The sequence below is a fragment of the Streptomyces sp. HD genome (genome assembly GCF_028369295.1).
Classification (GTDB): Bacteria; Actinomycetota; Actinomycetes; order Streptomycetales; family Streptomycetaceae; genus Streptomyces.
In genome coordinates, this window is sequence record NZ_JAQMYP010000029.1 from 55932 (window position 1) to 113401 (window position 57470).

At 70.9% G+C, this 57470-nt stretch carries 46 protein-coding genes and 3 pseudogenes (2 of these 49 cut by a window edge); 26 read left to right on the forward strand and 23 right to left on the reverse strand.

Translation table 11 applies throughout. The annotated features are described in order from the left end of the window. On the forward strand, positions 1–72 hold the 3' portion of the coding sequence (locus tag POF73_RS26675; RefSeq protein ID WP_272120327.1) for an AI-2E family transporter. It extends 990 nt beyond the left edge of the window; 72 of the gene's 1062 nt are visible here — the last part of the coding sequence; its start codon lies off the left edge, out of view; the stop codon is at positions 70–72. On the opposite strand, the gene POF73_RS26680 is transcribed toward POF73_RS26675, so the two are convergent. Then, complete coding sequence (locus tag POF73_RS26680) at positions 39–2189, reverse strand: SpoIIE family protein phosphatase (protein ID WP_272120329.1); 2151 nt, start codon at positions 2187–2189, stop codon at positions 39–41. The two genes, POF73_RS26675 and POF73_RS26680, sit on opposite strands and share 34 nt — an antisense overlap. A 190-nt stretch (positions 2190–2379) precedes the next feature. On the opposite strand from POF73_RS26680, the gene aspS reads away from it, so the two are divergent. Beyond that, positions 2380–4143 carry an aspartate--tRNA ligase gene (aspS, locus tag POF73_RS26685; protein ID WP_272120331.1) on the forward strand — a complete coding sequence of 588 codons (1764 nt, stop codon included), beginning with the start codon at positions 2380–2382 and terminating at the stop codon, positions 4141–4143. A 176-nt stretch (positions 4144–4319) separates the two neighbouring features. Further along, positions 4320–5258 carry an intradiol ring-cleavage dioxygenase gene (locus tag POF73_RS26690; RefSeq protein ID WP_272120333.1) on the forward strand — a complete coding sequence of 313 codons (939 nt, stop codon included), beginning with the start codon at positions 4320–4322 and terminating at the stop codon, positions 5256–5258. Between the two features lie 74 nt (positions 5259–5332). Here POF73_RS26690 and POF73_RS26695 read toward each other — a convergent pair whose 3' ends face one another. After that, positions 5333–6301: a hypothetical protein gene (locus tag POF73_RS26695; protein ID WP_272120335.1), complete on the reverse strand. Its 969-nt coding sequence runs from the start codon at positions 6299–6301 to the stop codon at positions 5333–5335. Between the two features lie 80 nt (positions 6302–6381). Beyond that, positions 6382–6792: an ATP-binding protein gene (locus POF73_RS26700; RefSeq protein WP_272120337.1), complete on the reverse strand. Its 411-nt coding sequence runs from the start codon at positions 6790–6792 to the stop codon at positions 6382–6384. A 235-nt stretch (positions 6793–7027) separates the two neighbouring features. On the opposite strand from POF73_RS26700, the gene POF73_RS26705 reads away from it, so the two are divergent. Beyond that, positions 7028–7879: a helix-turn-helix domain-containing protein gene (locus POF73_RS26705; protein ID WP_272120339.1), complete on the forward strand. Its 852-nt coding sequence runs from the start codon at positions 7028–7030 to the stop codon at positions 7877–7879. 3 nt (positions 7880–7882) lie between these two features. Then, positions 7883–8074 (forward strand): DUF397 domain-containing protein, encoded by a 192-nt coding sequence (locus POF73_RS26710; RefSeq protein WP_272120341.1) that lies wholly within the window; start codon positions 7883–7885, stop codon positions 8072–8074. Here POF73_RS26710 and POF73_RS26715 read toward each other — a convergent pair. The 3 genes from POF73_RS26715 to POF73_RS26725 all read right to left on the reverse strand — a co-directional run bounded on the left by POF73_RS26715 (position 8046) and on the right by POF73_RS26725 (position 9754). Further along, complete coding sequence (locus POF73_RS26715; protein WP_272120343.1) at positions 8046–8732, reverse strand: nucleotidyl transferase AbiEii/AbiGii toxin family protein; 687 nt, start codon at positions 8730–8732, stop codon at positions 8046–8048. The two genes, POF73_RS26710 and POF73_RS26715, sit on opposite strands and share 29 nt — an antisense overlap. 74 nt (positions 8733–8806) lie before the next feature. Continuing rightward, positions 8807–9172, reverse strand: coding sequence for a PH domain-containing protein (locus POF73_RS26720; RefSeq protein ID WP_194043638.1), 366 nt, complete (start codon positions 9170–9172; stop codon positions 8807–8809). Between the two features lie 105 nt (positions 9173–9277). Then, entirely contained in the window at positions 9278–9754 is a 477-nt protein-coding gene (locus POF73_RS26725) for a hypothetical protein (protein ID WP_272120348.1), read from the reverse strand. A 316-nt stretch (positions 9755–10070) separates the two neighbouring features. On the opposite strand from POF73_RS26725, the gene POF73_RS26730 reads away from it, so the two are divergent. Next, complete coding sequence (locus POF73_RS26730) at positions 10071–10418, forward strand: DoxX family protein (RefSeq protein ID WP_272120350.1); 348 nt, start codon at positions 10071–10073, stop codon at positions 10416–10418. A gap of 120 nt (positions 10419–10538) precedes the next feature. Continuing rightward, the gene (locus tag POF73_RS26735) at positions 10539–10769 is read left to right on the forward strand and encodes a hypothetical protein (protein ID WP_272120352.1); all 231 of its coding nucleotides are present in this window, start codon (positions 10539–10541) and stop codon (positions 10767–10769) included. A gap of 4 nt (positions 10770–10773) precedes the next feature. Here POF73_RS26735 and POF73_RS26740 read toward each other — a convergent pair whose 3' ends face one another. The 3 genes from POF73_RS26740 to POF73_RS26750 form a co-directional block, all read right to left on the reverse strand. After that, entirely contained in the window at positions 10774–11394 is a 621-nt protein-coding gene (locus POF73_RS26740) for a DUF6082 family protein (protein WP_272120355.1), read from the reverse strand. A 324-nt stretch (positions 11395–11718) separates the two neighbouring features. Then, positions 11719–13428 (reverse strand): methionine--tRNA ligase, encoded by a 1710-nt coding sequence (metG, locus tag POF73_RS26745; RefSeq protein WP_272120357.1) that lies wholly within the window; start codon positions 13426–13428, stop codon positions 11719–11721. Positions 13429–13629: 201 nt separating this feature from the next. Continuing rightward, positions 13630–15507: a VWA domain-containing protein gene (locus POF73_RS26750; RefSeq protein WP_272120359.1), complete on the reverse strand. Its 1878-nt coding sequence runs from the start codon at positions 15505–15507 to the stop codon at positions 13630–13632. Between the two features lie 275 nt (positions 15508–15782). On the opposite strand from POF73_RS26750, the gene POF73_RS26755 reads away from it, so the two are divergent. Then, positions 15783–17873, forward strand: coding sequence for a PhoX family protein (locus POF73_RS26755; protein WP_272120363.1), 2091 nt, complete (start codon positions 15783–15785; stop codon positions 17871–17873). Positions 17874–17939: 66 nt separating this feature from the next. On the opposite strand, the gene POF73_RS26760 is transcribed toward POF73_RS26755, so the two are convergent. Next, complete coding sequence (locus POF73_RS26760; protein WP_272120366.1) at positions 17940–18884, reverse strand: LysR family transcriptional regulator; 945 nt, start codon at positions 18882–18884, stop codon at positions 17940–17942. A gap of 183 nt (positions 18885–19067) precedes the next feature. On the opposite strand from POF73_RS26760, the gene snpA reads away from it, so the two are divergent. Continuing rightward, positions 19068–19721 carry a snapalysin gene (snpA, locus tag POF73_RS26765; RefSeq protein ID WP_272120457.1) on the forward strand — a complete coding sequence of 218 codons (654 nt, stop codon included), beginning with the start codon at positions 19068–19070 and terminating at the stop codon, positions 19719–19721. Between the two features lie 172 nt (positions 19722–19893). Here snpA and POF73_RS26770 read toward each other — a convergent pair whose 3' ends face one another. The 3 genes from POF73_RS26770 to POF73_RS26780 all read right to left on the reverse strand — a co-directional run bounded on the left by POF73_RS26770 (position 19894) and on the right by POF73_RS26780 (position 24274). Beyond that, a complete protein-coding gene (locus tag POF73_RS26770) occupies positions 19894–21837 on the reverse strand; it encodes an FUSC family protein (protein WP_272120368.1) in 1944 nt (647 codons plus the stop codon). 218 nt (positions 21838–22055) lie between these two features. Continuing rightward, the gene (locus POF73_RS26775; RefSeq protein ID WP_272120370.1) at positions 22056–23063 is read right to left on the reverse strand and encodes an endonuclease/exonuclease/phosphatase family protein; all 1008 of its coding nucleotides are present in this window, start codon (positions 23061–23063) and stop codon (positions 22056–22058) included. Between the two features lie 428 nt (positions 23064–23491). Continuing rightward, on the reverse strand, positions 23492–24274 hold the full coding sequence (locus POF73_RS26780; RefSeq protein ID WP_272120373.1) for an alpha/beta fold hydrolase: 783 nt from the start codon (positions 24272–24274) through the stop codon (positions 23492–23494). A gap of 75 nt (positions 24275–24349) precedes the next feature. On the opposite strand from POF73_RS26780, the gene POF73_RS26785 reads away from it, so the two are divergent. Further along, complete coding sequence (locus POF73_RS26785; RefSeq protein ID WP_272120375.1) at positions 24350–25675, forward strand: aminotransferase-like domain-containing protein; 1326 nt, start codon at positions 24350–24352, stop codon at positions 25673–25675. Here the strand turns inward: POF73_RS26785 and POF73_RS26790 are convergent. Next, complete coding sequence (locus POF73_RS26790) at positions 25590–26510, reverse strand: hypothetical protein (protein ID WP_272120378.1); 921 nt, start codon at positions 26508–26510, stop codon at positions 25590–25592. The two genes, POF73_RS26785 and POF73_RS26790, sit on opposite strands and share 86 nt — an antisense overlap. A gap of 223 nt (positions 26511–26733) precedes the next feature. After that, a complete protein-coding gene (locus POF73_RS26795; RefSeq protein ID WP_272120381.1) occupies positions 26734–27156 on the reverse strand; it encodes a hypothetical protein in 423 nt (140 codons plus the stop codon). Between the two features lie 122 nt (positions 27157–27278). Between POF73_RS26795 and POF73_RS26800 the strand changes: the two genes are divergently transcribed. Continuing rightward, the gene (locus tag POF73_RS26800; RefSeq protein ID WP_272120383.1) at positions 27279–28454 is read left to right on the forward strand and encodes a PP2C family protein-serine/threonine phosphatase; all 1176 of its coding nucleotides are present in this window, start codon (positions 27279–27281) and stop codon (positions 28452–28454) included. A gap of 1878 nt (positions 28455–30332) precedes the next feature. Beyond that, positions 30333–30758: pseudogene (locus POF73_RS26810) on the forward strand (hypothetical protein); the annotation flags it as partial. Between the two features lie 68 nt (positions 30759–30826). Here the strand turns inward: POF73_RS26810 and POF73_RS26815 are convergent. Beyond that, positions 30827–31606: an NPP1 family protein gene (locus POF73_RS26815; RefSeq protein ID WP_272120385.1), complete on the reverse strand. Its 780-nt coding sequence runs from the start codon at positions 31604–31606 to the stop codon at positions 30827–30829. Positions 31607–32080: 474 nt separating this feature from the next. On the opposite strand from POF73_RS26815, the pseudogene POF73_RS26820 reads away from it, so the two are divergent. Next, positions 32081–33341: pseudogene (locus tag POF73_RS26820) on the forward strand (RNA-guided endonuclease InsQ/TnpB family protein). A gap of 664 nt (positions 33342–34005) precedes the next feature. On the opposite strand, the gene POF73_RS26830 reads toward POF73_RS26820, so the two are convergent. Further along, positions 34006–34914: a ribosome-inactivating family protein gene (locus POF73_RS26830; RefSeq protein WP_272120387.1), complete on the reverse strand. Its 909-nt coding sequence runs from the start codon at positions 34912–34914 to the stop codon at positions 34006–34008. A 579-nt stretch (positions 34915–35493) separates the two neighbouring features. Here POF73_RS26830 and POF73_RS26835 point away from each other — a divergent pair. The 8 genes from POF73_RS26835 to POF73_RS26870 all read left to right on the forward strand — a co-directional run bounded on the left by POF73_RS26835 (position 35494) and on the right by POF73_RS26870 (position 45867). Next, positions 35494–39264, forward strand: coding sequence for an nSTAND1 domain-containing NTPase (locus POF73_RS26835; RefSeq protein ID WP_272120389.1), 3771 nt, complete (start codon positions 35494–35496; stop codon positions 39262–39264). A gap of 181 nt (positions 39265–39445) precedes the next feature. Continuing rightward, a complete protein-coding gene (locus tag POF73_RS26840) occupies positions 39446–40105 on the forward strand; it encodes a hypothetical protein (protein WP_272120391.1) in 660 nt (219 codons plus the stop codon). Positions 40106–40212: 107 nt separating this feature from the next. Continuing rightward, positions 40213–40869 (forward strand): Uma2 family endonuclease, encoded by a 657-nt coding sequence (locus POF73_RS26845; protein ID WP_272120393.1) that lies wholly within the window; start codon positions 40213–40215, stop codon positions 40867–40869. A 247-nt stretch (positions 40870–41116) separates the two neighbouring features. Then, complete coding sequence (locus tag POF73_RS26850; protein WP_272120395.1) at positions 41117–42466, forward strand: transcriptional regulator; 1350 nt, start codon at positions 41117–41119, stop codon at positions 42464–42466. A 235-nt stretch (positions 42467–42701) separates the two neighbouring features. Beyond that, positions 42702–43706 carry a permease gene (locus POF73_RS26855; RefSeq protein WP_272120461.1) on the forward strand — a complete coding sequence of 335 codons (1005 nt, stop codon included), beginning with the start codon at positions 42702–42704 and terminating at the stop codon, positions 43704–43706. After that, complete coding sequence (locus tag POF73_RS26860) at positions 43703–44521, forward strand: TIGR03943 family putative permease subunit (protein ID WP_272120463.1); 819 nt, start codon at positions 43703–43705, stop codon at positions 44519–44521. The genes POF73_RS26855 and POF73_RS26860 overlap by 4 nt, the downstream gene beginning before the upstream one ends. Positions 44522–44754: 233 nt before the next feature. After that, on the forward strand, positions 44755–45534 hold the full coding sequence (locus POF73_RS26865; RefSeq protein WP_272120397.1) for a GAF and ANTAR domain-containing protein: 780 nt from the start codon (positions 44755–44757) through the stop codon (positions 45532–45534). A 57-nt stretch (positions 45535–45591) separates the two neighbouring features. Then, entirely contained in the window at positions 45592–45867 is a 276-nt protein-coding gene (locus tag POF73_RS26870; RefSeq protein ID WP_272120398.1) for a ribosomal protein L7/L12, read from the forward strand. Here POF73_RS26870 and POF73_RS26875 read toward each other — a convergent pair. Together POF73_RS26875 and POF73_RS26880 are read right to left on the reverse strand one after the other, a co-directional pair. Further along, positions 45864–46643, reverse strand: a complete 780-nt coding sequence (locus tag POF73_RS26875; RefSeq protein ID WP_272120400.1) for a hypothetical protein — start codon at positions 46641–46643, stop codon at positions 45864–45866. The two genes, POF73_RS26870 and POF73_RS26875, sit on opposite strands and share 4 nt — an antisense overlap. A 118-nt stretch (positions 46644–46761) precedes the next feature. Then, entirely contained in the window at positions 46762–47625 is an 864-nt protein-coding gene (locus POF73_RS26880; protein WP_272120402.1) for an NmrA family NAD(P)-binding protein, read from the reverse strand. A gap of 94 nt (positions 47626–47719) precedes the next feature. On the opposite strand from POF73_RS26880, the gene POF73_RS26885 reads away from it, so the two are divergent. The 3 genes from POF73_RS26885 to POF73_RS26895 all read left to right on the forward strand — a co-directional run bounded on the left by POF73_RS26885 (position 47720) and on the right by POF73_RS26895 (position 50997). After that, positions 47720–48415, forward strand: coding sequence for a TetR/AcrR family transcriptional regulator (locus POF73_RS26885; RefSeq protein ID WP_272120404.1), 696 nt, complete (start codon positions 47720–47722; stop codon positions 48413–48415). Between the two features lie 217 nt (positions 48416–48632). Beyond that, positions 48633–49868 (forward strand): threonine--tRNA ligase, encoded by a 1236-nt coding sequence (thrS, locus tag POF73_RS26890; protein ID WP_272120406.1) that lies wholly within the window; start codon positions 48633–48635, stop codon positions 49866–49868. 157 nt (positions 49869–50025) lie between these two features. After that, positions 50026–50997, forward strand: coding sequence for a nucleoside hydrolase (locus POF73_RS26895; protein ID WP_272120408.1), 972 nt, complete (start codon positions 50026–50028; stop codon positions 50995–50997). 138 nt (positions 50998–51135) lie between these two features. Here POF73_RS26895 and POF73_RS26900 read toward each other — a convergent pair whose 3' ends face one another. Beyond that, complete coding sequence (locus POF73_RS26900; RefSeq protein WP_272120410.1) at positions 51136–52071, reverse strand: LAETG motif-containing sortase-dependent surface protein; 936 nt, start codon at positions 52069–52071, stop codon at positions 51136–51138. Between the two features lie 248 nt (positions 52072–52319). Here POF73_RS26900 and POF73_RS26905 point away from each other — a divergent pair, with 248 nt between their 5' ends. Further along, positions 52320–53993 carry a glycoside hydrolase family 13 protein gene (locus POF73_RS26905; RefSeq protein ID WP_272120412.1) on the forward strand — a complete coding sequence of 558 codons (1674 nt, stop codon included), beginning with the start codon at positions 52320–52322 and terminating at the stop codon, positions 53991–53993. Between the two features lie 62 nt (positions 53994–54055). Here POF73_RS26905 and POF73_RS26910 read toward each other — a convergent pair. Both POF73_RS26910 and POF73_RS26915 read right to left on the reverse strand, forming a co-directional pair. Next, positions 54056–54360 (reverse strand): annotated as a pseudogene (locus POF73_RS26910) (DUF4142 domain-containing protein); the annotation flags it as partial. A 110-nt stretch (positions 54361–54470) separates the two neighbouring features. Then, complete coding sequence (locus POF73_RS26915; protein WP_272120415.1) at positions 54471–56846, reverse strand: tetratricopeptide repeat protein; 2376 nt, start codon at positions 56844–56846, stop codon at positions 54471–54473. Positions 56847–57075: 229 nt separating this feature from the next. On the opposite strand from POF73_RS26915, the gene POF73_RS26920 reads away from it, so the two are divergent. Next, positions 57076–57396, forward strand: coding sequence for a hypothetical protein (locus POF73_RS26920; RefSeq protein WP_272120417.1), 321 nt, complete (start codon positions 57076–57078; stop codon positions 57394–57396). A gap of 57 nt (positions 57397–57453) precedes the next feature. Here POF73_RS26920 and POF73_RS26925 read toward each other — a convergent pair whose 3' ends face one another. Further along, positions 57454–57470 carry the 3' end of a hypothetical protein gene (locus POF73_RS26925; RefSeq protein WP_272120419.1) on the reverse strand. It continues 127 nt past the right edge of the window, so only the last 17 of its 144 coding nucleotides appear in the window; its start codon lies beyond the right edge, outside the window — the gene reads right to left on this strand; the stop codon is at positions 57454–57456.

Genomic DNA, 57470 nt, shown 5'->3' on the forward strand with positions numbered 1-57470 from the left:
GCCGCCGCCTTCGGTGTCCTGCACGAGCTCCAGGAGCGTTACGCCACGTCGGAGCCGTCCACGGACTCGTAGAGCTCGAACCAGGTGCTCTTGCCCTCGCCGCGCGGGTCCACGCCCCACGCCTGCGCCAGCAGCTCGATCAGCAGCAACCCCCGACCGGACGACGCCAGTTCGCCGGGCCGGCGCTTGTGCGGCAGGTCGTCGCTGCTGTCCGTCACCTCGACGCGCAGCCGACGGCCCCCCGGCTCGCCCCGTACCTCGGCCAGCACCAGGGCGTCGGCGTCGGTGTGGACGAGGACGTTGGTGAGCGTCTCGGACAGCAGCAGGACCGCCGAGTCGACCTGGTCGTCGCAGGCCCAGTCGTGCAGCAACTCCCGCAGCTGCTGCCGGGCGACCGCGACCCGCTCCGGTTCGGCCTGCGCCACCGACAGCATGGTGCGCCGGATTGTCAGCGGCACGGCGGCCGTGCCGTGCCCGTGGGCGGAACCGCCGTCGCGCCCGTCGCCCAGCCGACGCAGCAGCAGTACCGCTATGTCGTCCTCGCGCCGGTCGGCGAGCGGGCCGGTGGTGTGGTGGGAGGACGGGCCGTGCACGGCCTGGACGAGGCCGTCGGCGAGTTCCTCCAGGTCGCCGTCGTGGTCCTCCAGGATCGTACGGATGCGCTTCCAGCCGGTCTCCAGGTCGTGGCCGCCGGTCTCGATCAGGCCGTCCGTGCAGATCAGCATGGTCTCGCCGGGTTCCAGGGTGATCCTGGTCGTCGGATAGTCGGCGTCCGGGTCGATACCCAGGGGGAGTCCGCCGGCCGTCGGGCGGGAGAGCACCGTGCCGTCGCTCATCCGGATCGCCGGGTCCGGGTGACCGGCGCGGGCGATGTCCAGCAGGCCGGTCGTGGGGTCGACCTCTACGTAGAGGCAGGTCGCGAAGCGCAGCTCGGACGGGTCGTCGTCGAGGGAGCCCAGCGTCATCCCGTGCAGAAAACGGGAGGCACGGGAGAGGACCGCGTCGGGTCGGTGGCCCTCGGAGGCGTAGGCGCGCAGGGCGATCCGGAGCTGGCCCATCAGGCCCGCCGCCCGGACGTCATGGCCCTGGACGTCCCCGATGACCAGGGCGAAGCGGCCGCTGGGGAGCGGGATCATGTCGTACCAGTCGCCGCCGACCTGGAGCCCGCCGCCGGTCGGGACATAGCGGGCGGCGACGCTCATGCCCGGTATCTCGGGGCCCAGCTTGGGCAGCATCGAGCGCTGGAGGCCGTCCGTCAGTTCCCGTGCGGACTCGGTGGCCTCGGCACGGGAGAGGGCCTGGGCGAGCATGCGGGCCACGGTCGTCAGCACGGACCGTTCGTCCGGAGTGAACGCGACCGGATAGGTGAACGCCGCCATCCAGGCACCCATCGTGCGCCCGGCCACCGTCAGCGGCAGGAACGCCCAGGACTGCCGGTTGAAGGGTGCGGCGAGCGGCCAGGTGACCGGGTAGCGGTCCTTGTACTTCTCGGGTGAGGAGAGATAGACGGCACGGCCGGTGCGGACGACCTCGGCGGCCGGATAGTCCGTCTCCAGAGCCATGTGTGTGAAGGGGCCCTCGTCACCGGGCTGATGGCCGTGGTGGCCGATGATCGTCAGGCGATCGCCCGTGACGCCGAACACCGCGAGCCCGTCCGGTGAGAAACCCGGCATCGACAGGCCGGCCGCGACCCGCAGCACCTCCGCCGTGGACCGTGCCTCGGCCAGCGCCCGGCCCGCGTCCAGCAGGAACGCCTCCCGTGAACGCCGCCAGTCGCCGGTGACCGCCGTACGCCCCGCCGAGGTACCCGGCGCCGGTTCGGTGACCTCCTGGAGGGAGCCGGTCACCTCGTACGACCGTTTGTCGCGGTCGAAGGAGGCGTGGAAGCGGCTGCGGCCGACCCGGATGACCCGGCCCCGCTCGTCCATGATCCGCACCCGTGCCTCGCCGAGTGTGCCCTCGGCCACGGCGAGCTGGATCACCCCGCTGATCTCGTTCCAGTCGACCGGGTGCAGGCGGGAGCGCACCTGGGCCTGGCTGAGGGTGGCCTGTTCGGGGGGCAGCCCGAGCAGCCGTGCCGCCTCCGAATCGACCGTGACCAGTCCGGTGGCGGTGTTCCAGTGCCACAGTCCGGTCGCGAGGGCGGCGAGAACCTCCCCCACGGCGGGCAGGGGCTCACCAGTGCGCATTGCCCCACTGTAAGAAGAGGTGATCGCACACTGCCACCGAAGCTGTACGGGGCATCTGGTCGGGCGGTGCCCGAGGACGGGCCGACGGGCGCGGCAAATGGTGGGGAGCCGATCTTGGGGTCCCCGGTAGGCTTGGGGGGAGTTTCACGTGAAACACGCCCCTCGATCCGCGAAGACTGGATGAACGACGATGCATCGGTACAGGTCCCACACCTGCGGCGAGCTCCGCTCCTCTGACGTCGGCACCGACGTCCGGCTGAGTGGCTGGCTGCACAATCGGCGCGACCTGGGCGGCATCCTCTTCATCGATCTGCGCGACCACTACGGCATCACGCAGCTCGTCGCCCGTCCCGGCACGCCCGCGTACGAGGCCCTCGACAAGCTCTCCAAGGAGTCGACCCTCCGCATCGACGGCAAGGTCGTCTCCCGCGGCGCCGACAACATCAACGCCGATCTGCCCACCGGCGAGGTCGAGGTCGAGGTCGGCGAGGTCGAGCTGCTCGGCGCTGCCGCCCCGCTGCCGTTCACGATCAACACCGAGGACGGGGTCAACGAGGAGCGGCGCCTTGAGTACCGCTTCCTGGACCTGCGCCGCGAGCGCATGCACCGCAACATCCTGCTGCGTACGGCGGTCATCTCCGCGATCCGCCACAAGATGACGGCGCTGGGCTTCAACGAGATGGCGACGCCGATCCTGTCCGCGACCTCCCCCGAGGGCGCCCGCGACTTCGTCGTCCCCTCCCGTCTGCACCCGGGCAAGTTCTACGCCCTGCCGCAGGCCCCGCAGCAGTTCAAGCAGCTGCTGATGATCTCCGGCTTCGACCGCTACTTCCAGATCGCGCCCTGCTTCCGCGACGAGGACGCGCGCGCGGACCGCTCGCCGGGCGAGTTCTACCAGCTCGACATCGAGATGAGCTTCGTCGAGCAGGAGGACGTCTTCCAGCCCGTCGAGAAGCTGATGACGGAGCTCTTCGAGGAGTTCGGGGGTGGCCGCCACGTCACGTCCCCCTTCCCGCGGATCCCGTTCCGCGAGGCGATGCTGAAGTACGGCTCCGACAAGCCGGACCTGCGCGCCCAGCTGGAGCTCGTCGACATCACCGACATCTTCGAGGGCTCGGAGTTCAAGGCGTTCGCCGGCAAGCACGTGCGTGCGCTGCCGGTGCCGGACGTCTCCGCCCAGCCCCGCAAGTTCTTCGACCAGCTCGGTGACTTCGCGGTCTCGCAGGGCGCCAAGGGCCTGGCCTGGGTCCGCGTCGCCGAGGACGGCTCGCTGACCGGCCCGATCGCCAAGTTCCTCACCGAGGAGAACGTCGCCGAGCTGACCAAGCGCCTGTCGCTGGCCGCCGGGCACGCCGTCTTCTTCGGCGCGGGCGAGTTCGACGAGGTCTCGAAGATCATGGGCGCGGTGCGGGTCGAGGCCGCCAAGCGTGCCGGGCACTTCGAGGAGGGCGTCTTCCGGTTCTGCTGGATCGTCGACTTCCCGATGTACGAGAAGGACGAGGACACCGGCACGATCGACTTCTCGCACAACCCGTTCTCCATGCCGCAGGGCGGTCTGGAGGCCCTGGAGACCCAGGACCCGCTGGACATCCTGGGCTGGCAGTACGACATCGTCTGCAACGGCGTCGAGCTGTCCTCCGGCGCGATCCGGAACCACGAGCCGGAGATCATGCTCAAGGCGTTCGAGATCGCCGGGTACGACCGTGACACGGTCGAGGAGAAGTTCGCCGGCATGCTGCGCGCCTTCCGCTTCGGCGCCCCGCCGCACGGCGGCATCGCGCCCGGCGTCGACCGCATCGTCATGCTGCTCGCCGACGAGCCCAACATCCGCGAGACCATCGCCTTCCCGCTCAACGGCAACGCCCAGGACCTGATGATGGGCGCGCCGACGGAGCTGGAGGAGGCGCGGCTGAAGGAGCTGCACCTGTCGGTGCGCAAGCCGCAGCCGAAGTAGGCGCCCCTCTTTTTTGGGCCCGAGATAGGTGACACAGCTGGAACCGTCTCGGCACATCTGAAACTGGCTCGGAACCGGCGTAGGTTCCGAGCCGCTTTCGTTTACCGGCCGCATGCAGGGCCCTCACCCAGCTCTTACCCAACCTCCTGACAGGCGTGGTCCCTAACTTCCCGCACATGACGGGAAACCACACGGCCGAAGGGCCGAAACACAAGCGGGACCTCACGCGTCGCAAGGTCGTCGTCGCCGGTGCGGGAGCCGCCGCCGCGGCGGTGGGCGTGGGCGGCACGCTCGCGGCGGGCGCCTTCGCGGGTGAGACGAAGGACAAGGCCGCGGGCGCGTCGGCGAGCAGCAGCTCCAGCGCCGCCGAGGCCTGCTACAAGCTCACCTCGGAGACCACCGAGGGCCCCTACTACATCGACGCCGACAAGCTTCGCCAGGACATCACCGAGGACAAGGAGGGCATCCCGCTCACCCTTCGCCTCAAGGTGATCGACGCCGAGAGCTGCAAGCCGGTCGCCAACGCGGCCGTGGACATCTGGCATTGCGACGCGCTCGGCCTGTACTCCGGCTACGAGTCCTTCTCGGGCGGCGGAGGCGGCGGCGCCCCGCCCACGGACGCCCCCTCGGGCACGCCGACCGATGTGCCGTCCGGCACCCCGACCGGTGAGCCCCCGTCCGGCGGCGGTGGCGGCGGCCATGAGGAGCCGACCAGCGAGACCCGTTATCTGCGCGGCACCTGGCGGACGGACCGCAAGGGCTTCGTCACCTTCAAGACCGTCTTCCCGGGCTGGTACCAGGGCCGCTGCGTGCACATCCACACCAAGGTGCATGTGAGCGGCGAGTGGACGGACGCCGGGTACGAGGGCGGCACCACCTGCCACACCGGCCAGTTCTTCTTCGACGAGGAGCCCGTGCTGGCCTCGGCGGAGGTGGAGCCGTACTCGACGTCCACGACCGAGCGCACCACGCTCGACGAGGACACGATCTACGACCAGAGCGGGACGACCGGCGGTCTGCTGAAGCTGAAGTACAAGAAGAACGACATCGCCAAGGGCGTCCTCGCGACCATCACGGTCGGTGTGGACCCGGAGGCCACCAACACCGGGACCTGACCGACGGACGTACGAAGGCGCCCGGTGACATCCAATCAACGGGCGCCTTTACGGGGTCGATGAAGTCAACGGGGTCAACTCATCGGCGGCGCAATGCCCTGGCTGTCCAACGGCCATGCCTCTTCCGGAGTGCTTGGTGGAACGTCCGCGTCCTCATCGAACAGGTCCTCCGCGCGGGTGACCGTGACAGCCCTGCGGATCCAGCCGTCGATGCGGTCGAGGTCGGTAGAGGTGGTGATCCGTTCGCGGACAGCGTCGGAGATCGGGACTTCGCGCGCCTCCAGGACGGCCAGGACTGCCTTGGCCTCGCCCCTGGCCTCGCCTTCGGCCTTGCCCTCCAGGTAGGCCGTCTCACGGACCGTCCCCCGGCCGGGGAAGTAGCTGACGAACGACATGATTTCCTTCCATTTCTCGCCGGCTGGGGTGCTACCCAGGTTGATTTCCAGGAAGTCGAAGAAGTACCCGGCGGTTTCCGGGTCTGTGTCCTGGAGTTCCCGCAGGGCTTTGTCGATCGCCTCCAGTATGGCGCCGCTGCGGGCGCTGCCGGCGTGTGCCAGCGCGGAGAGCACTGCCAGTGCGAGGTTCTTCGCCGCCGTCCGGGCATCGGTGATCACCGGCAGGTTGTCCGGCCCGGCGACGAGTGGATACGTCCGCTGCGCAGTCCAGCCGCGGGTGCCGCAGTCGAAGGGTCCTGCCGCCCACTTGGCGGTAGCAGGGTTCTGGCAGACCACGAGAAGCAGCACGGGCAGGCGGTACTTCGCCTGCAGGTAGGCGACGTAGTACGCCCAACTCGCCTCCTTGTCTTTCTTCTTCTTCGACTGAGACTCGATGGCGAGCAGGAAGTCCTCGCCGTCGGACGGGCCGATGCGCAGAACGGTGTCCACGCGTCGCTCCAGCGGCCGGGCCTCCGTCACGTCTGTGGTGACCGCGTCCACGGTGGCCTTTTCGGGTAACGGGACGCCCAGCACCCCGAAGACTGGAGCCAGGATCTCGGGCCGCTCCTGGAAGATGCGGTGCATGCCCTCGTGAGCTGATGTGACCATGTGCGCAACCTTGGGTGATCAAGACGTGGGCCGGTCGGAAGATCGAGATGCGTTCACTCTTTCGAGCAGCGGGGAAACGTTCACGCCGCCGGGGCCAGTTCGCACCAGACGTACTTGCCCCTGCTGCCGTGCCTCGACAGCGGCTGCCAGCCCCAGAGGTCGGAGCAGGTGCGGACGAGGGCGAGGCCGCGCCCCCCTTCGAGATCGGCGGTGTTCGCGAACGGGCGTGGGGGTTCCGGGGGTTCGGGGTCGGTGTCCCAGGCGCCGATACGGAGGACACCGGCCTGCCAGCGGATGCGGAGTGCGGCGGGGCCCTTGCTGTGGACCACGGCGTTGGTGAGCAGCTCCGTTGCGAGGAGTTCGGCTGTGTCGAGGAGCGTGATCAGGTCGTGCGTGGTGAGGATCAGACGGAGGGTGCGGCGGGAGATCGGGACGGCTCTGAGGTCGTTGGGGATGTTGAGGGTGTACTCCCAGGGGGCGGTTTCGGGCATGCGTGACTCCTGTGTGGCGGAGGGGGGTTGAGGAGGGGGCCGGTGGCAGTGCCGCAGCCGTCGTGGCAGGACGGAGTGGTGCGCTTCCGGGGGGCCGGTGTTTCGCAGCGTGTGCGTAGCGATACTGACGGTAGGGGGAAATATTCCTCCCTTGTAACCTGCTCGCGTAATCTTGCACACGATCGGGGTGGCCCAACCCCACTTGAGAACAGTCCTGTTGGGGAGTGACGACGGCATGCCCGCGAGGATTCAACCGACCGCTCGTCAGATGCGCCTCGGCGCTGAGCTGCGCAAACTGCGAGAGGCCGCCGGTCTGTCATCCCGTGATGCGGCGGGGCTGCTGGGGGTTACCCCGGCGCAGATGAGTCAGTTCGAGGCGGGCAACGCTGGAATCAACGGGGAGCGCGTACGCAGGCTGGCCGCCCACTACTCCTGCGCGGACGCCGAGTTGATCGAGGCATTGGTGGAGATGGCGACAGACCGTACACGGGGGTGGTGGGAGAGGTACCGGGGCGTATTGCCGCCCTCATTCCTCGATTTGGCGGAGCTGGAGTACCACGCGACGTTCATTCAGGAGATCGGTACCACGCACGTCACCGGTCCCTTGCAGACCGAGGACTACGCACGTGCGGTCTTCCGGTACTGGCGCCCGGAACTCCCGCGGGGTGAGCTGGATGCGCGGGTCGCACATCGTATGCAGCGCAAGGCCGTGCTCGCCCGAGAAGGCGAGGCTCTGTACACGGCGGTTCTGCATGAGGCCGTGCTGCGCACGCGGGTGGCAGACCGACTCGTGGCCCGCGCTCAACTGGACGAGGTCCTCCGACAGGCCGAGCGGCCCGGTGTCACCGTGCGTGTGATCCCGTTCGACGTCGACGGGTTCGCCGGAGCGAGTGCGGCACTGCTGTACGCAGGCGGACGCGTACCCGCACTGGACACCGTGCAGAAGGACACTCCTTCAGGCTCGGGCTTTGTGGACGCGGCTGCTCAGCTTCAGGCGATGCGAACACTCTTCCGTAAAGTGGAGTCGGCGTCGCTTGAGCCCGCTCGGTCCCGGGACTACATCCACCGACTCGTGAAGGAGCTGTGAGACATGATCCAGTGGCAGAAGTCATCCTTCTCCAGCGGCTCGGACGGGGCCTCCTGCGTCGAAGTCGCCCACGGTGAGACCTCGCTCCTCCTCCGCGAAAGCGACGACCCCACCCGAATACTCACCGTCGCCCCCACCGCCCTCGCCGCCCTCCTCCAAGGCGTCGTCACTCATCCCCGTCCGCCGGAGGCCTGAGCGCCTCCTCCTCCAACAGCCGCTCGGCGATGTCGTCCGCCCAGGCACGGACCCACCGGCGCAGCGCCCGCACCGACTCCTCGTCCAGGCCCCTCGCGGTGAACTCCCGGTCGTCCAGCAGTTCCGTCGCCTCCAGGCGGGACTGGAGGTCGGAGGGGTCGAAGTCGTCCCAGGCGTGGCGGCGGGCCTGTTCCTCCAGGTCGGGGAAGGTCCAGTGGGAGGCGGCGGCGTAGACGTCGGTCAGGTCGCGGGCGGTGCCTCGGTCGGTGAGGGCGCGGACCTTGGTGCCGATGAGGTCTTCGAGGGAGAGGGCCGGGCCCAGGTCGGTCATGACGGGCGGGTGCCAGAGGGTTTCCTTGAGGAGGTCGAGTGTCGTCTCCACCGTGCCTTCCTCGTCGGTGACCAGGAGGCGGGCGGAGAGCGGGTCGGTCTCCAGGGGGCGAACCTGCCAGCCGAGGTCGGTCAGACCCTGGACGACCACCGCCGCGATCCGGTCCATGGGCTCGGCCGTCTCGGTCGCCAGTTCCAGCGGCCCCCTCACGAACCGCTCCGGCGTCAGGCCGTGCGCCCGGACCGCATGCTCGCCCGCCAGGACGAGCGGGTACCGGGCGCCGAGGGCCAGGGCGTCGGTCAGGAGGTTGCGGGGGAGCGGGATCATGGTGCGCCGATTATGACGGCCCCGCCGAGGCGCGTGACCTCAACGGGGCCGGAGAGTGCGGCTGTCCGGGCTAGCTACCTCGCCACGAACTGCGTAAGGATCGCCTGCACCTCGTAGATGTCGACGCCCTTGGTGAACGTCTTCTCGATCGGCGTCGCCGAGCCGGACAGCCAGATCTTCAGCTCGGCGTCCAGGTCGAAGGTGCCCGCGGTCTCCACCGCGAAGTGCGTGATGCTGCGGTACGGGATGGAGTGGTACTCCACCTTCTTGCCCGTGATGCCCTGCTTGTCGACCAGGATCAGACGGCGGTCGGTGAACAGGATGGTGTCGCGTATCAGCAGGTACGCCGCGTGCACCTGCTCACCGTGGCCCAGCAGTCGCGCGTAGTCCTGCTGCGCCTGCCCCTGGTCGATGGTGTGCGCGTTTCCGAACAGTGCCATGGATGGATCCCCCCATTTGACGGCCTTGCGTGATCTTCAGCGATCTTCGCCATGTATAGCGTCTTGCGGCGTCCAGGCATAGAGGCGCAAGACAGGCGTAAACGATCAGGTGTCGTACGAACCGTCCCACGGCGCGCCGAACCCCAGGTTGTCGGGGTACAGCTCGGCCCAGGCCTCCCCCTCCTCCTCGTCCGTCACCAGGCCGAACAGCACGCCGTCGACAGTGAGTTGGAAGGGTCGTATCGCGATGTCCGTGTAGGTGCGCCGGGGGAGGCTGCGCAGCAGGGACGCCAGGTGGGCCCGGGCTCGGGCGAGGACCGAGTCGGGGCCGTGCGGGGAGCGCTGCTGTTCGGCCCAGGTTCCGGCGCACCAGATCTCCGAGTCGCGGTACCGGCCGTCGGCGTCGAAGGTGTGCAGGACCGAGTAGAGCCGTTTGTGCTCTTCCCAGCCGGAACCGAGGTCGAAGCCCTTGGGGAAGGCGTACGTGACCGACCCCATGAACTGCCCGTCCGCGTAATGGCCGATCGCCTCGGTACGGCCGTGCGGCTCGTAGGCGATCGGGATGACCTCTGGGACTGCCATGGCGGAAACCTTACGGTCGTCGCGGGGGGCATGGTGGCGGTGGGGTGGGATCGTTGCCAAGCGCATGGGCAACATCCGCGTGATGTCCCCGAGTTGGGCACCGATCGGCCAAAAGATTCACGGCAGCCTTTCAGATCTCCGTGACCGCAGAGGGGTCGGACACCCGCTCACGCTGCAGCTGCTGAGCGGCGACGGCCGGTGCCGGGGTGCTGTCCTGACGGGGGACGCGGAAATCTCGCAGTGCCGTCACATTCGCGCGGCGGGCGGCGTCAGGGAGGCAGTAAGCAGTAGAACCTCACTTGACCGGGAGTTTCCCATGCAGACCGCGTATGTCGTCGTCACCCTCGTCGCCGCCCTGATGGCCGGTTTCTCCGGCGCCGTCCTGCTGATGCGCGCCCAGTGGATCGTGCAGGCCCTCACCGACTACGGCGTTCCCCGGTCGTGGTGGACCTGGCTCGGGCTGGCCAAGGCAGCCGGGGCCGCGGGGCTGGTGGTCGGGCTGTTCGTGCCGGTGATCGGGGTGCTGGCCGGGGTGGGGCTGGTGCTGTACTTCCTGGGGGCCGCGGTGACCGTGGCGCGGGCCCGCTCGTACTCCCACATCCCGTTCCCGCTCGTCTACGCCGCTCCGGTGGTCGGCGCGCTGGCACTCGCGTACGCCGGCTGAGCCACAGCGCCCACCGGGGCCCGGAACCGCGCTCGTTCGGTTCCGGGCCCCTGGGCGTGCGCCTCTGCCACCCGGCTGGGTGATATCTGGTGGGGCCCTCGGGACCTAGGGTGTGCGGGCATGACGAGGATCACCAGACGGCTGGACACCCCGACGATGCGGTGTGTCACCGACAGCAACTGCCCTGCCGTGTTCGCGCTCTCCTCCGGTGACGTGGCGTTCATCGCGCGCGTTGCCCCCGAACTCCGTGACGCGCTGCCTTCCGGCTCTGGCGTGGGCGACGGAGAGGACCTTGTCGTGGTCCCGCGGGATGTCCTCATCAGCGCGGGATGGACCCCGCCGACCGGTTGATTCCTCAGCGCGGCTCGGCCAGGTCGCCCGCCCCCGGTCGCGCTGTAAGGGTCAGCAATTGCCGTTGATAGGCGATTTCGGCGGCGTCGTAGAACTGCCGCATCTTTCCCGCGTGCGGCGTGGCACAGTCACGGGCGGCACGCGTTCTTTCCCAGAATTCCCGCATCGTGGGGCTGCTGAAGATGTGGTACAGGTTGCTCGCGGATGCGTCGTCGTCGAGGTAGCCCAGCTCCCAGCACATGCACTGATGCGAAATGATGAGATTCGCGTACATGAATTGCCTGGTGAGACCCTCGGGAATATCCGGACCGTATAGCGGCCAGACTGCCCTCAGCAGGGGGTCGTCGAGTGCCATCTGGAGCAGTTGCCGATGCTGTTCGCGAATGGCGGCCTCGGCCACCCGGCGTGCTGTGTCGTGCTGGTTTTCGGCGACTTCGCGCTGCAATGCCAGTTCCGCACGCTGTGCCTCCAGCACTTCGCGTTGCATCCTGGATTCCTCGCCCTGTCGGTGAAAAGTGCGGGCGATATAGATGAGGACCACGACCGAAGTTGCTGCTGCGGCGGCGCCGAATGACTGGCCGGCGTTGCCGGTGGCGGTGGACTGAATTTCGGAGAAGCTCGTCAATAACAGTGTGAGCCCAATGGTCGCCGCGCACGAAGCGATTGTGATGGTGGCCAGAATCCAAGCTTCGCGAGCACGACGAGACCCTGCCATGGCACCCCCGATGGAAGACCCCCATTGTCGGCGGGTATGTCTTCGATTCACGGGCGTTATGCCCACGTCATCTGCGGGGAAAACAATGCACTGGAAGCAGGAAGGGGGCGCATAGTGGTACGGCGGTAATGCGGGGTGCGGGGTGAATGATTTCGTCCGGATTCCCCTGGGCCCGTTGGTGAACGTGGGAAACCAACGGGCCCTTCCTCATCCCTACTGCTCGGATTACTCGATCTACTCGCCGCCGAAGCGCTCCTTGTACGTCTCCAGGTCTTCGTCGGAAAGCTTCGCGAAGAGGACCGGCGGGACCGTGAAGGGGGTGCCGGCGGGGACGGAGGTCAGGGACTTCGCCTCGTCCGCGCTCACCCACGTGGCGGTGTCGTCGTTCAGGGCGAAGGCCTGGCGCATGGCGGCGGAAGTCGTCGGGATGAACGGTTCCGAGACCACGGCGTAGAGGTGGATCAGGTTCATCGCGGTCCGGAGGGTGAGGGCCGCGCCGTCCTTGTCGGTCTTGATCTCAAGCCAGGGGGCCTTCTCCTCCAGGTAGGAGTTGCCGGCCGACCACAGGGCGCGCAGGGCCGCCGCCGCCTTGCGGAACTGGAGGGCCTCCATGTGCCCCTCGTACTCGGCGAGCAGCTCGGCGATCTGCTCGCCCAGCTTCGCCTCCGCCTCACCGGGCGCGCCGCCCGCGGGGACGTCGTCGCCGAAACGCTTGCGGGAGAACGACAGGACGCGGTTGACGAAGTTGCCGAGGGTGTCGGCCAGGTCCTTGTTGACCGTGGCCGTGAAGTGCTCCCAGGTGAAGGACGAGTCGTCCGACTCCGGCGCGTTGGCGATCAGGAAGTAGCGCCAGTAGTCCGCCGGGAGGATCTCCAGGGCCTGGTCGGTGAAGACGCCGCGCTTCTGGGACGTGGAGAACTTCCCGCCGTAGTACGTCAGCCAGTTGAAGGCCTTGACGAAGTCGACCTTCTTCCACGGCTCGCGGATGCCGAGCTCGGTGGCCGGGAACATCACGGTGTGGAAGGGGACGTTGTCCTTCGCCATGAACTGCGTGTAGCGGACGTCGGTGTCGACGTCGTACCACCACGACTTCCAGTCGCGGTTCTCCGGGTCCTGGTCGGACCACTCCTTCGTCGCGCCGAGGTACTCGATCGGGGCGTCGAACCAGACGTAGAAGACCTTGCCCTCGGCCGCCAGCTCCGGCCAGGTGTCCGCCGGGACGGGGACGCCCCAGTCCAGGTCACGGGTGATCGCGCGGTCGTGCAGGCCCTCGGTCAGCCACTTGTGGGCGATGGAGGAGGCCAGGTGCGGCCAGACGCCGTCGTGGCGGGCCACCCACTCCATGACCTCGCGCTGCAGCTTGGACTGGAGCAGGAAGAGGTGCTTGGTCTCGCGGACCTCCAGGTCGGTGGAGCCGGAGATCGCCGAGCGGGGGTTGATCAGGTCGGTGGGGTCGAGTACGCGGGTGCAGTTCTCGCACTGGTCGCCGCGGGCCTTGTCGTAGCCGCAGTGGGGGCAGGTGCCCTCGACGTAGCGGTCCGGGAGGAAGCGGCCGTCGGCCGGGCTGTACACCTGGCGGATCGCCCGCTCCTCGATGAAGCCGTTCTCGTGCAGCTTGCGGGCGAAGTGCTGGGTGATCTCGACGTTCTGCGGGGAGGAGCTCCGGCCGAAGTAGTCGAAGGCCAGCGCGAAGCCGTCGTAGACCGCCTTCTGGGCGTCGTGTGCCTGTGCGCAGAAGTCCGCTACGGGGATGCCCTGCTCCTTCGCCGCCAGCTCGGCCGGGGTGCCGTGCTCGTCCGTCGCGCAGATGTACAGGACGTCGTGGCCGCGCTGGCGGAGGTACCGGGAGTACACGTCCGCCGGGAGCATGGACCCCACCATGTTGCCCAGGTGCTTGATTCCGTTGATGTACGGAAGGGCGCTGGTGATGAGGTGTCGAGCCATCGGGGGCTGCTCCCAGGTCGGGTCGGGCTGGTGGGCCTTCTTGGTGCTTTGCGAACCTTGAAATCGTAGCCGACATGGGTGGGCCGCCCGCCTCCCGTTTTGAGGGTTGGGAAGGGGCGGCCCGGGGTGTTGCGTGTGTGATCTTCGGTTGTGCGTGATCTTCGGTGGCGCGTGGTCCCTGGTGGTGCGTGGTCCTGGGGGTTACGGGCGCCAGTTCGCCAGGATGCCCTCGTAGAGCTCTGCGTCCGTCAGCTCGCGGGGGGTTTCGCCCGCCAGGAAGTGGGACGTGTTGTCCGTCTTGAGCTTGCGGAGGTAGTCGAAGGCCTTGTTCTCCGGGTCGCCGAAGGCGACGAAGGCGAAGTGCACGGAGGGGTGGGTCTTCGCGGCCTCGGTGAGGGCGTGGGTGGCGGGGGTCTTGGCGTCGGGGGCACCGTCGGTCTGGAAGACGACGAGGGCGGGGGCGGTGGGGTCGGCCGACTTCTGGTGCTGGGCGAGGACTTCTTCGACGGCCACGTGGTAGCTGGTGCGGCCCATGCGGCCGAGGGTGGCGTGGAGCTCGTCGATCTTGTTCTCGTGGTCGGTGAGGGTGAGTTCGCCGGTGCCGTCGAGTTCGGTGGAGAAGAAGACGACGCTGACCTTGGCCTCGGGGTCCAGGTGGGCGGCGAGGGCGAGGGTCTGCTCGCCGAGGGCCTGGGCCGAGCCGTCCTTGTAGTACGGGCGCATGGAGGCGGAGCGGTCGAGGACGAGGTAGACCTTGGCGTGGGTGGTGGTGAGGTTGTGGGTGGTGAGGGTGGTGGTGGCTGCGGTGTAGGCGGTCTTGAGTGCGCGGGGGATTTCGGGGGTGGCCTCGGCTTCGCCTTCGGCCTTTGTGTTCCCACCCGCACCACCCGTGCCGCTTTCGTCGTCGGCTGCGAGTGGCCCCTGTGCGGCGTCCTCGCCGTCGGCGGCCGCGGGTGCGGGCTCCGCGCCGGTCGGCTCCGCGACCTGCTCGGGGGCCGCCTCCGGAGCGACCTCGGCGACCGGCTCCGACTCAACGACCGGCTCCGACTCAAGGACCGTCTTCGGTTCAGCGACCGGCTCCGAGGACTGGGCGACCGTCTCCGGCTCGGCGGCCGTCTCCGGTTCGGAGGCCGTTTCCGCGGCGGCCACAACCGGCGCGGGCTCCTCAGCCACAGGCTCGGAAGCGGGCTCCTCGGCCACAGCCTCCTCGGCGACGGCCTCCTCGACCACTGACGTCTCCGCAGCAGGCTCCGCGACGACCGGCTCTTCGGCGACCGGCGTCTTCGCAGCAGCTTCCTCAGCGACCGGCTCTTCAGCGACCGGCGTCTTCGCAGCAGGCTCCTCGGCGGCCGGGGCCTCCGCGACGGCCGGTTCTTCGGCGACCGGCGTCTCCGCAGCAGGCTCCTCGGCGACCGGCGTCTCCGCAGTAGCCGCCTCTTCGGCGGCCGCCGTCTCCGCAGCAGCTTCCTCAGCGGCCGGTTCTTCGGCGACCGGCGTCTCCGCAGCGGGCTCCTCGGCGGCCGGGGCCCCCGCGACGGCCGGTTCTTCGGCGGCCGGCGTCTCCGCAGCGGGCTCCTCGGCGGCCGGCGTCTCCGCGACAACCGGCTCCTCAGCAACCGGCGTCTCCGCCACCACCTCCACCGGCTTAGCCGGCTTAGGCACCGTGACGTTGTCGAAGGCCGCCGAGACCAGATCGTGCTCGTCGGTGTCCTTCTCGGCCCGCGCGGTCGTCTCGGACGTCTCGGCGGACCCAGTAGCCCCAGTCGATCCAGTCGCCCCAGTCGCCCCAGTCGCCCCAGTCGAACCAGTCGATCCAGCCGTCCCCGCCGCCCCGGTCTCCCGGAGCCCCTCCGCCACCCGCGGCTCTGCCTCGCGCGGCTCCGTCACCCGCGGCTCCGCCTCGCGTGGCTCCGCCTCGCGCGGTTCCGGTACCTGGGCGGTAGCCGTCGGCTGGGGTTCCGGGGACGGTGACGGGACCGTCGGCTGCGGTTCCGGCGAAGGAGTCACACCCTCTGCTTCGGCGGTACGCCCCTTGCGTGACCGGCCGAACGCATTCCGCAGGAGAGTGAGAATGCCCATGTGCGCAACCCTTCGCGTGAGTTGATGCCCGTAGATCCCTGGCCAGGACGGACACGTAAGGTTAGCGGCCCCAGATGGTGATCTTGGGGAGGGGCTGCCACAGGGCCCCCGGTCCGTCAAGGGGCGCATCGAGCCGACTCCCGCCGCGGGCTCAACTGCCGTACATCTACCTCTGGTTCACCGGCCGTTCACCCACTCGCCCCGCTCCCGCACAAACGTGCCCCTACCGTCCCCCACGCTGCACTCAAGGGGAAGCAAGGGGAGAACAAAACGCCATGCGTATTCCGCTGCCGATCATCCGCACCAATAACAGTGACTCGCACCCTGGTGGGCGTTCTGCCCTGACCTGCCGGTTCCGGTGTGGTGACGCCTGTTTCCACGAGGTGCCGAACACCACCACGAACCCGTACGTGGGTGACGTCATCGCCGACGCCCTCAGCCGCCGTACGACGCTGCGCGCCGCCGCCGTAGTCTCCGCGGTCGCCGCCGTGGGCGCCACCGCCACCGTCAGCGCGCCGAAGGCAGACGCCGCCGAGGCCGCCGCCGGGGACGCCGCCGCGGCCGAGCGGACCGGCACCTTCGGGCGCGGTGCGCGTGGTCTGCGGTTCAGCCCCGTCGCGCCGAACACCGCCGACACCGTGACCGTCGCGGACGGCTACGCGCAGAACATCGTCATCAAGTGGGGCGAGCCCATCCTGCGCGGTGCCCCGGCCTTCGACCCGGACAACCAGACCGGTGAGTCGCAGTCCAAGCAGTTCGGGTACAACAACGACTTCCTCGCCCTGCTCCCCCTGCCCGGCGAGCGCAACCGGCAGGTGCTCGTCGCCAATCACGAGTACACCGATGAAGTGCTCATGTTCCGTGGCTACGACGCCGCCAACCCGACCAAGCAGCAGGTCGAGGTCGCCTGGGCCGCTCATGGGCTCTCCGCGGTCGTGGTGGAGGGGGACCGCAGGAGCGGGAAGCTGACCGCCGTGCCTCGCCACCCGCTGAACCGGCGCGTCACCGCCACCACCGAGTTCAAGGTCACCGGGCCCGCCGCCGGCTCCGACCTGCTGAAGACCTCCGCCGACCCGACCGGCACCAAGGTCCTCGGCACCCTCAACAACTGCTCCGGTGGCGTCACCCCGTGGGGCACCACGCTGCACGGCGAGGAGAACTTCAACCAGTACTTCGCCAACGCCACCCGGGCGACGGACAAGCGCTACGGCCTCGGCACCGGTGCGAGCGAGCGCAAGTGGGAGCGTTTCGACAAGCGCTTCGATGTGGCGCAGGAGCCCAATGAGCCGCACCGCTTCGGGTACGTCGTCGAGCTCGACCCGTACGACCCCACCTCCAAGCCGCGCAAGCACACCGCCGTCGGCCGGTTCAAGCACGAGGGCGCCACGGTCCGGCTGACCGAGGACGGCCGCCCCGTCGTCTACTCCGGTGACGACGAGCGCTTCGACTACTTCTACAAGTTCGTCAGCAGCAAGCGGATGAAGAAGGGGACGAGCCGGGCGGTGCGGGAGCACAACCTTTCGCTGCTCGACGAGGGGACCCTCTACGTCGCCAAGCTCACCGGTGACTCGCCCGCCATCGAGATCGACGGGACCGGCAAGCTGCCGTCCGACGGTGAGTTCGACGGCAGCGGCGAGTGGATTCCGCTGGCCACCGCCACCGCCGACGGTGCCGAATCGCACGTCGACGGCATGACGGCCGAGGAGGTCTTCGTCTTCACGCGGCTCGCCGGGGACAAGGTCGGCGCCACCAAGATGGACCGGCCCGAGGACATCGAGCCCAACCCGCACACCGGCAAGGTGTACGTCGCCCTCACCAACAACTCCAACCGTGGCAAGACCGGCTTCGCCGCCGCCGACGAGGCCAACCCGCGCAACAGCAACAAGCACGGCCAGATCCTGGAGCTCACCGAGCGCTGGAACCGCGCCGACAGCAAGAAGTTCGCCTGGACGCTGTTCCTGGTGGCCGGCGACCCGAACGACTCGGCCACCTACTTCGCCGGGTTCCCGAAGGACCAGGTCTCCCCGATCTCCTGCCCGGACAACGTCGCCTTCGACTCGTACGGCAACCTGTGGATCTCCACCGACGGCAACCAGCTCGGCTCGCACGACGGCCTCTTCGGGGTCGCCACGCGCGGTGAGCGGCGTGGTGAGCTCAAGCAGTTCCTGACGATGCCGAAGGGCGCGGAGACTTGCGGCCCGCTCGTCCAGGACCGCCGTGTGCTCGTGTCCGTGCAGCACCCGGGCGAGATCGACGGTGCCACCGCCGAGAAGCCGCTGAGCGCCTGGCCCGAGGGCGAGGGGAAGATCAACCGTCCGGCCGTCGTGGCGGTCTGGCGCAAGGACGGGTGCGACATCGGCGTCTGACGCCCACGGGCTCCGGGCTACGGGCTCCGGGCTCCGGGCTCCGGGCTCCGGGCTCCGGGCTCCGGGCTACGGAAGTGCTGGGACCGGCGGCTGCGGTTCACCGTCGCGTTCCAGCCACTCCCGGTACGCCGGTGCCTGCCGTGCCGCCTCCCAGTACGCCTCCTCCAGCGCGGGATAGACGTCGTCCAGGTCCGTCTCCGTACGGGCCGTGAGGAGGAGGCGTACGCCCAGCGGGTCGCCATGCAGGCGCCGTACCGCCATCGTGGGGCTGTCGGCGTGGGTCGGCTGGCAGACGGCGACCACCTCGCCGGTGGCGACCAGGGCGTCGGCCGTGTAGTAGTCGCCGTGCAGGACGTGCGGGTTGACGCCGGCCGCGCGGAACATCCGCTGCACGGCGTCCCACTCCCCGTCGACCGTCGGGTCGACCATCCAGCGGTCGTCGGCCAGGTCGGGGAGGGTGACCTCCGACTTCGCGGCGGCCGGGTGGTCGGTCGGCAGCGACACGAACTGCGGCTCGCGCTCCATCAGGACGCGTAGGCGGAGTTCGGGCGGTATGCGCAGGGGGCTGCCCTCCACCTCGTGCACGAAGGCCACGTCCAGCTGGCCGTCGGCGACCATGCGGAGCAGGGCGTTCGGGGAGACGTTCATATGGAGGTTGGGGTCCTGGCCCTGGCCGCGCAGCCGGCGCAGCCAGCCGGCGAGGGCCTTGCTCGCCGTCGAGCCGACGCGCAGCTGCGCACCGCCCGCGGCGGCCGCCCTCGCCTCGGCGACCAGGGCGCGCATATCGGCCACCAGCGGGCGGGCCCGGCTGAGGACCAGACGGCCCAGCGGGGTGGGGCGGCAGCCGGATCTCGCGCGCAGGAACAGCGCGCCGCCGAGTTCCTGCTCGATCCGTCGCAGTTGCGTACTCAACGATGGCTGGGCGACGCCCAGTTGGCGGGCGGCCCGGTGCAGACTGCCGGTGTCGGCTATGGCGCACAGTGCGCGGAGGTGTCTGACCTCAAGGTCCATCCCCCGGAGACTAAAGCGCAATCAAAGCTTTCACCAGCCTCACAAATCCCCTCGGATCACAGCCAATTGGGCACCCGATAGGGCTGGGCTATCACCGGTTGCCATCATCACAGCCGCCTCAGGGGCGCCGACACTCGCCTTGACGACTCACCCCCCACCTAGGAGTCATCAATGCGCAAGTCAATGGTCATGTCCATGTCCCTGTCCGCCCGTACGGCGGCGGCGGTCGGTCTCAGTGTCGCTGCTCTCGGCCTCGGTACGGCCGTTCCGGCGACGGCGGCTCCGGCCCACGCCGGCTACGTCGCCAAGTCCGCCGACTCCGACGCCGGCAAGGCCTTCTTCCAGGCCGTGCTGAAGTCGGTCGCCGAGAAGCGTGCCGCGAACCCGAGGGCCGCGGCCGTCACCGTCACCTACGACGCCTCCGCGGCGCCGACGTTCAGCGCCGAGATATCCCGCAGCACCCAGATATGGAACAGCTCGGTGTCCAACGTGAAGCTCCAGGAGGGCTCGAACGCCGACTTCACCTACCGCGAGGGCAACGACTCGCGCGGCTCGTACGCCTCGACCGACGGTCACGGCAAGGGCTACATCTTCCTCGACTACGCGCAGAACAAGGAGTACGACTCGACCCGTGTCACCGCACACGAGACGGGGCACGTGCTCGGTCTGCCGGACCACTACGAGGGGCCCTGCAGTGAGCTGATGTCGGGTGGCGGGCCTGGTCCGTCCTGCACGAACTCGCAGCCGGACGCCAACGAGAAGGCCAAGGTCGATCAGCTGTGGGCCAACGGGTTCGCTGCCGCGATGGACAAGGCCCTGGAGAAGGCCGGCCGCTAGCAGCGCCGGTGCGCTAGACCCACCCCCCACATGGCGCGGTCGCCCTCCTGCACGGGGCGGCCGCGTCAAGGTGTTTGAACGGTTCGCCCAATAGCTCGGGTGGTCTGCCTGGGGGCGGCTGCGGGTTGTCTGTGGTTGATCGCGCAGTTCCCCGCGCCCCTGAAGGTCGGATTCAGTGCGGGGACGTGATGGCGCGTGCCGCCGCTACCTCCTGGCGCAGGGGCTCCAGGACACTGTCCGCCGGGCCTGTGAGGTCGGTGCGGACCTCGTACAGGGTTTCCGCCTCCCGCACTCCTTGGGCCAATTCCCTCAGCTGGCGGGCCACTTGGGTCACCTCGGCCGTGGAGGGCGGGCTCGCGCCGTAGCGGACGCGTACCCGCGCCGCCGTCGTCGCGTCCACGATCCGCTCCACGGCGACCACCAGGGGCCACCACGCTGCCGCTCGGCGCCCGGTGGGCGGGGGTTCGGTCAGCGCTCGCTGGAACTCCGTACGAATGACGGACAGGTTCCGGTAGAGGCGGCGGCGCATACGGGCGCGGGCCGGGGGGTCCGCCGGGTCCGGGCCGAACGCGGCCTCCACATAGCGGGCCGTGTCGTCCACGGCGTCGGCCAGGCGGTCGCCGACCCTGGTGTGCCAGCTCTCCGGCCACAGCAGGTACCCGGCGAGGAGCGCGATCGCGCAGCCCAGCAGGGAGTCGACCAGGCGGGGCAGCAGGAGTGCGGTGCCCTCCTGGTTCAGGACGTCCGACAGGAGCAGGATCACCGGGGTGATGGCGGCCGTCTGGTAGCCGTACCCGCGCGGGGTGAACGCCGGGATCAGCGGTGCGAGCAGCATCAGCGTCGGTACGTCCGCCCAGCCGCGCGGCACCTGGGCGAGCACCGCCGCCGCGATCACCAGCCCGGCGACGGTGCCGAGGGCACGCAGCAGGGCGCGGGAGAAGACGGAGCCGAAGTCGGGCTTGAGGACGAAGGTGATGGTCAGGGTGACCCAGTAGGAACGGGGGACCGGGATGATCGACACCAGGATCTGGGCCAGGCCGATGCACAGGGCGAGGCGCAGGCCGTAGCGCCAGGAGGCGGCGGAGAGGGCGACGCTGCGGGCGGCGCGGGCGGTGCGGATGCCGAGCGCGGCCGGTCGGCCCAGGCGGTCGTCGATGCCGCGCGGGTCGACGTCCGGGACCGTGACCACCTCGGCGGCGTGGCGCAGGGCGTGGTCGAGGGCGCGGGCGGTCTCGGTGGTGGGGGTGGGCAGTTTCAGCCCTATCGGGCCCGTGTAGCCGGTCTCCACGGCCGAGGCGAGGTGCCGGACGGCCTCCGGGAGCCCGGGTGGGAGCGGGGTGCCGCCGAGGTGTGCGGCGGGGGCGGCCTCCACGACCGGGGTGATGGCGTTCAACTGGGCCAGCAGCCGGGTGAGTTCGGGGCTGCGGCCGTGGTGGCGGGCGCGGTGGGCGAGGACGGTGTCGTACGCCTGGTTCAGGGACTGGGTGACGGCGTGCCGGGCCTCGTCGTACGCCCGGGAGCCGCCGCCGACGGCCGTCAGCAGTTCGGCGACCGTACGGTAGGCGTCCGCGACGGCCTCGCGCTCCGGCACGCCCGACCGGAGAGGCCAGGCGAGCAGGGCGAGGACCAGGACGAGCAGGCCACCGCCGGACATCAGCAGCGGTGCCAGCCACCACTCGCCCGGCAACGGCAGCCCTGCCCCGATCGCGCAGGTCAGCAGCAGCAACAGCCCCGACACGGAGGCGACCGCGCCGATCGTCGAGATCATCCCGGAGACCAGCGCGACACCGGTGACGGCGACGACGGCGACCCAGCCGTGGCCGTACACCAGCGAGCCGAGGGTGACACCGACGGCGGCGAAGAGCTGGGGGACGGCGATGGTGGGGACGCGGCTGCGATAGGCGGCGGCGGTGTCACTGAGAACGCCGTTGAGTGCGCCCATGGAGGCGAGGGCACCGTATTCGGGCCGGCCGGTGGCGAGGCCGACGGCCAGGGGGAGGGCCAGCGCGATGGAGGCGCGGACCAGAGCCGGGCGGTTGACGGGGGCCGGCTGGGCCCGGAGGTTCCGCACCAGCCAGTCGGGAGGTGTGAGGCCGATGGGGAACTCGCGGGACATGCGCCCCATTATGAGAGCCTGCCCGCAAACCCCCGCCTGCGCCGCGGCGTCCGGCACGCACGCTCGCCGCGTTGCCGAACCGCCCACGTGGCTCCGCCACGCGGGCACTCCGGCGCCTTGCGATCGCACGCACCGGACGCCGCGGCGCCCGCCCTACGGGCGAACGACGGGGGTTTGCGGGCAGGCTCTCAGCACCCTTGTTCGGCTCGCCGTTCACCTCATCCGGGCTGGTGGAGGGTGACGTCGGCGAGCAGGGCCCGGTGGTCGGTGCCGGGGAGGGTGAGGAAGCGGGTGGTGCGGGTGGAGAAGTGCGGGGAGAGGAGTACGTGGTCGATCTGTACGCCGAAGGTCGGTGTGGTCCGGGCGGGCCAGCTGGGGGTGCGGTCGTGGCCGGTGAGGCGGGCGGCGTCGTGCAGGCCGGTGTCGAGGATGCGGCGGAAGGCGGCGTGGTCCTGGGAGGCGTTGAAGTCGCCGGCGAGGACGAGGGGGGTGCGGTCGGTGTCGGTGTCCGCGGCGAAGTCGCGTAGCTCGCGGAGCTCCCGGCGCCAGAGGTCGGTGCGGCCGGGCAGTGGCGGCATGGGGTGCGCCAGTTGCAGCCGTACGGCGTGGCCGCGCACGTCGGCGACGGCGCCGGGCATGGCCATGGTGCCCGGGACAGGGGCGGCGGAGGTGAGCGGGAAGCGGCTGAGGACGACCGAGCCCTTGGAGCCGTCGGCGATCTGGGCCGCCCGGTGCGGATAGTCGGTGCCGAGGGCTTCCCGAAGGGTGGCGTCGCAGGTGTGCTCGCATTCCTGGACGAACACGATGTCCGGCTTCTCGCGGCGGACCGTGGCGACCAGCGCCTCGGTCGCGTGCCCGAACTCGACGTTCGAGGTCAGCACCCGGAAGGATGCGACCGCGGTCCCGTCCGGATCGCCGATCTTCCCGTACGGCTCGATGTACCAGGCCAGCAGCCCGAGCAGTACGACGGCCCCCACGAGGCCGGTCCACCAGCGCGCGAACAGCGACAGCAGCAGCCCGACGCCCGTCGGCACGAGCAGCCAGGGCAGAAAGGCGAGAAGCTGTGGGACGGGGGTGAGCCCGTCGCTGTCGGCGACCCGGAACCCGACGGCCACCCCGACCCCGGCGAGCAACAGCCCGGCGAGCCAGGCCCCGAGCAGTCGGCCACAGCCCCGTCGCGCACGGGTATCGCCGACGCTCGTCCACTCGGCAGCCGCAGTGTCCAAGGCCCGGCCTTCCGCTCATGGGTGGGATGCCCGAATCATCCCTCAAAGACGTGGGTCGTGGGGTGAAGGTTGCGCGGCGAGCGGACCGGGAGGGGTCCCGACGGGGCGCGCCGATGATGAGCCGTCGCAACCGAGCCGGAACAAGTGGGACAGGGAGATCTGCGATGACACGCGTACAGGTCGACTGGCTGACCCTGGTGCTCGCCCCCCCTCGCCGTCATCGGCCTGGTCGTCGCCTTCACCGCGGCCCGCAAGGCGACCGGGCGAGGCGAGCCGATGCCCGGCTGGGGGAAGGCCGTCCAGGGGTGTCCATCGCGTTCGTGCTGCTCGTGGTCGTGCTGAACATGACGTCGAGCGGTTCGTAGACGGCGTGTCGACCAGGCGTCGATCCGCATCAGGTGTCGAGCCGCATCAGGTGTCGAGCCGCATCAGGCGTCGATCCCGGCCAGGAACTCCCTCAGCGCCTCGTTGAACTCCCCCGGCCGTTCCAGGTTCGGCATGTGGGCCGCTCCCTCGATCACCCGGAGGGTCGAGTTCGGGAGGGCCGTGTGCATGGCCTGTGCGTCGGAGACGGGGGTGTAGGCGTCGTCCTCGCCCACGACGACCAGGGCCGGGACCGTGACACGGGTCAGCAGGGTGCGGTAGTCGGGGCGTTCGGCGCGGCCGCGCAGGGCCGCCGCGGCGCCCTCGGGCGGGGTCGCCGTCATCATGCGGTGGACGTGGGCCTTGACCTGGGCGTCCGCGTACGGCGCGACCATCTTCTCCAGTACCTCGTCGGCGTATCCGCGCATGCCCTCGCGCAGCAGCCGGTCCGCCATGGCGCCCCGGGCCCGCTTGCCCTCGGCCGTTTCCGCCGCCGGGAAGGTGTCCGCTAGGACCAGGCCGCGGATGCGGTCGGGGAAGCGGTCGTAGCACTCCATGACGATCTGGCCGCCCATCGACAGGCCCGCCAGCACGAAGGTCTCCACCTTCAGGTCGTCCAGCAGGTCTTCGATGTCCGCGGCGAAGACGGAGAGCGGGGTGATGCCCGGCACGACCGGGGAGGCGCCGTAGCCGCGCAGGTCGGGGGCGATGACGCGGCGGGTGGTGGAGAACGCCTCGATCTGCGGGGACCACATCGTGCGGTCGAAGGGGTGGCCGTGGATGAGGACGAGTGGAGTCGATGACGCATCGGCGCCTCTTATATCCTCATATGCGAGGGAAGGGGTCATGTGAACGACCCTAGATCGGCCCAACTGCTCGGTGCAATAAGATCTTTGCCCTCGGTGCAATGTCAGGGGGAGCACGTGAACGACTATCGGCGCCTCGCCGACCGCATGGCCGACGACATCGCCGCCGGGCGGCTCAAGCCCGGTGAACGGCTGCCCCCGCAGCGCGTGTTCGCGCGGCGGCGCGGGATCGCCGGGTCGACGGCGGGGCGGGTGTACGCCGAGCTCGTGCGGCGCGGGCTGGTCGTCGGCGAGGTCGGCCGGGGCACCTTCGTGCGGGCCGCTCCGGCGGCGACCGGGCGGGCGCTCGTCGAGGCCGCGACCGCGGCGCCGGTCAACCTGGAGCTCAACTATCCTTCCGCGCCCGGCCAGTCGGAGCTGCTCGCCCCCGCCCTCGCCCCGCTGCTGCGCCCCGACGTCCTGACCGACGCCCTGCGCCCGGCTCCGGCCACGGGCACCGCGCCCGCCAGGGAGGCCGCGGCCACTCTCCTCGCCACCCCCGGTTGGCGCCCCGCGCCCGACCAGGTCCTGTTCACCGGCAACGCCCGCCAGGCCATCGCCGCCACCCTCGCCTCCCTCGTCCGGCCCGGCGGGCGCCTCGGGGTCGAGCCGCTGACGTATCCCCTGGTCAAGGAGATCGCCGCGCGGCTCGGCATCAGCCTGGTCGCGCTGGCGGCGGACGAGGGCGGGGTGCGTCCGGAGTCCATGGTCGCCCTGCATCGCGGCACCCCGCTGTCCGCGCTCTACCTCCAGCCGGCGCTGCACAATCCGACGTCCCTCACGACGGGCGCGGAGCGGATGCGTCAACTGGCCGACGCCGTCGGTGAGTTGAACATCCCCGTCGTCGAGGACCGCATCTGGTCCTTTCTCGCCGACCCGTCGCCCGACCCGCTGGCCGCCCGTGCGCCCGGCCTCACCCATGTCGTCGACGGCCTCTCCAAGCGGGTCGCCCCCGGGCTCACCGTCGGCTTCGTCGTCGTACCCGAGGAACGGGTCGAGGCGGTGGCGGCGGCCGTGCGGTCGGGTGGGTGGAGCGCGGGGCGGTTCGCGATGGAGGCGGCGGTGCGGTGGATCGGGGACGGCACGGTACGGCGGCTGGTCGCGGCGAAGCGGGCGGACGCCGGGCACCGGCAGCGCATCGTCGGCGAGGAACTGCGCGGATTCGCCGTACGGTCCGATCCGCGCGCCTGTTTCGCCTGGTGGGAGCTGCCCGCACCGTGGCGCGCGGACACCTTCACGGCAGCCGCGGCCGCGCACGGCATCGCCGTCACCCCCGGACCTGCCTTCGGGGTGGACCCCGGCCGGACCCCGGACGCCGTCAGGCTCGGGCTCGCGTCGGCCCCGGAGCCGGATCTGCGGTGGGCGCTGCGGACGCTCGCCGGCGTCGCGCGAGGAACTCCGTGAAACGGCAGGCCAGGGCCGCTGTCAGACCGAGGGCGATCAGCAGCCAGGACACCGAGCGCAGGGTGTGCGTCAGGGCGTCGTAGACCGCGCCCCCGGCCGGGCGGTGGGCCGCCTCGGGCAGGTCGGCCAGTGTGAGCCGGCGGCCGATCGCCACCGCGAGCAGCAGGAACGCGCCGCCGAGCGCCGTGCCCAGCGCGGTCGCCGTGACCGCGCGGCGGCGGCAGGCGGCGACCGCGATGCCGGTCGCGGCGAGGACGGCGGCGGACACCGGCAGCCAGAAACCGGCGACTTCGAGCACCTGATACCCCTTCCTGAGCCGGTCCAGCTCCTGGGCCGGGAGCACCGGGACCGCGGTGTGCTCGACCGGGATGCGCTGCGCCAACGGGACGTTGTCGTCGGCGAGTTGGCGTTTGACCTTGGCGGTGACCGGGGCGAGGTCGACGGTGACCGTACGGTCGCGCCCGTCCTGAAGGGCCCTCAGCACCGCGTCGTGGACCGCTCTGTTGCCCGCGTCCCACGCCGTGCGGAAGGCCTCGGTCCGGGTGAACGAGCGCACCGCGTCGTAGACGAAGGGCCGCACCGCGCCCCGCTCGTCACGGGCGCCGAGTTCGTGGTCGAGCCGGGGCGCCACCTCGTGCACGATCCCGGCCCCGACGGTGTCCGCCACCGCGCCCTGCACCGCCGGATCCGCGGCCAGCGGCGCCATCGCGGTCACATAGCGGCCGGTGTCCGCGAGCCCGTACGTCACCCAGGCCGCCAGCGCGCCGAACGGCACCAGCAGGCACGACAGCGCGATCAGCGCTGCCGACAGGGCGTTCCGCAGACGGGTGGGCACCCTTCCAGGCAAGGGTCACGGGGCCGGGACCGCCAGCGCTGTGCCTGCATACGGCGGCACGGTTCCGCTCTCCGGTGGAGCGTTCACCCGAACGGGTGTCTCATGGATCAGGGGAAGCCAGGAGCCCCTGCGGTGCACGACCCCGTGGGTGGATGAAGGGGAACGGGTCGGCCCCGGCGCCGAGGTGGCCGGGGCCGATCCGTGAGCCCGTCACGTGCCTCCGTCACCCGGTGCGGTGGCCCTCGGCGTCCTCGTGCGTGTAGTAGCGGTAGAACAGCACGAGGAAGGAGACCGCCCCGACCGCCAGCCCCATCGCCGCGGACTTGAGGACGGTGTTGCCGCTCTGGCTGTACAGGAACCCGAATCCGCCGCCCACGAAGGCGGCCCACAGGATCGCGTGCACCTCGCGGATGGAGCGCGAGGCGATCTCGCGTACGGCGACGTAGAGCACCATGAACGCGATCGCGGTGACGAAGCCGAAGAGCAGGTTCCAGCCGGTGATCTCGCCGCCGGAGCGCCGGTTCGCCGCGGCCCAGTAGCCGTAGATCAGACCGAGGACGACCGGTACGGCGACGCTCGCGATGCGGTGCGTCCGCTGACTGAAGACGTCGGGCAGGGAACCCGACGCGGGTGCCGCATGAGCCATGAGAGCACTCCTCTCTCTCCTCGCCCCCGCCAACAAGGGCACACCTGAGGGGGCTGCCTGGCAAGTCGGCGGTCACGGGTACCCGGATGCGGCGTACTGAACGTCGTGCTTGTCTGAGGCGCATGAGGGCCGTCAGCGACGGTGGGGCCAGCCCGGTGGGCGGCGCGCGCCCGCCTCAGCTGCTGCGCGTGCGCGGCCGCAGTGTCGCCTGGGTACCGCCGCTGCTGCTGCTCGTCGGCATCGTGGCGGTCGACTTCCGGACCAGCAGCGACTTCCGGATCCTGTCCTGGATCGTGCTGGTGCCCGGTATCGCCGCCGCGATCTGCGGGGTGTGGGGGACGGCCGTGTACGCGGTGCTCGCGCCCGCCACCTACCTCGCCGCGGACGCCGTCCTGCCGCACGAGTACGAGGCCGGCCTGCCCGACCTCGTACTCGCCGGCATCGGCGGCGTCCTCGCCACGCTGGCCTGTGTGGTCCGGGTGCGCGGCGAGCAGCGCATGCTGCACATGCAGGACGTCGCCGAGACGATCCGCCGCACCGTGCTGCGCCCGCTGCCGCCGGGCTGGGGCGGCCTGGACCACGCGGCCGTGTATCTGTCCGCCGACAGCGAGGCCAGGGTCGGCGGCGACTTCTACGACATCCAGACCGGCCTGCACGGCACCCGCGTCATCCTCGGCGACGTCCAGGGCAAGGGGCTCGGCGCGGTGGAGGCGGCGGCCGCGCTGCTCGGCACGTTCCGGGAGGCCGCCTATCACGAGGCGGACCTGACGGCGGTCGCGCTGCGGCTTGAGGTGCGGATGCAGCGGCACATCCGGCTGCGTACGGCGCTGGGCCGGGAGGAGGGCGACCGGTTCGCCACCGCCGTACTGCTCGGCTTCCCCGAGGAGCGGCCGGGCACGATGGACGCCGTCGTCCTCGGCCACGACGCCCCGCTGGTGGTCGGCCCCGCCGGCGTACGGCCCCTGCCGCCCGGCCACGGCCTGCCCCTCGGCTACGGCGAACTCGTCCCCGCCGACGGTCCGCCACCGGTGCTGCGGGTGCCGCTCGCCCCCGGCGAGACGCTGCTGCTGACCACGGACGGCGTGACCGAGGCCCGGGACGACGGCGGCACCTTCTACCCGCTCACCGCCGAGGTCACCGAGGCCGTCGCCGCCGACCCCGCCATCGCCCGCCCCGCCCGCCTGGTCGCCTTCGTCCGGGAGCGGACGCTGCGCCACTGCGGCGGGCACCTCGCCGACGACACGACGGTGTTCGCGGTGCGGAGGAGAGGGGGTGCGGGCACTGAGGTGGGGGACTGAGGGGAACGAGGTGGAGGACTGGGGTGGGGAGAGGGACGGGGGCCTGGGGTGGGGCGAGGGATGGGGGCCGAGGTGAGGAATTGACGTGGGAATGCGGTGGGGAATGGGGGCGGAATCGGGCGTAAACAGTCCTGAGATCCCGCTTTGCAGCCGCAGCGGTTACGGTGCTGCCGTACGTGATCGACGGGGGATGGGGAGGGACCGATGCCCGGAACCGTGCTGCTGCTGGCCGCCGCGCCGGCGGGCAAGGGCTGTCTGGTGGACGCCGCCTCCGTGCTCCCCGTCCTCGCCGCGGTGCCGCCCACGGTGCTGTCCGGCACGGACACGGCGAACGTCGTGGAGCTCGCCGACCCCCTGGAACCGCAGGCCGTCCTCACCCGCCTGCGCGCCGCCGCGGCCGCTCCCGCCCCGCTCACGGTCTTCGTCGCGGGCCAGCTCCACCTGGACCGCCGCCAGCACCTGCCGCACCTGGCGCTGGCCCGGACCACCGCGTCGACGGTCCGCTACACCGGCTTTCCCTGGCACTGGTTCCGCGAGGAACTCCGCCTGCGCGCACCGGGCTCGACGACGCTCCTCCTCGACCTGCACGCCGACCCCGAGACCTGGGAGTGGCTGCGCACCAACCCCCTCGACTCGGGCCGCAACAACGCGGTCTACGGCCGTATCGCCCCGCCGCCGAGCCGCCGTACGGTGGCGGGCCCGGCGTACATGAAGGCAGTGGCGACCCTGCTGCGCAGCGGCCACCGCCCACCCCTGGAGCAGCTCCACCAACAGGCACTGTCCCGGATCTCCCCCGACGCCGGCGTAGGCACCGACATCATCCTGACGGCCCAGGCCCCCGCCCAGATGCCCCCACAGACCCCCGCCGCCCAGCCCCCGCACCAGAGCCCGCTGCAACTCCGCCCCCACAACGCCGTACAGGTGCCGGGGCCGGCCACTGCGCCGGTTGGCGGGCCGACCGGTGGGCTGCTTGGCGGGCCGGCCGGGGAGCCGGCCGGAGCGCCGGTCACCGGGCCGCTCGGAGGGCCTGTAGCGGTGCCGGTCGGGAGCTCGGTCGCGAGCTCGGTCGGGGGGCAGCCTCCCGCGCAGGCCTCGCCACAGCTGCCGCCGGAGGTACCCGGGCCGATGGCGGCGCCGGGCGCGTCGCGGCTTTCGCCGGAGTTGCCGCCGGAGGCACCAGCACCGCTCCCGGCCCAGGTTCCCGAGCCCATCCGGGCACAGAAGCCCGAGCCCGTCCGGGCACATGACCCCGCCCCGATTCGGGCACAGGCTCCCGCGCCGATCCCGGCCCAGGTTCCCGAGCCCATCCGGGCACAGACGCCTGAGCCCAGCCGGGCACATGTCCCCACGTCGGTTCGGGCACAGGCTCCCGCGCCGATCCCGGTACGGGACCCCGAGTCGATCCCGGTACAGGACCCCACGCTGGTCCTGACGAAGCTGTCTCCGCAGAGCGCCACACCGGCTGCGACGCAGGAGACCACGCCAAGCCCTGCGCTGAGCCCGGAGCCGGGTCCCGCGCCAAGCCCTGCGTCGAGCTCCGCGCCAAGTCCGGAGCCGAGCTCCGCGCCAAGTCCGGAGCCGAGCTCCGTGTCGAGCCCGGAGTCGAGCTCCGTGCCGAATCGTGCGTCGAGCCTCGTGCCGAACCCTGTGCTCAGCACAGAGCCGGGTCCCGCCCCAAGCCCCGCGTCGAACCCTGCGCCGAGCTCTCCGCCGAGCCCCGAGTTGAGCCCCGCGCCGCGCCCCGCGCCAAGCCCCGCGCAGGTTCTTCCGCCGATGCCTGCGCACAGGCCCTCGTCGTCCCCGGCACAAGGTTCCGTGCCGGCCCCGGCCCAAAGTGCTGCCACCGCCTCGGATCGGCTCCCCGTTCTGAGCCCCGTGCCGGCCGATCCGCATGCTCATATTGCCGCTGCCGTCGAGTCGGGGCGGCACAGTGAGGCCGAGGTGTTGGCCGCTCATCATGAGCAGGCCGCTCTGCGTACCCACGGGCCCGCCTCCGAGGAGGCGCTGCACTGGATCGAGGTGCGGGCGGATCTGGCGATGCTGGCGGGCGACCCGGTGCGGAGTTGTCGTACCTGGCTGACGGTCGCCTCGGCGCGGCTGTCCGCCGGGCAGGCGGTGGACGCGGCCGCGGTGGAGGCGGCAGTGGACCGGGCCCACCACCAGTGGGGGCAGATCCGGGACACCGCCCCCGCCCGTGAACTCGGCGCCGTGCTCGCGGAGCTGCGGGGCCGGGTGCCCGGACGGCGGCGGGGTGCTCTGGAGAACGTCCTTCGGCAGCTGCGGCAGTTGCAGACGCAGAGCTGACGGGGAAGCCCCCGGCGGGACAGGGGGGAAGTGTCCCCGCCGGGGGCGGCTCGGTGTCGGTCCGGGTGTCAGAACGCGGGGACCTGGGAGGGCCGGGCCTTGTTGATGTTGCTGATGAGGTTGTTGGTCAGCGGGAAGTTGGCCCTGCCCCACTGGGAATTCCACAGGGCGTTGCGCGGCGTCTGGTCCATCTGCTCCATGGTGACCAGGGCCGGGGTGTCCCAGTGGTTGCCCGGGCCCCAGGCCTCCGTGTCCTCGCCCCACTTGGCGAAGCGGAAGGCGTGCGTGCTCGCGCCGTCCTTGTGGTAGACGATCTTGACGTGGTTGCCGTCCATCGGCACCTCGTTGATCGGGTGGGTGCTGTAGCCGCCGTGCCGGGAGGCGGCCAGGTACCGGGGGCGCTCCTCGCCCTGCTTCTGGAAGACCACGACGGACTCCCAGTCGTGGCGGTGCCCGAAGGCGTCGGCGCCGTTGAGCGTCTGGTCCTTCTCGAAGTAGAGCGCGTAGACGTAGGCGCACCAGCCGTTCCTGCACAGGGACTGCGAGTACGTGTTGGCTCTGCCGAGGTGGCCGTCCCGGCAGTCGCCGGTGATCGGGCCGCTGGGCTTGAGGCCGCCGTTGAGGTTGCCGCCCGCGTCCACCGCCGCCGCGGGGAAGCAGCCGTCCCCGTCGTAGTCGAACAGCGGCATGTACTTGTTCTGGAAGGTGCTCGCGTTCCACGGCAGCGGGTTCAGGACGCCCGCACTGGCGCTGCCGGTCAGACCGACGGTCAGGGCGGCGGCGCTGCCCAGGACGAGGGCGGCCTGGGCGAGGCGGGACCGTCGGCGGGGCGTGGCTGTCTGCGACATGTGGGTGCTCCGGTGATGGTTCGTTCTGCCGGGAGTCCGGCGGTTCGAGACCGAGACTGGAGCGCGGAGAATTGATCGGCGGCATGTTCTGAACAGGGCGATCAATCGTCCTCGGCGTTTCGGAGGGATGTTCCTCGCGGCGTCAACACCCGTCCCTCTCGCGCCGTTTGCCGTTCACCTCACGTTGTGCCGCGGCCTTGCCGTCACCTGATTCTTGCGAGGATGCCCCGGCGTTCACGCCGGGAGGAATCGCATCCCGTGACGGCGAGGCGGAGCGTCGCTGTGTCCGGTCTCCTGGGGGGCGGAGCGCCCGCAGAGCCGCCGACGGAGCCGAAATGCGAACGGGTGTGCCCGTGTTCGCTGGTTGGGGTGGCTTTGCCGTAGCGGGGGTACGGGTGTGCGCATGTCGCACGTACGGTCTCATCGTGGAAGCTGGGGTGATCAGGCGGGACGCCATTGTGGGAGGGGGATGTCGTGTCGGGGGTGAAGGAGGCCGGGGACGCCGGGCATGCCCGGTGGACGTTCCGGCTGCGCGTGTCGTCGACCGCCGAGCGTGCGCTGCTGGCGGAGTGGGACCGGTGCCGGTGGATCTGGAACGAGTCCGTCGCCAAGTCCAGGCAGACGCACCTGTGGAACATGAACCGCCCCGAAGGTACGGACAAGGCGACGTGCGGTCCGGCCCGGCTGGATGCGATGCTGACCGAAGCCCGCGCGAAGACGCCGTGGCTGCGTGAGGGCTCATCGGTTCCCCAGCAGCAGATCATCCGCGACTTCGGCAAGTCCCGCGCGAAGGCGCACAAGGACATCCGCGAACGTCTGCCGCAGCATCGCCGGTCGGGGATGCCGAAGTACAAGAAGAAGCGTGAGGCCGACCCGAGCCTGAACTACACCAAGCGAGGCTTCCGGCTGAAGGACGGCCGTCTGCACCTCGCCGGGAACATCACCCTGACGGTCGTGTGATCGCGGGATCTTCTCGCCGAACCGTCCTCGGTGCGCGTGTACCGCGACAGCCTCGGGCACTGGTACGCCTCGTTCGTCGTGCCTGCCGAAGTCCAGCCGCTGCCCGCCACCGGCCGAGTGATCGGGATCGACTGGGGCGTGAAGGAGACCGCGACCACCACCAGCGACCCCCACGACCTCCCCCACGCCCGGCACGGCAGGAAAGCCCAGGCGAAGCTGACTCGATACGACCGCATGATGGCCCGCCGCGAACCCGCCAAAGGACAGGCCGCGTCGAAGGGCTACCGGGAGGCGAGGAAGTGGCGGGCGAAGACGTACCAAAAGATCGCCCGGCAGCGGCAGGACACCGGACGCAAGTGGGCAAAGAAGGTCGTGCGCGACCACGACGCGTTGGCCGTCGAAGACTTCAAGCCCAAGTTCCTCGCGAAGTCGACCATGGCGAGGAAGGCCGCCGATGCCGCCATCGGCGCCACCAAGAAGGCCCTTTTGGAGATGGCCCGCAAGCACGGCAGGATCGTGCACCTGGTCCATCCCGCGCACACCACGATGGACTGCGCGCAGTGCGGAGCGAGAACCAAGCACGCTCCCCCACTGCCTTAAGGGCGTGGGGGACCCCCATCCACTTTCGGAACGAACGTACGCCTGCACCGCGTGCGGAGCCGTCTCGCCCAGAGACAAGAACTCCGCTCGCGTGATGCTGGCCCGGGCTGGTCTCATCCCGGCTGGTGCTGATGGCGCAAGACCTGGCGGGACGCTGTTCCGCCAGGCAGCCTGAGCCAGGAATCCCCTTCCTGAGCGCAAGCGAAGGGAGGGGAGGAATCAAACTCGAACCAGACGGTCTCTTAGGAGAGTTCGGAGAGTTTGTCCACAGCTGTGGACAACGGCGGGCACGGACACCCGTCGGTGACCTGGACACGCAGTCCCCGCCCCCGCCCCTCCGGCTGTCGCAGGATCAGCACCGCGGCACGCCAGTCGGGACAGTGGCGTACGACGTTGGCGGCGGCGGCGATTGCGTGGAGTGCGCCCCCCCACATCGCCGTCCGCGACTCCAAGAACCCCGAGGTCGGCACCCTCACCCTCTCGCCGGAGGCGTACGTCGCCTTCGGGCCACGTCAGGCACTGACGAGCGCGCGGCGCCTGCGCCACGCCAGAAGCCGCCGGTGGACGGGGGGCGTCCACCGGCGGCTGTCTGCCCAGGCCCCGCGTAGAACGCGGGCGCCTCGGTTGGCCGGGACTCGTTCAGGGGGGCTGAGAGGTCGCCGGCCGGGGTGTGCCCCTCGGGGGGATGAGGGCCACGGATCCAAGACTGGCAGCCGGAGAGTTGATCGGCAGCCCGCCCGATCAGGGCAATCAATCCCTCTCGGAGGCTCCGTCGGCGCATCAGCCGTCCAGTGCGCAGATCGCGAACGCTGATGCCGGGCAGAGAGGCTGTCCACCGGTCAGGCTTTGATCCACATCATGAGGAAGAAGATGGCCGCGGTGTTGGCGAGGGTGCTGAAGTCGTACCGACCGATCGGGGCGGGCGGCGCCACATTCTGCCCTTGGAGTCGCCGCTGGAAGTCGTCGCTGATCGACTGCCAGTTGGTTATCAAGCCCACGTCGTCCGCGTCGAAATGGTATCCCTGCCAGTCGCCCCAGCCAGCGGTGATCCGGCTGGAGATGGCGTTGAACCGGGCGCCCTCGGCGACAGCTTCAACGAACCACAGGAGCGCTCCGGCCCTGGCGCTGTCTGCGGAGTTCGTGTTGGCGAGCTGCTGCGCGATGGAGCGAGCCGAGTCGGTGGAGAAGATCGGCCACGTTCTGCCCTGGCCGGAGTAGTTGGTCAGGCCCGGCCGCCCACCATTGCTACCGGCGTAGTTGCCCGAGAACGGGAGTGGCATGGCAATGGCGGGGTTCGCGGACGTGGACGGCATCCAGTTCACGTCCCGGAGGTCCGCGTCCGAGGTGTAGCGGTAGGTGCGGTCGTTGGGGTTGTAGTAGCCCTGCACATACAGGCTGTGGGCGTTCACGACGAGCCGGGTCTGCAGGTTCGGCCCGTCGAATACGTTGACGAGAAAGTAGTCGGTGCTGGATCCGGTGGCATACACCGTCCCCGCCGAGCCCGCTCCGTAGATCGCCTGCTGATGGACTCGGTTGCGGACATCTTTGATCATCTGCTGGTAGCCGGACTTGCCTTGGCTGATGTCCCAGGTGACGTCACGCTCGTCGTCGATCGCGAAGGCTTTCGCGGCGCCGATGGGGCTGAGCAGGGCCAGGCACAGTGCGAGCAGCACCGCGCCGGCGGTTGCGATGGTCGTTCTGCTGCGTCGGCCGCGCGGAAGGCTGCCGACTGCGATCTCCGTACTCATGTTGCTTCTCCTGAGGTCCGATGCGCACCGTGCCCGCGTCGTCCTGCGCTTGCACGGCGGTGGCCTCAGCCTCTGTGCGAGGCGGGCCGGATTCTTGGGCGGTGCTCCTCGATCGAGTCGGGTACCTGCTCCCTTCTGTCCAGTTGCGTTCGCAACCGACTCTCCGGGGCGAGGGGGTTGGTCAGCGAGTCGAATCGGGGGAGCAATCAAATTCCGAGCGGCTCAATCAACAGGTTTCATCACCTGTGCGGAGTTGATTGATCACAGTCGGTGGCAGGGACAGGCGGGCGGCGGTGCGCGCACGGCCTTCTGTTCTGCCGCGTCTTTGACCGGCACGGTTTCGAAGAGCCCGGTGATTCGTGACCGCCCGGACCGAGGACCGAACCGGAACGTTGATTTCCACGTCCCATTTGGCAGGTCAATCAATTTCGTGGGCGGAAGGGGATCGGCGGAAGGGATTGATGCACATCACATGTCGCATCGCCTCAACGTCACCCCCGGGCAACCCGGGCGTCACCGAGCGGCTTGTACGTTCGTCGCGCTCGATGTCCCTTTCGCCAGCCGTACGGAGGTGTGCGCATGGGGCGCCCGGAAAGACCTCTGGACCCGACGGCCGGTCCCGTGCCGCGGCTCGCGCACGAGCTGCGGGAGCTGCGCGGGACCGCGGGGAACCCCTCGTACCGGAAGATGGCCGAGACGGCGGGCTTCTCCGCGACAACGCTGTCACAGGCCGCGGCCGGTGAACGGCTGCCGTCCCTCGCCGTCGTCCAGGGCTATGTGCGGGCCTGCGGCGGCGACCCGGACGAGTGGGAGCCGCGCTGGAAGGACGCCGACGCGGAGGTGGCGGGGGAGGTTCGCGAGGACGACGAGGACGCGGCGCCGCCGTACCGGGGCCTCGCCCGGTTCGAGCCGGACGACCAAGGGCTGTTCTTCGGCCGGGACCGGCTGACGGAGGACCTGCTCCAGCTGGTGTGCGGGCACCGGTTCGCCGCGGTGTTCGGCGCCTCCGGCAGCGGGAAGTCCTCGCTGCTGCGGGCCGGACTGATACCCCGGCTCCAGGAGGAGATCGCGGGCCAGGGGCGTCCGGCGGTGCTGCGGGTGCTCACGCCCGGCGACCGGCCGGCCGCCACGTACGGCCATCTCCTGACCCCGGCGGCGGACGAGCCCGAGAGCTGGGTGGTCGTCGACCAGTTCGAGGAGGTCTTCACCCTGTGCCGGGACCGGGCGGAGCGCGCCCGGTTCATCGACCTGCTGCTCGCCGCCCGGGACCCCGGCAGCCGGCTGCGCGTCCTCATCGCCGTACGCGCCGACTTCTACCCCCGCTGCGGCGAGCACCGCGGCCTGGCGGACACGCTGTGCGGCGCCGGACTGCTGGTCGGACCGATGACCGCGGACGAGCTGCGCGAGGCGGTCGTCAAGCCGGCGCAGGAGGTCGGGCACCTGGTGGAGCGGGAGCTGACCGCGCGGATCGTGGAGGAGATCCTCGACGAGCCCGGCGGGCTGCCGATGCTCTCGCACGTCCTCCTGGAGACCTGGCGGCGACGCAAGGGCCGGGTGCTCAGCCTGGCCGCATACGAGGCGGCCGGCGGAGTGCGCGGCGCCATCGCGGCGAGCGCCGAGGAGGCGTACGGGCAGCTGACCGAGGAGCAGGCGGACGCCGCCCGGCGGCTGCTGCTGCGGATGGTCGAGCCCGGCCAGGGCACCCCCGACACCCGGCGCCCGCTCACCCGGGCCGAACGCGAGGAGTGGGCGTGCCCCCACGCGCCCGTGGTGGTGGAGCGACTGGCCCGCGCCCGGCTGCTGACCGTCGACGAGGACGCCGTCCAGCTCGCCCATGAGGCGCTGATCACCAGCTGGCCGCGGCTGCGCGGCTGGATCGAGGAGGACCGGGAGCGGCTGCGCCACCACCGTCGGCTGACCGATGCCGCCCGTGTCTGGCTGGAGCACGACCGCGACCCCGGCGCCCTGTACCGGGGCACCCGCCTGGACCGTGTGGCGGAGCTGTTCCCCGACCCCGAGCACGACTACTCCCTGACCGCGCCGGAACGTGAGTTCCTCACCGCCGCGCTGGCCGCCCGCGAGACGGAACGCCGGGCCGTCGTCCGCTCCACGCGCCGGGCGCGGGCCGCGGTGGGCGTACTGTCGGCCGTCCTCGCGGTGGCGCTGGTCGCCGGTCTGTCCGCCTGGACCCAGAGCCGGGACAACGAGCGCCGCCGCATCGACGACGCGGCCCGCCGTATCGCCGCCGTCGCGGACGGCCTGCGCACGACCGACCCGCGCACCGCACAGCTGCTGGGCGTCGCCGCCTGGCGCGTGTCCGAGCTGCCGGAGACCCGGCGGGCGCTGCTGGGCGCGCTCGGCCAGCAGGAACTGGACACCTTCAGCGACCGGGCACCGGGCGACGGTCCCTTCCGCCGTCTCACGGACTCCGGTCGCACCCTGCTCAGCGTCGCGGGGCGCACCTGGCGGACCTGGGACGTGGCACGGCACCGGCGGATCGCCGAGGGGCGGCTGCCGGAGGCCGGCACCGCGGTCGGGGCGAGCCCGGACGGGCGGCTGCTGGCGATCCAGGAGCATGGCCGGGACGGCGGAGTACAGCTGTGGGACACGGCCGCCGGACGATGGTTGGGTGACCGGCTGCCGGCGTCGTCCTTCGTGGACTTCGGCGAGGGCACGTATGGCGTGGGCACTCTGAGCGACGACCGGGCGGGGGTGCACTCGGCCGCTGACGGGAAGCTGCTGTTCGAGACGGAGCTGGACAGCACGGTGCCGAGCGCGGTCGGCCGGCTGTTCGCGTTCTGCTCCCTCGGAGGTGGCGCGCCGCAGGTGCGGGACCTCACGGCCCGGCGCATCGTGCATGGGCGCTGGGAACGCTCGGGCGACGTCTGTGGCCAGGAGCGCTCGCAGCTGGTGCTCGGCGGGGGACGGCTCGCCGCGGTGACCCCGAGCGGCGTGCTGGTCTGGGACGTCCGGTCGGGGGAGAGTCTGGACCAGCTCCTCGACACGGGAGTGAAGTACGCCGCCTTCAGCCATGACGGGAACTTCCTGGCGATCGTCGACGGGGAGGAGATCAGGGTGTGGCGGCTGGGCGCCGACGCCCCGGTGTTCCGGCACTCCCTCAACAACCAGCACCTGTACGGCGCTCCGGCCTGGGACCCCACCCGCCCGGTGCTGCGCTATCTGGAGGCCGGCACGGTCCACACCCTGGACGTCACGGCGGCCGTGACGCCCGCCTGGCAGGAGGAGCCGGCGGACAAGGTGCTGATCAGTCCGGACGGCCGCACCCTCGCCACCGCGCGACGCACCGGCGGCACCTACCGCTTCGAGCTGCGCGACACCCGCGACGGACGCCTGCTCAGGACACTGCCGCCCACCCCGCTCCCTGTATCGCGCGATCCCTCCCGGCCGGTAATCCCGCAGGACACCCTCCCCCTTCTTGCCTTCAGCCCCGACAGCAAGGCACTCGCGTACTCCGTCTCGGCGCCCGGTTACGAGGCGTCCCCGCAGCGCCTCGCGATCTGGGACGTCGCCCGGGGCCGGGTCCGCACGACGCTGGACCTGGCGGCGAAGACGTCGGCCGGGGCGGTGATCACGATCGCCCTCGGCCCGGATGCCCGTACGCTCCACGTCACCCGCACACCGGCCGTCGGCGAGCTGGCCAACGAGACCTGGGACGTCGCCCGCCACCGCCGGACGGCCGTCCTCGCCGGCCTGTCCAGCAGTCACCTGGCCGTCCGTCCCGACGAGGGGCTCCTGGCCGGCGACAACCGCACGGCGACGCTGCCGGACGGCAAGGCCACCGGACGCGACCTGGTCCAGGGCGGCCAGATCGGCGCCCTCGCCTTCGCACCGGACGGTTCGCGGCTCGCCGCGGGGGACCAGACGGGCCGGGTGGCGCTGTGGGACGGAGCGGTCCGGCAGCGGGAGGGGGCCCTGCCGAACGTCTTCCCCGCGCTCCTGGAGGGAACGACTGCTGGACAGGACAGCGGCCCCGACCCGATCAGCGGCGACACCTCCGAGGCCGTCAGCGCCCTCGCCATCAGCCCCGACGGCCGCACGCTCGCGGTGGGTGGCGAGGCGGGGAGCCTCCAGCTGTGGGACATCGCCACCCAGCAGCCGCTCGGCGGCCCGCTGACCACACCGGGTGAGTCGATCGACACGGTGGCGTTCGCCGCGGACAGCGCCACCGTGTACGCGGGCAGTGCGCACGTGCCTCTCCAGCGCTACACCATCGACCCGAACCGGGCGGTCGAATCCGTGTGCGCGCGGGCGGGAGAGCGCGAGCTGACGCGGGCGCAGTGGCGGACGTACGTGCGTGACGTGCCGTACCGCAGGCTGTGCGGCGACTGACTGGCCGGGCGTTGATTCGCCTGGTGAGAGCCGATTGATTGACCTGATGGAGAGGCTGGCCGATCAACTCCCGCCCCCTCGACGATCGACCTGTCGCTGCCCCGGTTCCGAACTCCTCCTCGGCCGGGGCAGCGGCCAGGCCCGACGAACGGGTCGAGGCATCCGACAGGAGAACCCCCACATGAAGATCCTGAAGAACGGCCGTCGCCGGACGGCGATGCTGACGTCGGCGCTCGCCCTCGTGCTGATCCCCTTCTCCGCAGGCACGGCCAGCGCCAACACCACCCCCGGCTGGGGCGACGATATGCCCGACGTGCTCTGGGACTGCAACAACGGCAACGCCGATTCGTGCCAGTACCACGAGCAGAGCGCGGAGACCGAACTCGGCAAGCGGCGTCAGGTCTCCAACACGATCAGCAACTGCGCCAGCAACCGGGACCTGACCCTCACCCGTACCGACACCAACACCACGAGCACCGAGTACGCCTTCCAGCAGGAGACGTCCGTGGAGGTGTCCTCCGGCTTCAGCGACACGTTCGAGGCCGGGATGAAGGCCAGCGACACGCAGACCGAGACCTGGAAGGTGGGTAGTGCCCACACCGCGACCGAGACCCACACCACGACCATCCCGGCCGGCCAGCGGGGCGCCTGGTGGTTCGCGCCGTACATCCGACACTCCCAGGGCTACCTGGAGGTCCACTACGGCGAGCGCAAGCACGGCCACTACATCTGGTACTACCCCGGCAACGGCGGCCTTCCGGGCATCGACATCAAAACCCCGGTCTTCCTCCCGACCGGCGAGCTGAAGGGCAACTTCTACTGGGCGACCTGGAACTGCTGACTTAGGGGAAACGTAACAGCACACTCGTTCGGGTGATCGGTTCCGGATTCCTTGTGCGGGCCTCCCGTCTACCCTGGGAGCGTCGCGTCGAGCGAAGGAGGTCTGTCATGGCGGTGGCGGAACCGATCATCATGCCGGGGTACCAGGGCGAGGCCATTCATGGGCCGTACGACGACCCCGACGGCGACAGTGACGCGGACAACGCCGTGCCCGACTATGAGGGCGCGAGCGTGGAGCAGGTCTTCGAGCTCTTCAGTGCGGCGGCCCCCCGGGGTTGGCGCGTGGAGTTGATCGAAGGAGAGATCTGCGTGACGCAACCGGCCAACGGGGAGCACGAGGAGCTCGTGTCGGAGCTCACTGATCAGGTCGCCCAGCGGCGCCACGATCGGTCCTTGCGTAACTACACGGGCATCGGCCTCAACCTCCCCGGCCCCTCCGAAACCGGTCACGTCGAGCCGGACCTGGTGATCGCCCCGAGGGGCACCTTCGATGACCAGGAGGTGTGGCACGACCCGTCCGGCGTCCTCCTCGTCGCCGAGGTCACCTCAAAGAGCACCGCCGACCGCGACCGCCACAAGAAGATCCACGGCTACGCCCGCGCCGACATCCCCGTCTACCTGCTGATCGACCGGGAGAAGGCGGAGATCACCGTCTACTCCGACCCGTCCGGCGACGACTACGCCAAGAGCGCCAAGTACAAGCTGGGCCTCACCGTGCCGTTGCCCGACCCGCTCGGGTTCGAGCTGGACACCGCGGAGTTCTGAGCCCGCTCCGCGTCCCGGGCATGAAGGGCCGCCGCCCGCGCCGGGCCCGCGTTCGCCGCCAGAATCAGCGTCGCCACGGCGATCACCGCGGCGGCGAAGCCCCTGGTGTAGCGCTCGGTGGTGCTGGTGCGTTCCTGCACGGAGACCTCGCAACAGCCATAGGTTAAACACGCTTAATCCTCGGTTTAACCTAGAGTCGGCCGACTCGAACGGCAAGAGGCACAGGGCGAGTTGGGGGCGTTGAGCGATGTCGGACCGTGACGACCCGGGAACCATCGGGCGCAGAGTGCAACAGCTGCGGGCCGATCGCGGGCTGACACAGAGGCAGTTGGCGGAGCCCGCCTACACCCCCGCGTACATCTCCACCCTGGAGGCGGGCCGCGTCCGCGCCTCCGACGACGCGCTGCGGCACATCGCCGAGCGGCTCGGCGTCGCCTTCGAGGAGCTGGTCACCGGGCGGCCCGCGCATCTCGTCACGGACCTGCGACTGCGACTGACCGGCGCCCAGCGCGCCCTCGCCACCGGCGACACCGAGGCGGCGGCCGAACAGTACGCCGTGCTGCTCGCGGAGGCGGAGGCGAACGGGTTCGCCGAGGAGCGGGCGGTCGCGCTGCTCGGGCTCGGCGAATGCGCCGTCGAGGTCGGTGAACTCGCCTACGCCCAGGGGCACTTCGAGCGTGCCGAGCAGATCCTCGCCGAGGTCGACGCCCCGCTGCCCGCCCGCGTCCCCGCACTGCGCGGACGCGCCGTGTCCCATTACCTCGCCGGTGAACTCCGCTACGCCGTCTACCTGTTGGAGTCCACCCTCGACGAGCTCAACCGCGGCGGACTGCACGACCCCGACGCCCTGCTGCTGCTCTACGCCAGCGTCATCGGCCCCTACATGGACATGGGCGCCCACGCCCGCGCCGCCCAGGCCGCCGAGTACGCCCTCGCCCTCGCCCCCAAGGCCGCCGACCCGGCGCTGGTCGCCCGGATGCACCGCTCCGTCGCCCGCACCCTGCTCGCCGAGGGGCGGGTCGCCGAGGCCGACGCCTCCCTCGCCAAGGCCGCCGAGCTGTACCGGCAGCTCCAGATCCGTACCGAACTCGCCAACTGCCACTGGATGCGCGGCTACGTCTACGCCCAGCAGGGCGACCTGGAGCGCGCCGAGGCCGAACTGCGCGAGGCCCAGATCATGCTCACCGCCCGGCGCGCCGCCCTCTACACCAGCCAGGTCGCCGTCGAACTCGCCGACGTACTGCACCGGCGGGGCAAGTCAGACGAGGCCGCCGCCCTCCTCCACGAGGTGCTCAGCGATCTCAGCCCCGAACGCGGCGCCCTGCACTCCGCCGCCGCCCACCGCCTCCTCGGCATCATCGCCGAGGACGCCCACGACACCGAGACCGCCGAGGAGCACTACGTCCGCGCCCTCAGCCTGCTGGAACGCGCGGGCGCGGCCGGCGACCTGGCCGACCTGTGCCGACTGTTGGGCGACCTGCTCCGCCGCACCGGCCGGGTGGAGGCGGCGCTCGACGCGTACCGCACGGGCCTCGGCCACCGCACGGCCCCCGGCACCACCACCCTGGGGCCCGCCCCCGCACAACCTCCTCTGTAAAACCCCTCGGCCCCCTGAAGCCTCACCACCCCGCCCGCCTGCCACGCCTTGAAGGGGCGCGGGCAACTGCGCGGTCAGCCCCCACTGCCCCGCAGACGACCGACGGCCCGCCCCGGCATCCACCACCGCCGGCCACGCCACATCCCACAGCCGGCACCACGGGGAACCCCAGCCCGTCCACAGCCCTCACCGGTTAGCCTTCGCGGAGTTGTTCGAACAGGTGGGGGCAGGCACGGTGGAGAACCAGCGGACCGTGGTGGACGGGCTACGGCTCGTCGTACGCACGCTCGTGTACGCCGTGCTCGGCGGCACCGCGCTCATCGCCATCGTCACGGTCGTCTCGGTCCTCGGCCCCGCGCTCGCGCTCGACCTCTACACCCCGCCCGTCGCCGCCTGGTGGACCGTCTTCACGGCCATCGCGGTACAGGGCGTGCCCTTCCTGCTGCTCGGCACGGTCGTCTCGGCGGCGATCGGCGCCTTCGTGCCGGAGCGGGTGTTCAGCCGACTGCTGCCGCGCAATCAGGCCCTCGCGGTGCCCGTCGCGGGAGCGGCCGGTGTCGTCCTGCCGGGCTGCGAGTGCGCGTCCGTGCCGGTGGCCGGGAGCCTGATGCGACGCGGGGTGGCCCCGGCCGCCGCCCTCGCCTTCCTCCTCTCCGCGCCCGCCATCAACCCGGTCGTGCTCGTCGCCACCTCCGTCGCCTTTCCCGGGCAGCCGGAGATGGTGCTCGGGCGGCTGGTCGCCTCCCTGGCGACGGCGATCGTGATGGGCTGGCTGTGGGCGCGGTTCGGCCGCGAGGAGTGGCTGCGTCCGCCCAAACGGCACGCCGAGCCCGGCGTCAGGGGGCTGCGCGCCTTCGCCGCCGGACTCCAGCACGACTTTCTGCACGCGGGCGGCTTCCTCGTCCTGGGCGCGGCGGCCGCGGCGACGTTCAACATCGCGGTGCCGCGCTCGGTACTGGACCTCTTCACCGGGTCGGTGTGGGTGTCGGTGCTGCTTCTCGCGCTGCTCGCGGTCGTGCTGTGCGTGTGCAGCGAGGCCGACGCGTTCGTCGCCGCCTCGCTGAGCGGCTTCTCGCCGACCGCGCGGCTCGCGTTCATGGTGGTCGGCCCGATGGTGGACCTGAAGCTGATCGCCCTCCAGGCGGGGACCTTCGGGCGGGCCTTCGCGGTGCGGTTCTCGGCGGCGACGTGGGTGGTGGCCGTGGTGAGCAGCGTGCTGGTGGGGTGGTGGCTGCTGTGAGACGGTACGGGCCGGCGGTGCTGCTGCTCCTCACGGGGGCGGCGATCCTGCGGATCTCGCTGTTCAGCGAGCTGTATCTGCGGTACGTGCAGGCGGGACTACGGCCATACCTGGTCGTGTCCGGCTTTCTGCTGGTGCTGCTGGCGGTGGCCGCGGCGCTTGTCGGGCGACCGGAACAGGAACCGCACGCCGAGCAGGGCCAGCACGCAGAGCAGGTAGAGCACGGCGAGCACGCCGGCCGCGATCAGCAACGCGAGCACGGCGAGCACGACGAGTCCGGCGACGATTCCCACGCCCACGATCAGCACGGCGGCCACCATAGCCCCCGCGTCGCCTGGCTCCTCACCCTCCCCGCCCTCGCCCTCCTCCTCTTCCCGCCGCCCGCCCTCGGCTCCTACAGCGCCGAGCGTGAGGCGGCGCAGCGGGCGGCCCAGGGCGTCGGGCGCTTTCCGGCGCTGCCTGCCGGGAACCCGGTCGAGCTGACGCTCGCCGAGTTCGGCTCGCGGGCGATCTACGACAGCGGACGGTCGCTGGCGGGCCGCACGGTGCGGCTGACCGGGTTCGTCACGCGCGACGCCGACGGCACCTGGTACGTCACCCGTCTCCTCGTCGCCTGCTGCGCCGCCGACGCCACCACCGGCAAGGTCGAGATCCGGGGCGCGGACGCGCCGCCCGCCGACACCTGGGTCACCGTCACCGGCACCTGGCATCCCGAGGGCGCGCTCGGGACGGACGGGGCCTGGCCGCCCGTCATGGACGCCGGGTCGGTGCGGCGGGTCGCGCAGCCGGCGAACCCGTACGAGGCGCTCCGCTAGCAGTGGCCTGACCACCGGGGTGCCGCGAGGTGCCGTCGGTCGGCTGCGGCACCGTCGTGGCTGGTCGCGCATCTGCGGCACGGTCGTGGCTGGTCGCGCGGTTCCCCGCGCCCCTTGGGGGTGCGGCGGTCCCGGGGTTTTGGGGCGCGGGCTACGGGTAGTCGGGCATCGTCCGGGGCGAGCGGTCAGGGGCCCTGGAGCCAGCAGGCCGCGCTCGAACCGAGGAGGCTGCCGTGCGGCCCAGAGACGAGCAGCGTGGTGACCGGGGACCGGAGCGCGGCGGTGCCGCGGACGCGAGTACCGACGGGGTACGCGTCGCGGGTCCCGGAGACGTACCGGGGCAGTTGTGCGACGTCGCCGTGGAGTTGCTGCCGGTGAGCGGCGCGAGCGTGTCACTGCACAGTGACGGTCTGCCCGTGCAGTTGGGGGCGAGCAGTGCGCAGGCCGCGTATGTGACGGAGATTCAGGCCACTCTGGGTGACGGTCCCTGCCAGTCGGCGGCGGAGAGCGGTACGCCCGTGCTCGCCCGCGATCTGACGGCCGGGCGGGACGTGCTGCGCTGGCCGGTCTTCGCCCAGCAGGCCACGGCCGCCGGGGTGCAGGCGGTGTACTCGCTGCCGCTCGGCAACGACACGGTGTGCGTGGGCACCCTCGACCTCTACCGCGACACCCCCGGCGACCTCACCGACCGGGACCTGCGGACGGCGCGGCTGGTGGCCGGGATGATGACCGTGGCGCTGATGGCGCTGCCGCGCGAGGAGGAGGCGGGCCGGCCCGGGGACGAGCAGTGGCTGAGCGGCCTCGCCACCGACCACGACGTGGTCTACCAGGCCACCGGCATGATCATGGCCCAACTGGCCGTCGGCACGGCCGAGGCACTGGCCCGCCTGCGCGCCCACGCGTTCGCCCGCGGCCGTACGGCACTGGACGTGGCACGGGACGTGGTGGCACACCGGCTGCGGTTCGACGGGGACCGCGAGGGGGACTTCGACGGGGGCCGCGATGGTGACTAGGGCGCCGGACCAGGCCGCCGGACCAGGCCGTACGGAGCGCGCCTAGGATCGTCAACCATGGAAATAGTGGGTCTCTTCTTCTTCGTGGTCGGCATGACGGCGGTCTGGAGCATCCAGAGCCGGATTTCGCAGGCCGACCGTCGAGTTGCCCGGGTCGAGCGCAAACTCGACTCGATTCTCGACCACTTGGGGCTGCGTGAGGAGGAGCCGCGGATGGACGAGGTCGTGGCGCTCGTGCGGCAGGGCAAGCAGATCCCGGCGATCAAGCTCTACCGGGAGATCACCGGCGCGGGCCTGAAGGAGGCCAAGGAGGCGGTCGACCGCCTCGGTTAGACGTCCTGCCTGCCGCGCTTCCTGGCCTCCGCCAGCCGGCGGGTGCCGAGTTCGACGGCCGCCGAGGTGGCGTCCGCGGGTACGTCGCCCAGGCCGCCGTTGGTGATGGCGATCGCGTCGTCGCCCACGCGGACGGCGGCGACGTGCAGGGTGAGCATGGGAGCGTCGTCGTACTCGGAGACGGCGCCGAGGACGATCCGCAGCCCCTGCCGGGCGTCCCCCGCCTCCGGCATCTCGGCCTCACTCACCTTGACGGTGAGCTCTCCGCCGCCCGCGATCGCCGTGAACTCGCCGCACTTCTCCGGCAGGCCGGCGAGCCACTTCAGCGTCCGGTCCAGGTCTTCGGGCCGGTGGGCGACGATCTGGTAGCGCAGCTGGGCCTCGTCCCACTCGTCGTCCAGTCCGACGGACGCGCGGGTACGGGCGTCGGGGCCGAAGAGCTCCTCCGCGTAGAGGGCGTCGAGCAGCCGCTTGCAGTCGGCCTTCTCGGTGTCGGCCTTGAGCATGGCGTCCCGCCAGGTCGCGAAGCCCTTGGTGGGCACCCACGGTTCACCGAGGTCCTCCGCACTGATGAGCGCGGCACGGGCCTGGGCCTCGGTGAGGGTGGGAGCGGCGGCGGGGGCCGACGACGCGCCGACGGTGGCCGCGGGGGAGTCCGGGGCACCGACGGCCCGGGCGGCCTGGCCCAGGTCGCCGTAGGAGCATGCGGACGCGGACAGCAGGGCCGCTGCCGAGAGCGTCGAGGCGATGACGGTGCGGGCCGGGGGTCGGGGCATCGCGAGCCTCCTGTGCCGGGGTCGGGGACGCGCCCAAGACCGGGTACGTGTTCTTAAGGCACCACCACGGCACTACCTCCACCAGCGCGCCGGTCCGTCCGGGTGACGACGTCGCCCTCTACCGGGAGTGCACGAGGGCCTCCAAGACCTCGTGGGCGGTCTTCGCGGGGTGGCCGATGGTGGCTTCCAGCGTGGGGTCGGTGGCCTTGAACTCGCCCATGCGCGCTGCGGCGAACATCGTCAGGGAGAACTCCGCGGCCGGCCGCGGCATCCCGTCGGCGACTGCCGCGGAAGTCCACTCGTCGTCGTCCATGACGGCTCTGGTGATGGTCCGGCCGGTGATGCGGCTGAGGATTTCGGCGACGTCGGCGAAGTCCAGGGTGTGAGGGGCTGTCAGCGGCCGCGTGATCCCTTCGACGGCTCTGTCCTGGGTCAGAGCGATGGCCGCGGCTTCTGCCAGGTCCTCGTGGGCCGTCCAGGACACCGGACCGTCCTGCGGCACGGCGAGTGTGCCGGTCTTCAGCGCCGCTCCGATGTAGGGGCCCAATGCGGAGGCGTAGAACCCGTTGCGAAGGGCCGTGTAGGGCACTCCCTGCTGCTTGAGGTGTTCCTCGGTGGCGGCGTGGACCCGCTGCGGCGGGAAGAGCGACGTGGCAGAGGCGGCCTGATGGCTGGTGTACAGGATGCGTCGGGCGCCCGCCGCCCGTGCCGCGTCGATCGCGGCGGTGTTGGCGGTCAGCGCGCCGCCGCCCCGGATGGCCGCGGAGACGACCAGGACGCGCTCGGCACCTTCGAAGGCGTGCTGCAGGCCGTCGGGTTCGGTGAAGTCTCCCGCGCGGACTCGGACGCCGCGCTCGGCGAGGCCGGCGGCCTTGCTCACATCGCGCACACTGACGCCGATCCTGTCGGCCGGTACCCGCTCCAACAGGCGGTCGACGATCAGCGCCCCGAGGCGACCGGTGGCTCCGGTGACGATCAGCATCGGTTGCTCCCATCAGATGATGTTTCCAGCGGAACTGAAATCACGGTAACACTGATAATTCCATTGGATGCGTACGAGCGATACCATCGTGTCCATGTCTTCGAAGGCTCCGAACACGCAGCGGCGGAACGTCACTCGGGATCGCATCGTGAAGGCCGCGGCCGGTCTGCTGCGCGAACAGGGGGCGGCCGCGGTGACCACGCGCCGCGTGGCCCACGAGGCCGGGCTGCAGCCTCCTGCTCTCTACCGGTTCTTCCAGGACAAGGACGACTTGCTGGATGCCGCCGCGGAGCATGTCTTCGCCGAGCACGTGGAGGGCAAACAGGCCACGGCGCCCTCGGACGACCCCGTCGAAGACCTGCGAGCCGGATGGAACACCCAGATCGGCTTCGGGCTGGCCAATCCTTATGTCTACGGCCTGTTGCTGGATCCGGCCCGCGCACGCGACACCCCGGCGCAGGTCAAGGGGGTGCGGATCCTTGCCGAGCGGGTGCACAGAATCGCCGCCGCCGGGCGGCTTCGGGTGAGCGAGGAACGCGCCGTCAACCTCATCCGCGCGGCGGGCGTCGGAACCGTCCACACCCTGCTGACGCTGCCTCCAGGGCAAAGCGACCCGCACCTGGCGGATGCCGCCTTCGACGCGGTCGCTCGCGCCATCCTCGTGGATGAGCCCGCTGTTTCCGCCCAGGACTCGGCGGCCGTCGTCGCGGCCTTCCGCACCCTCCTGCCCGAACTGTCCGGTCTCAGCAAGACGGAGGCCGCACTTCTCGACGAGTGGCTGCAACGCTGAGCAGACAGAGACGCAGCCGATGAAGGCGACGCCGCGCAAATCAATCGCGCCCTCACCCACCCCCTGTTACCGTCGCCCCATGAAGCGCGCCAACCCGTCTCTCACGACGACGCCGGACCCAGTCCCGGCGCGCTGACAGCTGAGCGAATCCGAAGCCCCGGGCGAGTGCCCCGGGGCTTTGTCGTGGGTGCTCGTCCGTTCATCTGGAGGAGTAGCCATGAACGACAGTCACGACCACCGCCGTCTCGGCCGCGAACTGGACCTCTTCGACACCGACCCCCTGATGGGCGCAGGCCTGCCCTACTGGCTGCCCGACGGCGCCGTCGTCCGGCACGTCCTGGAGGAGTACATCCGCGAGGCGGAACGCGAGGCCGGCTATCGCCATGTGTACTCACCCGTGCTCGGCAAACGCGAGCTCTACGAGATCTCCGGGCACTGGGACCACTACAGCGACGACATGTTCCCGCCGATGAAACTGGGCGCCGAGGAAGTCGTCCTGCGCCCCAGCCTCTGCCCCCACCACGCCCTGATCTACCGCTCCCGCTCCCACAGCTACCGCGAACTTCCGTACCGCATGGCCGAGTTGGGCGGCATGTACCGCTCCGAGCCGTCCGGCGTCCTCGGCGGCCTCACCCGCGTCCGGGCCATCCACCTCAACGACGCCCACATCTTCTGCACCCTCGACCAGGCCGTGGAGGAGGCCCGCGCCGCCCTCGCCCTCATCGCCCGCGCCTACGCCGACCTCGGCATCAGCGCCGCCCGCCACCGCCTCTCCCTCCCGAGCAAGGACGGCGGCGGCAAATACGTGGCCGACCCGGCGCTGTGGGAGAAGGCCACCGCACTGCTCCGCGACGTCCTCGACGGCTCCGGGATCCCGTACGACGCCGTCGAGGGCGAGGCCGCGTTCTACGGCCCCAAGATCGACGTCCAGATCACCGACCGTGCGGGACGCGAGGCCACCCTCTCCACCGTCCAGATCGACTTCCACCAGCCCGAACGCTTCGACCTGCACTACATCGGCCCCGACGGCGCCAAGCACCGCCCGGTCATGGTCCACCGCAGCATCATCGGCAGCGTGGAGCGCGCGGTCGCGCATCTGATCGAGGAGCACGGCGGCGCGTTCCCGGCGTGGCTGGCGCCCGTGCAGGTGGTGATCCTTCCCGTCTCGGAGGAACAGGTCGAGCAGGCCGAGAAGCTGCTGCGCCGGGCCCTCGACCAGGGCCTACGCGCGGAACTCGCCGGTCCCGAGCACGGCACCCTGGGCGCACGCATCCGCGCGGCACGCCGGGTGCCGTACCAGGCGGTCATCGGCGAACGGGAGGCGGCGGCGGACGGTGACGTCGCGGCCGTACGCCTACGGGGCGGCCGCATGCCCGGCATCATGCCCGGCGCGGAACTGGTCGCCCGGATCACCGAGTGCGTCGCAGCGCGCGGCTCCGAGGTGTGCCTTTAAGGGGCGCGGGGCTGTATCAATGTGCGGCTCCGCCGCGTGGGCGCGACCAGCCACATGCGACCCGCAGACGGCAGTGCACCCAAACCCCCACGGTGCCCCGCCGGACATAAGGTCACTCCTGTAGGCCCCGCCCCCGGCCCCCGAAAGGAGCCTCGCCGTGACGAACGACGGCCGGCCCACCCCGGTGATCATCGACTGTGACACCGGTGTCGACGACGCCCTGGCGCTGCTGTTCGCCGTGCGCCACCCGGGGCTGGACCTGCGGGCGGTCACCTGCGTGGCCGGGAACACCGACGTGGACGGCGTCGTACGCAACACCCTGACCGTGCTTGAGCAGGCCGGCGCCCCCGACATCCCCGTCGCCCGGGGTGCCGGACGCCCGCTGATCGAGCCCGCGCGCTCGGCGCGGCACGTGCACGGTGAGGACGGCATGGGTGACATCGGCCTGCCCGCCCCGACCCGCGCCCCGGCCGACGTGGACGCGGTGACGCTGCTGCGCCGCGAGATCCTCGCGTCCCCGCGCCCGGTGACCCTGATTCCGACGGCGCCGCTCACCAACATCGCCCTGCTGCTGCGCGCCCACCCGGAGGTGACCCGCAACATCGAGCGGATCGTCTTCATGGGCGGCGCGGTGGCCTGCGGCAACGCCACGCCGGTCGCGGAGTTCAACGTGTGGCACGACCCGGAGGCCGCCGCGATCCTGCTCACGGCCGGGGTGCCGATCACCATGTACGGCCTGGACGTCTTCCAACGGGTCGTGGTCCCCGGCGCGGACGTACGGCGCCTGCGGGCGAGTGCGGAACCCGGTGCCCGTCTCGCCGGCGAGCTGCTGTCCCACCGTCCGGCCACCCCCGACGTCGGCGCCGACTCCGAGGCCGGCGGCATCGGTGACGCGGGCGCCGTCTGCGCGGTCGTCGACCCGGCGGGCATCACCACCAGCCTGCTCCCGGTGGAGGTCTCCCTCGCCCCGGGCCCGACCCGCGGCCAGACGATCGTCGACCGCCGCGTCCGCCTCGGCGAGGCCGAGATCCACGCCGGCGCGCGTGACCGGAATCTGGTGGACGTGGCCCTGGACGTCGACGTGGACCGCTTCGTGAAGCTGTACCTGACGACGGTGGAACGCACCTGACCGGCCCGAACGAGGCAACGCCCGACTCAGGCACCAACGCCGGAAGGGGCCCGGGGATCACCCCGGGCCCCTTCACATGCCGTAGGTCAGGACCGTGCCGTCAGTCAGGACTGTGCCGTGGGTCAGGACCTGTCGCGGTCAGGACCGTGCCGTACGCCGCCGCTTCGACGCCACGACGAACGCCGCGCCGCCCGCGACCAGTACCACCGCACCGATCGCGATCGGGCCGGTCGCGCTGCTGCCGCCGGTCTGGGCGAGGCCGCCCGGGGGCACCGCCGGGGAGGACGTCGACTCGGACGGTTCCGGGGTCGGGGTCTCGGTCGACGGGGTCTCGGAGGCCGGCGGGGTCGTCTCCTCCGCCGGGGGCGTCGTCTCCTCGGACGGCGGCTCCGACGGCTCGGCCGGGGGTGTCGTCGCGGGCGGGGCCGGCGGCTCCTCGGTGGCCGGAGGCTCCGTGGTGCAGTCCTTCGTGCCGCCGTTCCAGGCCGCGATCAGCTTGTCCTTGATGACCGGGTGGTCGGGGCCCTTGGGCAGGTCGCCGTGTTCGAAGCCGTCGTTCGCGTCCGGCTTGCCGTCGAACTTCACCGCGCCCCGGTACAGGTCGATCTGCCCGAAGCAGCCCGCGTCCGGCACGGCGATGTCGAGCGTGTCGGTCTTGCCGGGCCCCAGCGTGACCGAGTCGAAGTCGACGAAGACCTGCTCGCCGGAGGTGGCGAAGGTCGGCCCGTGGGCGAGGTAGGAGGCGAGCGAGGCGGTGCAGGTGCCGGCGTCGGCGGCGGCACGGACCGTGATGTGGACCTTGCCGTCGCCGGTGACCTTCAGGCTCTGGTCGTCGACCTTGACGGAGTCGTAGAAGTTCGTGCCGTCGAGCGAGAACTGGCAGCGGTCGGTGGCGGTTTCCGTGCCGGCGCCGGTGCCGGGCCGGTAGCTGCCGCCGGACTTCCAGCCGTCACCGCCGGGCGTGCCGGTGGCCCAGGCGCCGGAGGCGGAGGCGACGCCGGCGGCACAGAGGACGAGCGACGCGGCGCCCGTCCCCAGCAGGCGTCGCGCGATGACACGTCTCGCTATGGACATGCGTATCCCATCGTGGGGTGTGGTCGAAGAAGAAACACTGGGCTCATTGGTCACATGCGCCACAGCGTGAGCACATCGTCGGGCGACGGGACAACGCTGTCAACCTGCAGGAACGCAAGGGAAGTTCAAAGGGCAATCACAATTCCATCACACGAGGAATGATCTTCTCCGCTCCGCACTGTGTTCGCTTTTCCGGCCAAGTGGACAGAGTTCTCACTGTCGCCCGTACACACCCACGAGGAGTCCGCGTGACCGACCGCACCACCACGTCCGACACCCCAGACCTCTCGTCCCGCAACCCCGACTGGTGGCGCCAGGCCGTCATCTACCAGGTCTATCCGCGCAGTTTCGCCGACGGCGACGGCGACGGGCTCGGTGACCTCAAGGGCGTCACCCAGCGCCTGAACCACCTCGCCGGCCTCGGCGTGGACGCGCTGTGGCTCAGCCCCTTCTACCCCTCCGAACTGGCCGACGGCGGCTACGACGTCGCCGACTACCGCGACGTCGACCCCCGCCTCGGCACCCTGGACGACTTCGACGCCATGGCCGCCGAGGCCCACCGGCTCGGACTGAAGGTCATCGTCGACCTGGTCCCCAACCACACCTCCCACCAGCACGTCTGGTTCCAGGAGGCGTTGCGGGCCGGGCCCGGCTCCGCCGCCCGCGAGCGCTACGTCTTCCGCGACGGCCGCGGCCCGCACGGCGAACTCCCGCCCACCGACTGGCAGTCCGTGTTCGGCGGCAGCGCCTGGCGCCGGGTCCCCGACGGCCAGTGGTACCTGCACCTGTTCACACCCCAGCAACCGGACCTGAACTGGGGCAACGAGGACGTCCGCACCGACTTCCGCACCACCCTGCGCTTCTGGTCCGACCGCGGCGTGGACGGCTTCCGCGTCGACGTCGCCCACGCGCTCGCCAAGGACCTGAGCGAACCGCTGCGCGACCTCGGCGCGCCCGAGCTGAGCGGCGAGGAGTCCCTCCCGCACTTCCCGCCCGGCACCCACCCCTTCTACGACCGCGACGAGGTCCACGAGATCTACCGCGACTGGCGCAAGATCCTCGACGCCTACCGCCCGCCCCGCATGGCGGTCGCCGAGGCATGGGTCAACCCGAGCGCCCGCCGCGCCCTGTACGCCCGCCCCGACGAACTCGGCCAGGCCTTCAACTTCGAGTACCTGCAGGCGGGTTGGAACGCGGACGAACTCAAACAGATCATCACCGACTCCCTCGCCACGGCCCGGGCGGCGGGCGCCTCCGCCACCTGGGTGCTGTCCAACCACGACGTCGTACGCCACACCTCCCGCCTGATGCTCCCGCCCGGCACCGACGACAACGCCTGGCTCCTGTCCGGCGGCCAGGCCCCGGCCGTCGACGAGCGGGCGGGACTGCGCCGGGCCCGCGCCGCGACCCTCCTCATGCTCGCGCTGCCCGGTTCGTCGTACGTCTACCAGGGCGAGGAACTCGGCCTCCCCGAGGTCGCCGACCTCCCCTCCGAGGTTCTCCAGGACCCCATCTGGGAACAGACGGGCCGCGTCCGCAAGGGCCGCGACGGCTGCCGGGTGCCGCTGCCGTGGACGACGACCGGCCCGTCGTACGGCTTCGGGGCGGGCGGCTCCTGGCTGCCGCAGCCGTCGGCCTTCGCGCAGTACGCGGTGGCCGCACAGGACGGCGTGGACGACTCCACCCTGGAGCTCTACCGCCGGGCCCTGCGCCTGCGCCGCAAACTGCTGGAGGGGGAGGAGCTGGAGTGGGCGGACGGCACCGCGCCCGGGGTCCTGGACTTCACCCGGCACGGGGGCTGGCGGTGCGTGGCCAACCTCTCCGACACGGCGGTGGAGTTGCCGGCGGGGGAGGTGGTGATCGCGAGCGGCCCGCTGGAGGAGGGCAGGCTGGCGCCGGACACGACGGCCTGGCTGACGTAGCCGCGCGTCAACCGCCGCGCACCGACTCAGGGCGCCGGTGCCAGGCGCACCTGCGGTTCGCCCGCGGCCGGAGGGGGCGGGGTGGTGTTCAGCCGCGTGGCGATCCCGCGGCAGGTGGCGTCGAGGGCGGCATGCCCGTCGACCAGGTGCCGCCCGGCCGTACGCACGGCGCCGGTGGTGCCCTTCTGCAGCGCCATCTTCCCCACCGGGTACTCCCACAGCCCCGCCGCCCGCACCTTCACGACGAAGTCCCGGTCGGCCTCCGTCAGGGGGCCGGTCGCGGTCTGGGCGATGACGCGGGTCTGGGAGGCGGCGACGGTGCTGCGAGCATCGAGGGATGGACGAGGGCGACGAGGGTGAGACTCATGGCGCCGCCCACGAAGAGAGTTCCGGTCGCGTGCCGAGTGATGCGCACCGTGCTGCCTCCTGTGCCGTGGCGGTCGTACCTGTCTGTCGCACGGGAGTACGCGCACGGGGTCATGGACGGCCTTTTGATTCGCCCAAGCTTCCTTCAGGACTTCCTTCGGGGCTTCCTTCGGGGCTGAGCCCGGACAGCAGCTCCTGGAAGAGGTCCGGATGGTGCGCCAGGGGGGCCGCGAGGCGCTCCGTCAGGGGGTGTTCCGGGCCGAAGGTCTCCAGACTGGTCTTGAGGGCGACCACGGCGATGGCGACCTCTTCCCTGTGCCTCCCCAGCGTGCAGAGGATGTGGGCGAGGTTGTGGAAGTTCCTGAGGGTGGTGGGGTGGTCCGCCCCCAGGGCTTGCGCGCTGATCTCCGCGGACCGCTCCGCGATCGGAAGCGCCTCGTCGTCACGGCCCGTCCGGCAGTAGGTGGTCGCCAGGTTGCTCAGCACGACGGAGAGGAGGGGGTGATCTCCGCCGAGGGATTCCTCGCACTGGTCCAGCAGTTCGAGATTGACCCGCTCGGCGTCCTCGTACTGCTCAAGAGAGAGGTAGACGGTCGCGAGGTTGTTGAGGTTCGTCAGGTTGGTGGGGTGGGCGGCCGGCATCGTGTCCCGGCTGATGTCCAGGGCTTTGCGGGCCAGTTCCAGGGCCTCGTCGTAGCGGCCGAGCGTCTGCATGGTGCGGCCCAGGTTGCTCATGGACACCGAGGTCAGCGGGTGGTGCCCGTGCAGGCGCTCGGCGATCTCCACGGACTTCTGATCGAGCGGGAGCGCGTCCTCGTGACGCCCGAGGCCCCGATAGACGGCGGCGAGATTGTTGGTGGTGGACTGAATGTGCTCAAGGAACTCCCCGTCGTCGAGCGCTCCGCTCAGGGCGAGACCCCGCTCGCCTGCCTCGCACGCCTCCGGATAGTTCCCGAGACTGCAGTGGATCATCGTCAGGATGTTCAGCGCCATGATCATGCCGGGAGGCACATGGTCCGGGGTCAGCAACCTCTCTCCGGCCTTCAGCAGCATCTCCCCGTAGGGGAGCGCGCGGGCGTCGAACCCCTGCGACAGGAGGTAGGAGCACGTGACCATCATCAGATCCCGCAAGAGGAGCTGGTCGTCGTCCGAGGCGTGTGAGAGGAGCGCCTCGATGTGCGGCAGCAGAGTGCGCCAGCGGGGCCAGTCCTTCGGGTCCTTGGCGTCCAGCGCGTGCACCGCGTGCTGGAGCGCATGCCCGGCGACGGCGATGTCCGCGACGATCTCCGCGTCGATGGGACGGACCTTCCTGCGCCGCCACGGCAGCCGGCTGCGACTGAGCGCCAGCTGCGCCGCTGTCGAGAAGACGCGCCTCCTGCACGTCTCCTGACTGAGGGAACCGCGGACGACCGACTGAAGGAGCCGGTGGATGGAGACGCCGGCCGGGGTGAGGGTGATGAGGCTGTAGCTGTTGAGGAGGGACAGCGACCGGTCGAGGTCGGGCAGATCACCGAGGGCATGGGCCAGGGCGTCACCGAGGGCGTCCCGGGGGATGTCGTCGGGCGCGAAATGGGCGAGGACCCGCAGCAGTCGCACGGCGGCCGGGTCGCGTCGGTCGATGTCCTGGAGCGTGTGATGCCAGATGCGGGCGACGGTCCGCTCAGGGTCGCCGCCCTCGGGGACGGCGGTGTGCAGACGTTCCGGATCGCTGCTCAGCCGCCGCAGGTAATCGGCCAACGTGCTCCGCGTCTGCACGACGTACGCCCCGACCTGCTGGAGGGCGAGGGGAAGGTGCCCGATCTCGGTCGCGAGCCGGGCGGCGGCCGCCCGTTCACCGGAGTCGTCGTCCCCACACCCCGTGATCCCGGTCAGCACGGCGACCGACTCCTCCTCGCCGAGCACCTCCAGGCGCAGTCGGGTGCCGGGTGGTTCGACGCCGAGGTCGCGGCGGGTGGTGACGACGAGATGGCCGGCCATGGAGTCGAGCAGCAGAGGGCGTACATGGCCCAGGTCCTCCACGTTGTCCAGGACCAGGAGCCAGCCGGCGTGGACGCTCAGCCAGGCGATGGCCCACTCGGCGGCGTCCTCGCTCGTGGCGGTGGTGCGCAGCGCCCGGTTGAGACGGAAGGTGAGGGCGGCCAGTCCGGCGGTGAGGTTGCCGGGTGTGTCGGCGGTGATCCACCACGTCAGGGCGTACCGGTCGCGGTTGCGGTGCACATAGTGCTGGACGAGCGTGCTCTTGCCGACGCCGGCGAGCCCGCAGACCGTCTGCACGTGCAGGCTCCGGGCGTCCGGCGGCTCCACGGCGAGCTGCGCGAGGGCGCCCTCACGGCCGACGAAGAGCCGCGGGTCGCTCCAGGGCACGTTGCTCTCCCCGCCGGGTTCCACCTCCGCCGGGGAGGGCACGGGCTGGGGCCAATTGTGGACATGCCGCTCGATGTGGGCCCCGTCCCCCGAGCTGGCTATCTCGATCGACTGGGCTGCCACGGACCGTGGTCCGGAGGCGACTGTGCGAGGGCGGCTCTGCTCGGCGGTCATCGACGTTCAGTGTGCCGCAGCGGCGGTCTCCCGGAGGCACGGTCGGGGCAAGGGAGTGGGCACGGGACGCCCGTTGTGATCTGGATGGGTGCATCCCGGGCCGGGAGCAGACCCGGACGGCCGGAGAACGGCGTGGCGAACCGGGCCGCGCGGTGCCGCTCCCCAAGGATTCGAATACATGGCACGCACCTTCGACGAACTGGTCGCCATGCAGCGGGCGGCGGACCAGGCGCACACCCGGGTGGAGGAACTACGGGACCGCTACGGCCCGCCTGCCCACACTCCGTGGACCGAGCTCCAGACCGACACCTACGAAACCGCCTGGCGGGCCTGGCGCGACCTCGCCCGCGATGTCCACACGGCGGTGACGGAGTACGCGAAGGAGCAGGGGAGCGCGCGGAACGAGGCCGAGGCGGACGTGAAGAGGGCGGCGCGGCACGGGGAGGGGGAGAGCGACGAGGCGGACGGGTCGGAGGGGCCGGACGGGGCCGACGTATGACATCAAGTCGGCCGAGTACGCCGCCCCCACCGTGCAGTCCCGTTCATCCCATCCGCGCTAGAGGACGCGGAATC

Coding starts and splice junctions, on each gene's coding strand:
- POF73_RS26705 (WP_272120339.1), top strand. CDS start 7,028: ATGCCCGCGAGGATTCAACCGACCGCTCGTCAGATGCGCCTCGGCGCT.
- POF73_RS26900 (WP_272120410.1), bottom strand. CDS start 52,071: ATGTCCATAGCGAGACGTGTCATCGCGCGACGCCTGCTGGGGACGGGC.
- POF73_RS26920 (WP_272120417.1), top strand. CDS start 57,076: ATGGCACGCACCTTCGACGAACTGGTCGCCATGCAGCGGGCGGCGGAC.
- POF73_RS26720 (WP_194043638.1), bottom strand. CDS start 9,172: ATGGCACTGTTCGGAAACGCGCACACCATCGACCAGGGGCAGGCGCAG.
- POF73_RS26795 (WP_272120381.1), bottom strand. CDS start 27,156: ATGGCTCATGCGGCACCCGCGTCGGGTTCCCTGCCCGACGTCTTCAGT.
- POF73_RS26880 (WP_272120402.1), bottom strand. CDS start 47,625: ATGCTGATCGTCACCGGAGCCACCGGTCGCCTCGGGGCGCTGATCGTC.
- metG (WP_272120357.1), bottom strand. CDS start 13,428: ATGGCTCGACACCTCATCACCAGCGCCCTTCCGTACATCAACGGAATC.
- POF73_RS26850 (WP_272120395.1), top strand. CDS start 41,117: ATGTCGGACCGTGACGACCCGGGAACCATCGGGCGCAGAGTGCAACAG.
- POF73_RS26735 (WP_272120352.1), top strand. CDS start 10,539: ATGACGAGGATCACCAGACGGCTGGACACCCCGACGATGCGGTGTGTC.
- POF73_RS26830 (WP_272120387.1), bottom strand. CDS start 34,914: ATGAGTACGGAGATCGCAGTCGGCAGCCTTCCGCGCGGCCGACGCAGC.
- POF73_RS26840 (WP_272120391.1), top strand. CDS start 39,446: ATGAAGATCCTGAAGAACGGCCGTCGCCGGACGGCGATGCTGACGTCG.
- POF73_RS26870 (WP_272120398.1), top strand. CDS start 45,592: ATGGAAATAGTGGGTCTCTTCTTCTTCGTGGTCGGCATGACGGCGGTC.
- POF73_RS26680 (WP_272120329.1), bottom strand. CDS start 2,189: ATGCGCACTGGTGAGCCCCTGCCCGCCGTGGGGGAGGTTCTCGCCGCC.
- POF73_RS26845 (WP_272120393.1), top strand. CDS start 40,213: ATGGCGGTGGCGGAACCGATCATCATGCCGGGGTACCAGGGCGAGGCC.
- aspS (WP_272120331.1), top strand. CDS start 2,380: ATGCATCGGTACAGGTCCCACACCTGCGGCGAGCTCCGCTCCTCTGAC.
- POF73_RS26715 (WP_272120343.1), bottom strand. CDS start 8,732: ATGATCCCGCTCCCCCGCAACCTCCTGACCGACGCCCTGGCCCTCGGC.
- POF73_RS26760 (WP_272120366.1), bottom strand. CDS start 18,884: ATGGACCTTGAGGTCAGACACCTCCGCGCACTGTGCGCCATAGCCGAC.
- POF73_RS26875 (WP_272120400.1), bottom strand. CDS start 46,643: ATGCCCCGACCCCCGGCCCGCACCGTCATCGCCTCGACGCTCTCGGCA.
- POF73_RS26725 (WP_272120348.1), bottom strand. CDS start 9,754: ATGGCAGTCCCAGAGGTCATCCCGATCGCCTACGAGCCGCACGGCCGT.
- POF73_RS26770 (WP_272120368.1), bottom strand. CDS start 21,837: ATGTCCCGCGAGTTCCCCATCGGCCTCACACCTCCCGACTGGCTGGTG.
- POF73_RS26885 (WP_272120404.1), top strand. CDS start 47,720: ATGTCTTCGAAGGCTCCGAACACGCAGCGGCGGAACGTCACTCGGGAT.
- POF73_RS26750 (WP_272120359.1), bottom strand. CDS start 15,507: ATGGGCATTCTCACTCTCCTGCGGAATGCGTTCGGCCGGTCACGCAAG.
- POF73_RS26835 (WP_272120389.1), top strand. CDS start 35,494: ATGGGGCGCCCGGAAAGACCTCTGGACCCGACGGCCGGTCCCGTGCCG.
- POF73_RS26800 (WP_272120383.1), top strand. CDS start 27,279: ATGAGGGCCGTCAGCGACGGTGGGGCCAGCCCGGTGGGCGGCGCGCGC.
- POF73_RS26710 (WP_272120341.1), top strand. CDS start 7,883: ATGATCCAGTGGCAGAAGTCATCCTTCTCCAGCGGCTCGGACGGGGCC.
- POF73_RS26730 (WP_272120350.1), top strand. CDS start 10,071: ATGCAGACCGCGTATGTCGTCGTCACCCTCGTCGCCGCCCTGATGGCC.
- POF73_RS26690 (WP_272120333.1), top strand. CDS start 4,320: ATGACGGGAAACCACACGGCCGAAGGGCCGAAACACAAGCGGGACCTC.
- POF73_RS26700 (WP_272120337.1), bottom strand. CDS start 6,792: ATGCCCGAAACCGCCCCCTGGGAGTACACCCTCAACATCCCCAACGAC.
- POF73_RS26755 (WP_272120363.1), top strand. CDS start 15,783: ATGCGTATTCCGCTGCCGATCATCCGCACCAATAACAGTGACTCGCAC.
- POF73_RS26815 (WP_272120385.1), bottom strand. CDS start 31,606: ATGTCGCAGACAGCCACGCCCCGCCGACGGTCCCGCCTCGCCCAGGCC.
- POF73_RS26695 (WP_272120335.1), bottom strand. CDS start 6,301: ATGGTCACATCAGCTCACGAGGGCATGCACCGCATCTTCCAGGAGCGG.
- POF73_RS26780 (WP_272120373.1), bottom strand. CDS start 24,274: ATGACCCCTTCCCTCGCATATGAGGATATAAGAGGCGCCGATGCGTCA.
- snpA (WP_272120457.1), top strand. CDS start 19,068: ATGGTCATGTCCATGTCCCTGTCCGCCCGTACGGCGGCGGCGGTCGGT.
- thrS (WP_272120406.1), top strand. CDS start 48,633: ATGAACGACAGTCACGACCACCGCCGTCTCGGCCGCGAACTGGACCTC.